The organism is Streptomyces sp. NPDC042102 (assembly GCF_055582305.1).
In genome coordinates this window covers 1-57,671 of the sequence record NZ_JBVJDL010000012.1, presented here as the reverse complement: position 1 = coordinate 57,671, position 57,671 = coordinate 1, and the positions used below count along the sequence as shown (strand labels likewise).

20 protein-coding genes (1 of these 20 running past the window's edge) are annotated in these 57,671 nt (G+C 76.1%); 8 read left to right on the top strand and 12 right to left on the bottom strand.

Annotated elements, in window-relative coordinates; genetic code table 11:
- Positions 1 to 212, top strand: partial view of a helix-turn-helix transcriptional regulator gene (locus tag ACZ6KO_RS30435; protein WP_469307207.1) — the 3' end only. The gene continues 844 nt to the left of window position 1, outside the view; only the last 212 of its 1,056 coding nucleotides appear in the window; its start codon lies off the left edge, out of view; its stop codon occupies positions 210 to 212.
- A gap of 104 nt (positions 213 to 316) precedes the next feature.
- Positions 317 to 1,306 carry an AfsA-related hotdog domain-containing protein gene (locus ACZ6KO_RS30430; protein WP_469307206.1) on the top strand — a complete coding sequence of 330 codons (990 nt, stop codon included), beginning with the start codon at positions 317 to 319 and terminating at the stop codon, positions 1,304 to 1,306.
- A 40-nt stretch (positions 1,307 to 1,346) separates the two neighbouring features.
- Here the strand turns inward: ACZ6KO_RS30430 and ACZ6KO_RS30425 are convergent, their stop codons facing one another.
- The 8 genes from ACZ6KO_RS30425 to ACZ6KO_RS30390 are packed head-to-tail and all read right to left on the bottom strand — an operon-like array spanning position 1,347 to position 12,496.
- Positions 1,347 to 2,195: a 4'-phosphopantetheinyl transferase family protein gene (locus tag ACZ6KO_RS30425; protein WP_469307205.1), complete on the bottom strand. Its 849-nt coding sequence runs from the start codon at positions 2,193 to 2,195 to the stop codon at positions 1,347 to 1,349.
- Positions 2,192 to 2,455, bottom strand: coding sequence for an acyl carrier protein (locus ACZ6KO_RS30420; RefSeq protein WP_469307204.1), 264 nt, complete (start codon positions 2,453 to 2,455; stop codon positions 2,192 to 2,194). The genes ACZ6KO_RS30425 and ACZ6KO_RS30420 overlap by 4 nt, the downstream gene beginning before the upstream one ends.
- Positions 2,430 to 4,463 (bottom strand): HAD-IIIC family phosphatase, encoded by a 2,034-nt coding sequence (locus ACZ6KO_RS30415; RefSeq protein WP_469307203.1) that lies wholly within the window; start codon positions 4,461 to 4,463, stop codon positions 2,430 to 2,432. Before ACZ6KO_RS30415 ends, ACZ6KO_RS30420 begins: the two co-directional genes overlap by 26 nt.
- Positions 4,460 to 5,506, bottom strand: a complete 1,047-nt coding sequence (locus tag ACZ6KO_RS30410; RefSeq protein WP_469307202.1) for a 3-oxoacyl-ACP synthase III family protein — start codon at positions 5,504 to 5,506, stop codon at positions 4,460 to 4,462. The genes ACZ6KO_RS30415 and ACZ6KO_RS30410 overlap by 4 nt, the downstream gene beginning before the upstream one ends.
- On the bottom strand, positions 5,503 to 8,481 hold the full coding sequence (locus tag ACZ6KO_RS30405; RefSeq protein ID WP_469307201.1) for a type I polyketide synthase: 2,979 nt from the start codon (positions 8,479 to 8,481) through the stop codon (positions 5,503 to 5,505). The genes ACZ6KO_RS30410 and ACZ6KO_RS30405 overlap by 4 nt, the downstream gene beginning before the upstream one ends.
- Positions 8,478 to 8,762 (bottom strand): acyl carrier protein, encoded by a 285-nt coding sequence (locus ACZ6KO_RS30400; RefSeq protein ID WP_469307200.1) that lies wholly within the window; start codon positions 8,760 to 8,762, stop codon positions 8,478 to 8,480. The genes ACZ6KO_RS30405 and ACZ6KO_RS30400 overlap by 4 nt, the downstream gene beginning before the upstream one ends.
- A gap of 57 nt (positions 8,763 to 8,819) precedes the next feature.
- Positions 8,820 to 10,649: an acyl-CoA dehydrogenase family protein gene (locus tag ACZ6KO_RS30395; protein ID WP_469307199.1), complete on the bottom strand. Its 1,830-nt coding sequence runs from the start codon at positions 10,647 to 10,649 to the stop codon at positions 8,820 to 8,822.
- Positions 10,643 to 12,496: a fatty acyl-AMP ligase gene (locus ACZ6KO_RS30390; RefSeq protein ID WP_469307198.1), complete on the bottom strand. Its 1,854-nt coding sequence runs from the start codon at positions 12,494 to 12,496 to the stop codon at positions 10,643 to 10,645. Before ACZ6KO_RS30390 ends, ACZ6KO_RS30395 begins: the two co-directional genes overlap by 7 nt.
- Positions 12,497 to 12,769: 273 nt before the next feature.
- On the opposite strand from ACZ6KO_RS30390, the gene ACZ6KO_RS30385 reads away from it, so the two are divergent.
- Complete coding sequence (locus tag ACZ6KO_RS30385) at positions 12,770 to 15,472, top strand: AfsR/SARP family transcriptional regulator (RefSeq protein ID WP_469307197.1); 2,703 nt, start codon at positions 12,770 to 12,772, stop codon at positions 15,470 to 15,472.
- Between the two features lie 67 nt (positions 15,473 to 15,539).
- Here the strand turns inward: ACZ6KO_RS30385 and ACZ6KO_RS30380 are convergent, their stop codons facing one another.
- Entirely contained in the window at positions 15,540 to 16,484 is a 945-nt protein-coding gene (locus tag ACZ6KO_RS30380) for an ABC transporter ATP-binding protein (protein ID WP_469307196.1), read from the bottom strand.
- An 81-nt stretch (positions 16,485 to 16,565) separates the two neighbouring features.
- On the opposite strand from ACZ6KO_RS30380, the gene ACZ6KO_RS30375 reads away from it, so the two are divergent.
- Positions 16,566 to 17,066 (top strand): GbsR/MarR family transcriptional regulator, encoded by a 501-nt coding sequence (locus ACZ6KO_RS30375; RefSeq protein WP_469307195.1) that lies wholly within the window; start codon positions 16,566 to 16,568, stop codon positions 17,064 to 17,066.
- Here ACZ6KO_RS30375 and ACZ6KO_RS30370 read toward each other — a convergent pair.
- The 3 genes from ACZ6KO_RS30370 to ACZ6KO_RS30360 all read right to left on the bottom strand — a co-directional run bounded on the left by ACZ6KO_RS30370 (position 16,987) and on the right by ACZ6KO_RS30360 (position 20,510).
- Positions 16,987 to 17,616, bottom strand: coding sequence for a DedA family protein (locus ACZ6KO_RS30370; protein WP_469307194.1), 630 nt, complete (start codon positions 17,614 to 17,616; stop codon positions 16,987 to 16,989). The genes ACZ6KO_RS30375 and ACZ6KO_RS30370 overlap by 80 nt on opposite strands.
- Positions 17,617 to 17,721: 105 nt before the next feature.
- The gene (locus tag ACZ6KO_RS30365) at positions 17,722 to 19,482 is read right to left on the bottom strand and encodes a 3-hydroxyacyl-CoA dehydrogenase family protein (protein WP_469307193.1); all 1,761 of its coding nucleotides are present in this window, start codon (positions 19,480 to 19,482) and stop codon (positions 17,722 to 17,724) included.
- Positions 19,479 to 20,510: a 3-oxoacyl-ACP synthase III family protein gene (locus ACZ6KO_RS30360; protein ID WP_469307192.1), complete on the bottom strand. Its 1,032-nt coding sequence runs from the start codon at positions 20,508 to 20,510 to the stop codon at positions 19,479 to 19,481. The genes ACZ6KO_RS30365 and ACZ6KO_RS30360 overlap by 4 nt, the downstream gene beginning before the upstream one ends.
- A 394-nt stretch (positions 20,511 to 20,904) precedes the next feature.
- On the opposite strand from ACZ6KO_RS30360, the gene ACZ6KO_RS30355 reads away from it, so the two are divergent.
- The 4 genes from ACZ6KO_RS30355 to ACZ6KO_RS30340 all read left to right on the top strand — a co-directional run.
- A complete protein-coding gene (locus ACZ6KO_RS30355) occupies positions 20,905 to 35,847 on the top strand; it encodes an SDR family NAD(P)-dependent oxidoreductase (protein ID WP_469307292.1) in 14,943 nt (4,980 codons plus the stop codon).
- A 77-nt stretch (positions 35,848 to 35,924) separates the two neighbouring features.
- Positions 35,925 to 47,711, top strand: a complete 11,787-nt coding sequence (locus ACZ6KO_RS30350; protein WP_469307291.1) for an SDR family NAD(P)-dependent oxidoreductase — start codon at positions 35,925 to 35,927, stop codon at positions 47,709 to 47,711.
- Positions 47,712 to 47,755: 44 nt separating this feature from the next.
- Positions 47,756 to 55,828: a type I polyketide synthase gene (locus tag ACZ6KO_RS30345; RefSeq protein ID WP_469307191.1), complete on the top strand. Its 8,073-nt coding sequence runs from the start codon at positions 47,756 to 47,758 to the stop codon at positions 55,826 to 55,828.
- Between the two features lie 35 nt (positions 55,829 to 55,863).
- Positions 55,864 to 57,671, top strand: a 1,808-nt coding sequence (locus ACZ6KO_RS30340; protein ID WP_469307190.1) for a type I polyketide synthase, incomplete at its 3' end; no start/stop codon positions are given.

Below are 57,671 nucleotides of genomic sequence, written 5' to 3'. Positions count from 1 at the left end.
GGCACAAGGACGAGATGGTGGCCCGGCGGCTCGGCATGTCCGTACGGACATGCCGGCGCCACATCGCCCGGATCATGGAGGAGATGGAGTCCACCAGCCGTTTCCAGACCGGCGTCAACGTCGCGCTGTACGGACTGCTCGGCGCCGACTTCGCCCCGGCGGGCGCCGAGCCCGGCGAGGAGGTGGCCTGCGTCCTCCCGGGCACTAGCTGACGGGCAACAAGCTGCCACGACCGGTGTCTGGTTGTGGTTACCGCCCGTTCGGCAGCCTGGAACCGCGGCCTCAGCACCGGGTGGGGCCGGAGGGAGGCGCAGCCATGGACACCGCCGTCGTCACCAGGGAACACCGGACGACCGGGGCCGCACGGCACCTGGTGCACCGACCCCAGCCGTGGGAGCCCAACCTCGCGGCGGCCGCCCCACCGGCCGCCGAGGAGTTCGTCCTGACGGGCGAACTCCCCGCCGGGCACCCGCTGCTGGGCGACGGACCGGGGCACTTCCACGACGTGCAGGCGGCCGCGGAGATGCTCCGCGAGGTCGGCGAGTTCATCGGCCGCGACCGGTTCGGCGTACCCGCCGAACGCACCGGGATCTTCTACCGGGTCGGCATCGACGTCACCGACCTGGCCCCCTGGCGGGTGCGCCCCTCGGCCCCCGGGCCGGGGCGGCTGACGACGGTGATGAGCGTGCGCCCCGACAAGGTCATCGACGGGGTGCCGCGCGCGCTGGAGTTCCGTACGGCGCTGGAGATCGACGAGGTGCCCTGCGGCACCGGCAGCGCGAACCTGGTCTTCCTCGCCCCGCTGGTGCACCGCAACCACCGCACGCACAGCCGCCGGGCCGCGCTCGACGCGGCCGACGCCGGCGCCCCGCCGCGCGCCCACGATCCCGTCGACGCCGCCGAGGTGGGCCGCTCGGACCCCGGCAACGTGCTGCTGCACGCCCCCTCCGCGCTCGCGCACGGCCGGCTGTCGGCCGGCGTCCACGTACCGCCGCACTGGCCGGCCGACCGGGCCGGCGGCGACGGGCACGTGCCCGCCCTCGCCCTCCTGGAGGCGCTGCGCCAGACCTCACTGCTCGCCGTGGGCCGCGGCTACGGCATGGCGCCCGCCCGCAGCACCCTCTCCTCGCTCCAGGTGCACGTACGCGGCTACGCCGAGGCCGACCTGCCGCTGCGCTGCGCCGCGGTGTCGGGCCGGCCGGGACGGGACGCCGAGGGTCGCCGCACGGCGCCGCTCACCCTCACCCTCGCGCAGGCCGGTCGGACCGTCCTGGAGGCCACCACCACGGTCGTCGAGGACCACTGACGCGGGGGCGCCCCCCGGGCGGGACCCCGGGGGCCGGGGGTCAGGCGGCGGCCGTCGCCAGCGCCCGGGCCAGGGCCTCGGCCGCCTCGGCGTCGAGCATCGTGGTGATCCCGGTGTCGAGGGTGCGGCCGAGCCCGGCGTCGTACACGGCGGCGCTCACGCAGAACGCGGTGCCGCCGACGTCGAGGTAGTCCGTGCGGAACGCCCATTCGGCGCCCGCCCCGGGGGTCCCGTCCGGCCGGTTGACCTGGAGCGGACGGCCGTCCGGACCGAACCCGAACTCGGTGAACCGGAACTGCATCCCCTGCCCGATGGCCTTGCTGTAGGCCTCCTTCAGGGTCCACAGCCGCACCAGCCGCGGATTGCGCTCCTCGGGCGCCAGCTCGCCCAGGCCCAGCCGCTCGTGCGGGGTGCAGATCAGCCGGTCCAGGCCCTTGCTGTAGATCTTCCGGTCGGCCCGTTCGGCGTCGACCCCGATGAGGCCGCGCGTGGTCAGGCCCACCATCAGCAGGTCGTCGGTGTGGCTGAGTGTGATGTCGATCTGGTCGCAGCCGCGCAGGGAGGGACGCCCGGTCGGCCCGTACGTCAGCTCCAGGTCCGCCGGTTCGGCGTGCAGCGCGGCCGCCGCCGCGGACTTCAGCAGCCGCCGCGAGGCCGCGTAGCGGTCCCGGATGTCCTCGTGCGCGATGTCGCGGTAGCGCGCCCAGTCACGGCCCAGCAGCGCGCGCAGGGCGTGCGGCGCGAGGTCGTCGGGCCGCCAGTCGGCGAGCGTGCCGTACACCAGCGCGGTGCCGTGGACGCGCAGGTCGGCGCGGACCTGGTCCCCGTCGGTGCCGGTGGCGCCCACCGCGATCGGTGCGCCCGGCGAGGCCGGTGCGGGGGCGTTCACCGGGGCCCGCCCCCCGCCGAGGCCACCACGTGGGCGTGGATCTGGGCGATGCTGCGGGCCTGGAGGACCGCGGCGACGGGGATCCGGCGCCCGGTCTCCTGCTCGATCAGCATCACCAGGCGCAGCAGGTGCACCGAGTCCCACGCCGGCAGGGCGTCCAGGTCGGCCTCGGCCTCCTGCTCGGTGAGCTCCAGGCCCAGCTCTTCCCTGATCAGGTCCAGGAATCCGGGGAGGTCAGCGGTGTGTTCGAGCAGGCTCATCGTCGTCCCCTCCGAGGCGCGAGTCGATCGTCAGGTGGGCGGGCGCGGTGGGCCGCCCGGCCAGGTCGTGGCGGTGGTGCCGTACGCCGTCGTCGTCGTCCGTTCCGCCGGCGCCGGCGCCGGCGTCGGTGGCGGCGGCCGTCGTGAACCCCATCGAGGGGTAGAAGCCGGCGGCCCGGCCGTTGCGGGCGGTCGGGCGGTACCGGCCGTGCACGGCGGGCAGGCCGCGGGCCGCCGCGTGCGCCAGCAGCACGGCGAGGACGCCCTGCTCGACGCCGCGGGCGAACACCCGGCAGCTGAGCCAGAAGTTGTCGACGTGCAGCCCGTTGCCGGCGTACCGGGCGAGGACCGCGCCGGCCAGTCCGCTTTCCCCGAACCGGTCCGCCACGTGCACCGCGAGCACCAGGCCCGCCGGATCGGCCGCCGCCGCCCGGACGGCGTCGGCGCCCAGCCGCTCGCCGGTCAGGTTGAACTGGTTGGTGCGCAGCGACAGCTGGGCGACGCGCTCGCACTCGTGCGGCTCCGGCGGCCCGATGCGCAGGCGCACCCCCAGGTCGCGCAGGTACTCCTCGTACGAACCGCTGCCGGCCTCCAACTCCGAGCGGGCGGCGGCCTGCCGGTAGCGCTCGGTACGGGCCAGGTCGTCGCCGGTGACGTGCGGGGTGTCGAACCAGCCGTCGGCCAGCAGCCGGGTGACGTGCAGCGCGGGTTCGGTGCCCAGCGGTACGACGGCGGCCCCGGGCACCCGCGCGCGCACCAGGGCGCGTTCGGCGGGGGAGTCGTCGGCGAAGACCAGCGCGTCGGTGGCGATGCCCAGGCCCGCCGCGATCGCGCGCAGACTGGTGTCCTTCGGCTCCCAGTGGGCCTGGATCTGCGGGAAGTCCGCCTCGCGCAGCAGCATGTCGGGGTGCTCGCGCAGCACCGGCAGCACCGCGGCCGCGTCGTTCTTGCTGCTGACCGCCAGCAGCACGCCCTGCGCGGCCAGCTGCCGTACGGTGCGCTGCAGTGCCGCGTACGGTTCGCCGCGCAGCGTGCCGGGCGCGGCCGTGATGCCCTCGGGCCCGTCGTCGCCGAGGACCCCCGCCCACAGGGTGCCGTCCAGGTCCAGGACCAGGCACTTGCGGGCCAGCCCGCGCCGGGCCCGCAGGACGTGCACGGCCTCGCGGGCGTACGCGGCGAGCAGCGGCCCGTCGTACGCGGCCCGCGCGTACAGGGCCAGGCGCGGGTCGGTGGCCGGGCCGCCCGCGGCGGCGAGCGCGTCGAGGTCGATCACGGCGAGGGCCGGGTGGTCGGCCGTCAGGCGCAGCAGCCGGGCGGTGAACTCCCGCCACACCGCGCCGAGCAGCGCCCGCTCCCGCTGGCCCACCAGCTGCTGGAGGAGGGCGCGGGGCAGCACCGGGGTGTTGAGCACGAGGGTGCCGGTGCCGCCGGCCGCGTGCGCCGCGGCGGCCGCGCGCAGCCGCTCCAGCAGCCGGGCGCAGCCCGCCTCGACGTCCTGCCAGGTCCACGGCGCCGGCACGGTGTCCATGACCGCGTCGGCGTCCAGCAGGCACAGCGTCAGGTCGGGCCGGCAGCGGCGCAGTTCGCCGTCCGCGTCGTGCAGGTCGCGCAGGTAGGCCCCGTGGTCACCGGTGACGACCCGCGCGAGCAGCCCGTGCCGGGCCAGCTCCGCGACCAGCGGGTCGCCGAGCTGGACGACCGAGGAGTGGCCGGTGACGGCCACCGTCACCACCGGGGTGTCCGGATGGTGGTCCCGTACCTCCCGCGGGTCGAGCGCGGCCAGCACCCGCCCGGCGCGCACCAGGTCGGCGCGCACGGCGTCCGGCTCGCGGTCGCCGGCGTCGGTGAGTTCGGCCAGCAGGGCGACGGCGTGCGGCCACCGGGCGGCCAGCAGCCCGGCCCGGTGCAGCGTGTGCAGCTCCCGCACCGGGTCGGTGGGCTCGGCGTCCGCGGTCGTGGGCGCGGTGATGGTCGTGGGCGTCGCGGTCGGCGCCGTCGGCGCCCTCATCGGGTCGCGTCCGGGTCCGGGAGGCGCTCCAGCGCCAGCCCCGCCTTGATCCACTTGCTGGACTCCACCACGACGGCCAGGGCCCGCTCGCCCTCCTCCAGCTCACCGGCGAGCCGGTCGAGCTGGAGCAGCGGCAGGGCGTTGCCCGTGTTGCCGGTGTCGGCCACGCAGGAGATCTCGACCAGGTCCGGTACGTCGAGGTGCTCGGTGATCCGGGCGGTCATCCGCCCCGACAGCTGCGGCGGCAGCAGGTAGTCGACCTCCTCGCGGGTCCAGCCGGCCGTGCCCAGCAGCTCCCAGAAGATCTCGGCGGCCATCAGGGGCACGTTCTCCTCGATGGCCTTGTAGTCCTCGAACAGCATCCGGCGGGCCGGGTCCTGACGGGCCGCGCCCTGCCAGTCCACGATCTGGCCGGGGGCCCGGCCCCGCCCCGTGAACCGGTGCAGCAGGCCGCGTACGGCGATGGCGTCGCCGGCGGGTTCCGCCGTCACCACGGCCGCGCCCGCCCCGTCGCCGAACAGCACGTAGTTGACGAGCTCCTCGGTGGGCAGGCTGACCGGGTCGCGGTGCGCGTCCAGGAACCGGTCGGTGACGTCGCCGCCGACGACCAGGCCCGCCCGGTGCCCGCCGGCGAGCAGCGCCCGGGCCACGTCCAGCGCCTGCACGGCGCCGGAGCAGCCCGCCTGGAGCTGGTAGGCCGGCAGGTGGCTCAGCCCCAGCCGGTCGGCGACGACGGTGGCGGTGGTGGGCAGCAGCGCGTCGGGCGTGGCCGTGGCCAGGATGAGGAAGTCCAGGTCGGCGAGGTCCAGTCCGGAGGTCTCCAGGGCCCGTCCGCCCGCCTCCGCGCACAGGTCGGCGAGGCTGTGGGTGAGGGTGCCGGTGCCCAGGTCCCAGCAGAAATGCCGGGTCCGGGTGCCGACGAAGAGGTCGATCCACTCCTCGCTGATACCGAACAGCTTGCCCAGGGCGGTGTTGTCCACCGGGGCTCCGGGCAGGGCCGTACCCGTGCCGGCGAGGACGAGCGCGGTGGTGGTCTCGGTCATGTTCTGGCTCCCACGCTGATCCACTCGCCGACGAACTCGGCCAGCGTTCCTACGGTACGCAGCGCGGGCAGCAGCCGGGGCACGGTGATGCCGCTCGCCTGCGGCAGCCGGGACTCCAGCCGGTCCTTCAACTGCATGATCATCACTGAGTCGAAGCCCAGGTCCTCGTAGAACCGGGCGGTGCGGACGACGCGTTCGGGCTCGTACGCGCCGACCTCGGTCACCGCCTCGACGACCGCGGCCAGCACCGGGTCGGCGGCGCGGTCGGCGGCCGGGTCCTGCGCCGCCGGTACCCGGGCGGGCGCGGGTGCCGGCGCGGGGACGGGCAGCGGCTCCCGGTCGGCGGCAACGGGCGCGGCCGGCCGCGCCGGCTCCGCCGGGCCCTGGGCCCGGAAGCGGTGCTCGGTCGAGAAGGCGTACGCGGGCAGCCGCTCCGTGCGGCGCCGGGCAGGCTCGTACAGCTCGTCCCAGTGCGGCTCCAGCCCCGAGCGGTACAGCTCGGCGAGCGTGCCCGCCAGGTCGCCGGCGCCCGCGTCGGAGCCCGGCGCCGGGTGCAGCAACCGGACGCCGTCCACGGCCCCGCCGCGGCCGGCGAGCCGGATCAGCTGCGGTGCCGGGCCGATCTCGACCAGGCAGGTCGGGGCGGTGCGCGCCACCAGGTCGCCCAGCGCGTCGGCGAACAGCACCGGTTCGGCGGCCTGCCCCGCCCAGTACGCGGCGTCCAGCGGCTCGTCGGCCAGCAGCCGCCCGTACCGGGTCGAGGCGAACGGCAGCCGCGGTACGGCCGGCCCGACCCCCTCCGCGGCGGCGGCGAACGCCGCCAGGGCGGGCGTGAGCAGCGGGGAGTGGAAGGCGTGCGACACCTCCAGGGGACGGCACTCGATGCCGTACGCGCGCAAGGAAGCGGCCGCCTCCTCCAGGGCCTCCCGGTGCCCCGACAGGACCGTGTCGCAGGGCCCGTTGACCGCCGCCAGGAACACGCCCGGCAGCTCGCCGGTCAGCTCGGCGACCTCCGCGCGGCCCGCCCGGACGGAGAGCATGCCGCCGCCGTCGGGCAGCGCGTCCATCAGCCGTGCCCGCTCGGCCACCAGACCCGCGGCCTGCTCCAGGGTGAGCGCGCCCGCGCACACCGCCGCGGCGAACTCGCCGACGCTGTGCCCGAGGACGACGTGCGGCCCGGCCCCCAGGTCGCCCAGGGCCGCCGACAGGGCGTACCCGACGGCGAACAGCGCGGGCTGGGCCCATCCGGTGCGGTGGACGGCCGGGTCCCCGGACAGCAGCAGGTCGCGCACCGACGCCCCCAGGTGCGGGGCGAGCGCGGCGTCGGCCTCGTCCAGGCGGCGCCGGTACAGCGGCGACTGACGGTACAGCCGCGCCGTCATGCCCGGCTCCTGCACCCCCTGGCCGGTGAAGAGGAACCCGATGACCGGCGGCCGCCAGGCCCGGTCGGCGATCCCGGCCACGAGCCGCTCGTCCTCGGCGGCCGCGCGCAGGGCGGCGGCCAGCTCCGCCGTGTCGGAGGCCGGGAACGCGGCCCGGTACGGCAGTCCGGTCTTGACCCGGTTGCTGGTCCAGCACAGGGCGGCCGCGTCCCCGCGCGGGCGGGCGGCCACGGCGGCGGCCTGCACGGCCAGGTTGCGGCGCAGCGCCTCCGGGGTGTCCGCCGAGACGGTGAACACACCGACCGGGGCGGCGGCCGCGGCCGCCGCCCGGCGGCGTCCGGCCCGCGGGGAGCGCGGCGCGGCGGCCAGCACGGCGTGGGCGTTGGTGCCGCCCATCCCGAAGCTGCTCACGCCCGCCACGACCTCGCCGGCCGGCAGCCGCAGCGGCGCCTTGAGCAGGGCCAGGCCCCGCTCGGCCAGCCGCAGCTGCGGGTTCTCGCGGTCCGCGAACCGGCTCGCCGGCACCACCCGGTGGTGCAGCGCCAGCGCCACCTTGATCAGCCCGGCGATCCCGGCGGCCGCCTCCGTGTGCCCGAGGTTGCCCTTGACCGAGCCGATCGCGCACGGCTGCTCGCGCGGCACGGCGTGCACCTCGCCGAGCGCCCCGCACTCGATGATGTCGCCCAGCGCGGTGCCGGTGCCGTGCGCCTCGACGAAGCGCACCTGGTCGGCGGTCACGCCGGCCCGGCGGTACGCCGCGGCCACGACCTCCCGCTGCGAGCGCCGGTTGGGCGCGGTCACCCCGTTGCTGCGGCCGTCCTGGTTCACGGCGGTGCCCCGGATGACGGCGTACACGCGCTGGCCGTCGGCCAGCGCGTCCTCCAGCCGGCGCAGCACCACGACCCCGACGCCGTCGCTGCGCACGATGCCGTCCGCGTCGGCGCTGAACGGCTTGCAGCGGCCGTCCGCCGAGGCCAGCCCCATCTGTGAGTACACCAGGCCCAGCGCCGGGCTCAGCACGAGGCTGACCCCGCCGGCGAGCGCCGTGCCGCACTCGCCCGACAGCAGCGAGTTGACCGCCAGGTGCACCGCGACCAGCGAGGACGAGCACGCGGTGTCGACGGACAGGCTGGGCCCCTTCAGGTCCAGGTGGTACGAGATCCGGTTCGCGGCCATGCCCGCACTGGACCCGGCGCCCAGCTGCGGCGTCACGCGCGCCGCGTCCGACATGTACAGCTGGCCCCACTCGCTGCCCATCGTGCCGACGAACACCCCGGTGTCGCTGCCGGCCAGGGCGCGCGGGGAGCGGCCCGCGTCCTCCAGGGCCCGCCAGGCGCACTGGAGCAGCAGCCGCTGCTGCGGGTCCATGGCCGCGGCCTCGCGCGGGGAGACGGTGAAGAAGTCGTTGTCGAAGACGTCGGCGTCCTCGATGAACCCGCCGCGCACCGGCGTGTCGTGACCGGACCCGAACCGGCGCGGGCCGGGCTGCTCCCCGGTCGCGTCGGCGCCGCTCATCAGCAGGTCCCAGTAGGCGTCGGGGTCCGGCGCCCCGGGGAAGACGCAGTCCAGCCCGACGAGGGCGACGGAGGTCACCGGGCGCCCTCCGCGGCCACGACCACACCGCGCCCGGACAGATGGGCGACCAGCGCGACGACGGTCGGGTGGTCCCAGGCCAGCGAGGGGTCCACCGCGATGTGGAAGGCGTCCTCGATGTCGCCGCACAGGCTCAGCGCGCCCACCGAGTCCATGCCGTACTCGGCGAGCGGGACGGTCGGGTCGATGGTGTCCGGCAGCCGGTCGAGGTAGACGGCCAGCCGGTCGGTCAGCCAGTGGTGCAGCGGGGCCGTGCTGTGCGGCGGCAGGGGGAGGGTCATCCCGGGACTCCTTGCGTGCGGGCGGGGTACGGGGGTTGTGGTCGGGGCCGGTGCCCGTCAGCCGGAAAGCGGGGTGTTGTGCAGGTCGTAGCTGCGCCGGTCGCCGAAGCGGGCCAGCACCTCCTGGTGGACGCGGGCCAGGGCCTGGGGCGGCAGGTCCACCGGCGGGGTGCCCAGCCGGCGGGTGATCCGGTGCAGTGCGGCCGCCGCCCAGGACGGGTCCGCCAGGAACGGGTCCAGCCCGTCGCCGGCGTGCCGCCACACGCCGAGCACGGCGGCCGCTGCCAGCACCAGGACGTACCGGTCGGTGAGCGCGAACCACGCCGGGCCGACCGGGGTGGCACCGTCCAGGGGCGGCAGGGCCAGCACCCGGCGGCGCAGGTCCCGCAGTTCCTCCACCAGGTGTCCGGCCATCGTGCGCAGCGCCGCGCCCACCGGCCCGTTCCCGGGCAGGCCCCCCGCGGTCGCCACCAGGGCGGCGCTGAGGCCGTCGCGCCCGCAGGCCAGCGCCAGGTCCTCGTAACGGAACGGCGGCAGCGGGGCGCCCGGCCGGAACAGCGCGGCCGGCGCCTCCTCCTGCGCGAACCAGGAGGTGGCCGCCAGCTGCTTCAGCTGCGGGATGATCGTCGCCTGGCAGGCGACGGTGCCCGCGTGCCCGAGGCTGATCACCGGCACGTCGCGGATGTGCTTCTGCAGGACACCGACGGTGCCCTCGCGGGTGTACAGGTGCGCGCCGAACACGGTCGACAGCTCGTACATCGTCTCCACCAGCACGCGCGGCAGCAGCGACTTCACCGCCGCCGAGTACACGCTGGTCTCGGCCGGCAGCAGGTGCAGCGCCCGGGTGGCGACGACCGCCAGGCAGTCGTACAGCAGCAGGTTGACGAACGCGCCGGTCAGCGTGTTCGCGGTGTGCTGCGGGTCCACCGGCGAGGTGCCGGCGCCGCCCGGGCCCTGCCGGCGGTCGACCAGGACCGCCGTGCGCAGGCTGGTGTCGACCGCGCCCACCGAGAGGGCGGACATCAGGGTCCGGCTCATCTGGAACGACAGCAGCGAGGTGACGACCCCGCTGCCGGGCTCCCCGAGCAGCGCCTCCCCGGGCACCGGGCAGGCGTCGAAGGCGACCCCCGAGAAGAAACAGGAGCGCAGGCCCACCGCCGCCGGCCGCCGCTCGACGCGGTAGCGGCCCGCGGGCAGCGCGTGCGGGTCCAGCAGCAGGGCGCTCTGCGAGCCGCCGCGGAAGTGCTCCCCGGTCCGGCAGAACAGCACCACCGCGTCCGCCCGGTGCAGGTTGTTGACCACCGGCTTGGCGCCGGTGAGCGTCAGGCCGCCGCCGGCGGCCGGGGCGGCCGCGATCTGGTTGCGGACGAAGTCGTTGGTGTGGGCGGTCTCGTGCTGCGCGATGGCCGCCTTCGAGCCGCCCAGCAGCTTCTCGCCCAGCCAGCGCCGCTGGCGGTCGTCGCCGCGCATCCACACGTCGGAGGCCGCCATGAACGTCGTCATGCCGTAGCCCATGCCGAGCGAGACGTCGCGCCGGAACACCGGCCGCATCACGCGCAGCAGCCCGTCCGCGGAGTCGAAGCGTCCGCCGAGCTCGCGGGGCACGAACTCGCGGTGCATCCCGAAGCCGTCCAGCAGCGCCTCGGCCCGCGGCGACAGCGCGGCCGCCTGGTCGGAGGCGAGCAGCTCCCGGTGCCCGGCCGGGTTGTCGGGGGCGCCCGGATCGCCGAGCAGCGCCTCCAGCGCGGCCGCCCGCACCTGCCCGCTCGTCGATTCGGGCGACGGCGGGGGCGACGGCGCGAGGGCGGCGCCGGGCGGGGCGCCCGGCGCGGGCGGGGCCGGCAGGGGGCGGGCGGCCGCGGGCGCGGCGGCCAGGGTGCTCACCACGCCGTGCCCAGGTCCGCGCCGAGGTCCGCGCCCAGCTCGGCGCCCGGGGCGGACGGCAGCGGCGCGGGCCGCAGCAGGTCGTCGCCGAGCAGCGCGTGCTTCGGGCGCACCAGGGCGCGGACGGCCGGGTCGAGCACCTCGTACGAGCCGGCGACCTCGCCCTCCAGGAACAGCCTGCGGATCAGGGTCCGCTGGATCTTGCCGCTGGTGGTGCGGCGCAGCGTGCCCGGCCGCACCAGGACCACATTGCCCGCCGGGACGTCGAAGTCCTGCCCGACCAGCACCTGGATACGGCGGGCCAGTTCCCGCAGCCGCTCCCAGTCGGCGGTCTCGGCCCGCACCTCGTGCACCACGACCAGCTGCTCGCGGCCCTCCACCTCCACGGTGAACACCGCGCCGTGACCGGCGGCCAGCGACGGCTCCCGCTCCCGGACCGCCCACTCGACGTCCTGCGGGTAGATGTTGCGGCCGTTGAGGATGATCAGCTCCTTGAGGCGGCCGGTGACGTACAGCTCGTCCCCGTCGAGCACACCGAGGTCCCCGGTGCGCAGGAAGTCGCTCTCGCCGTCGTCCACGATCGCGTGGAAGGTACGGGCCGTCTCGGCCGGGCGGCGCCAGTAGCCCTGGGCGACGCTGTCGCCGCGCACCCAGATCTCCCCGACCCGCCCGTCGGGCACCTCGCCGCCGGTCACCGGGTCCACGATCCGTACGGCGAAGTCCCGTACGGCGCCGCTGCCGACCAGCGTGCGCACCGGCTGCCCGGGCCGCGGCGGGCGCAGCTCGTCGTACTCCAGGCCCGCCGCGTCGACCGTCCGGGTCCGGAAGGGCTCGCCGGGCCTGCCGCCGGAGACCACCAGGGTCGCCTCGGCCAGCCCGTACGCCGGGTAGAGCGCCTCGGGGCGCAGGCCGGCGGCCGCGAAGCGCGCGGCGAACGCGTCCAGGGTCGGCCGGCGCACCGGCTCGGCACCGTTGATCGCCAGCCGCCACGTCGACAGGTCCAGACCCGCCAGCTGCTCGTCGGTGATCCGGCGCACGCACAGGTCGTAGCTGAAGTTGGGGCCGCCGCCGACGGTCACGCCGAACTCGCCGATCGAGCGCAGCCAGCGCACCGGCCGCTTGATGAAGCTGCTCGGCGCCATCTGGACCGTCGAGGTCCCCAGCCACAGCGGGTGCAGCAGATGACAGATCAGGCCCATGTCGTGGTAGTGCGGGAGCCAGCTGCCGAAGACGTCCCGGTCGGTGGAGTCCAGGACCCGCCGGATCGCCGTCATATTGGCCAGCACGTTGCGGTGACTGACCATCACCCCGCGCGGCTGCGAGGTCGAGCCGGAGGTGTACTGGAGGAAGGCGAGGTCGTCCGGGCCGGTCGCGGGCGGCTGCCAGGCGTCGGCGGCCGCGCCCTCGTCGACGTCCGTGGCCAGGCACACGGTCTCGCCGCGCCCGGCCATCGCCAGCCACAGCGACACGTCGGGGGCGTGCGCGGAGTCGGTCAGCACCAGCTGCGCGCCGGTGTCGCGGATGATCCCGGACACGCGCTGCAGCCGTTCGCCGCGGTCCCCCGGCAGCGGCGCCGGAACGGCGATCGCACCGGCGTACAGACAGCCGGCGAAGGCCTTGAGGAATCCCGGGCCCGGCGGGTAGAGCAGCGGTACCGGCTGCCCCTGGGCGCCGTGCTCGCGCAGCCGTACGGCCAGGGAGCGCGCCGCCCGGTCGAGTTCGCCGTACGTCAGGTGTTCCGCCACGGTGGTCCCGCCGGGGCCGTCGTGCAGGAACACGAGAGCGTCGCGGCCGGGGAGTTGCGCGGCACGCTGCCGCAGCACGTCCGTGAACGTAGCGAATCCAGTCAACGTCAGCCCCCTTCAGGCGCGTCCGGGGCAGCAGCGGAATGCCCGGCGCCCCTCTCGCCAACGCCCCGACATGCTGCGGGCCGCGGCTAAAGCGCGGCTTGCGGAGCCCGGGGCGGCGGCGTCCGGCGGACGCCCGCCCTGCCGGGTCCGCGGGCCCGGATCAGGGGTCCCGGTGTCCGAACCCGGGGGTGCGGGCCCGCCTATGGTGGCCGGGCCGGGGGGCGCCAGCCGCCGCCCGTGTCACGGCACGACAGTCGAGGGAGCGGGGGGCTCATGCGATTTCGGTTGCTGGGGGCCCTGGAGGTGCACGCCGCGGGACCCGACGCACGCGATCTGACCCCGCGTGCCGCGAAGATCCGCGTGGTGCTCGCCACGCTGCTCGTCCGGGCCAACGAGATCGTGTCCGTGGACAGCCTCATCGACGAACTGTGGGGCGAGGACCCGCCGCGCACGGCGACCACCACCTTGCAGGTGTACGTCTCGCAGCTGCGCAAGCTGCTGCACACCATCGACCCCGACGCCGGCCGAGACGCGCTGGTGACCCGGCCGCCCGGCTATCTGCTGCGGGTGCCCCCGGCCCAGCTGGACCTGGCCCGCTTCGAGGAACTGCACGCCCAGGGGCGGGCCGCGGCCGCCGCCCAGGACCCGGCGGCCGCCGCCGACCTGCAGCGCCGTGCCCTGGCCCTGTGGCGCGGCCCGCTGCTGTCCGACACCCCGCACGGGGCGCTGCTGGAGAGCACCGCGATCCGCCTCGGCGAGGTCCGCGCGGCCGCCCTGGAGCAGCGGATCCGCGCCGAACTGCACCTGGGCCGCCACCAGGAGCTCGTGGGCGAACTCCAGGCCCTGGTCACCGAACTGCCGATGCGCGAGGAGTTCCACGCCCACCTGATGGTGGCGCTCTACCGCACCGGACGGCAGGCCGACGCCCTGCGGACCTTCGCCCGGCTGCGCCGCACGCTCGTCGACGAACTGGCCATCGAGCCGGGCCGGGCGCTCCAGCAGCTGCACGCGCGGATCCTGGACGGCGACCCCACCCTGCTGCACCCCTCGGCCGCGGCGGCCGTGGCCGCTCCCGAGGAGCCGCCCGCCGCCGCGCCGCCGGCCGGGCCGCCGCCGTCCGCCGCCGCGGCGGACGCGGTGGTCATTGCGGATGTATCGGCCGCGGCGGCGGAACCGGTGCTGCCCGCCGGACCCGTGGACGCGCTCCCGGCCCCCGACCCGCTGTTCACCGGCCGCGACGACGACCTGGCCGCGCTGGAGACGCTGCTGCGCGACGTCCCGGCGGGCGGCTGCGTCGTGGTCACGGGCGCCGCCGGCACCGGGAAGACCGCGCTCGCCCTGGCCGCCGCCCACCGGGCCGGCCCGCTCTTCCCCGACGGCCGCGTCCTGCTGCCGCTCGACGACGGCGACGGCCGGCCGCTCGACGCCGCCGGCGCGCTGACCGCCCTGCTGCGCCGCTGCGGGGTCACCGGCCCGCTGCCCGGCCGCGCCGAGGACCTGCGCCCGGTCCTGGAGCGGCTCACCGCGGACCGCCGGATGCTGCTGGTCCTCGACGGCGCGGCCGGCGCGGACCAGATCCGCCCGCTGCTGCCCCACGCGCCCGGCACCACCGCGCTGGTGACCTGCCGCCGCGCCCCCGCCGGACCCGTGACCCGCGTGCACGCCCTCGACGTCCTGCCCGCCGCGCCCGCCCGCCGGCTGCTGCTGGCCGCGGCCGGGCGGGCCTGGGAGGACGACGGCCCGGACGGCGCGAGCGGGGCCGTCGCCGACGCCTGCGGCGGGCTGCCCCCGGCCGTACGGGCCCTGGCCGCCCGGCTCGCCGCCCGGCCGCACTGGACCATGGCCACGCTCGCCGGCCGGCTGGCGGACCCCGGGCGGCGGCTGGCCGAACTGCGCTCCGCGCAGCCGGGCCTGGACGCGCAGCTGCGCGCCGGCTACGACGCGGCGGACGCCTCCGCCCGGCGCGCCTACCGGCTGCTGGGCCTGCTGCCCGACGGACCCTTCACGGCCGACGACGCCGCCGCACTGTTCGACGGAACGCCGGCCGCGGCCGAGGCGGTCCTGGAACAGCTGGCCGAGGCGTGGCTGCTGCGCGCCGAGCCCGGCGGCAGCTACCGGCTGCCTGGGCTGTGGCGGCTGCTGGCCGCCGAGCTCGTGGCCGATCTGGAGGCGCCCGCGCAGGTGACCGGCGCGCTCGCGCGACTCGCCGGCCGGCTGGCCGGCGAGGCCGAGGCGGCCGCCGCGCTGCCGCACACCGCGGACTGGTTCGCCGCCCGGCGGCACGTTCTGGTGGAAGCGCTGGTACGGGCGCACGGCGCCGGCTTGTGGAAGCACACCGTCCGGCTGGCCGAGGCCCTGGCCGAGCCGCTCCAGGCCCATGCGGCCTGGGAGGACTGGGAGCGGGCGCACACCCTGGCCCTGGACGCGGCCGAGCGCACCGCCGACCTCACCGCCCAGTCCCGGCTGCTGCGTTCGCTGGGCGACCTCGCCTGGCAGCGCCGCCGGATGGCGGCCGCCCATGGGCTGTACCGGCGGGCGCTGCGCGCGGCCGACGGCGCGGGCGCCGCGGGCGAGCGCGGTCGCGCCCTGACCGGGCTCGCCGAACTGAGCCTGGACGCCTCGGCGGTCGCCGAGGCCGAGCGGCTGATCATCCCGGTGGTCGCCGCGCTGGAGCGGACCCCGGGGAACCTGCGCGACCGCTACGAGGCCCGCCGGGTGCGGGCCCTGCTGGCACTGGAGACCGAGGGGCCGCGGGCGGCCGAGCCGCACTTCGCCGTGTGCCTGGACCTCGCGGCCCGGCTGGGCGACCGCCGGCTGGAGGCGTACGCGGTGCGCTGGCTGCGTCAGGTGCGCGGCAACGGCGGCGCTGACGGCGCCAAGGGCAAGGGCAACGGCAACGTCGGTGGCCACGGCGATGGCGCGCGGCCGGACTGGGCCGAGATCCGGCCCGGCGTGTGGCGGCTGGGCGCGGCCTGACCGGCCGCGGACGAGCGTGAAGGAGAGATGCCGTGTGCACGGCGGTTGAGGGAGGGCGGCCCGCGGCTCAGCGGGAGTTCACCGACCCGGCCTGTTCCGGCGCCCGCGCCGGCGGGGCCGCGGGCTCCGGGGCGGAGCGGTAGTGGCGCAGGAAGAGCTCTTCGAGGGTCGGCGGGCGGCTGACGAGGCCGCGGACGCCGGCCCGCGTGAGGACGTCCAGGACCGGCCCGAGGCGGTCGGCGTCCACCTGGAGCCGTACCCGGCTGCCCTGCACGTGCACGTCGTGGACGCCGGGCAGCTCGTCCAGCGCGCCGACCGGACCGGCCAGTTCGGCCGTGACGGAGGTGCGCGAGAGGTGCCGCAGCTGGTGGAGCGTGCCCGTCTCCACGGTGCGCCCGGCGCGGATGATGCTCACCCGGTCGCACACCGCCTCGACCTCGCTGAGGATGTGGCTGGAGAGCAGCACGGTGCGGCCCTCGTCGGCCGCCTCGCCCACACAGCTCTGGAAGACCTCCTCGGCCAGCGGGTCCAGGCCGGAGGTCGGCTCGTCCAGGACGAGCAGTTCGGCGTCGGAGGCGAACGCGGCGACCAGCGCCACCTTCTGGCGGTTGCCCTTGGAGTACGCCCGGCCCTTGGTGGCCGTGTCGAGCTCGAAGCGCTCCACCAGTTCCCCGGTCCGCCGGGGGTCGGTGCCGCCGCGCAGCCGGGACAGCAGGGCGAGGACGTCGCGGCCGGCGAGGTTGCGCCACAGGTTCACGTCGCCGGGGACGTACGCGATCCTCTGGTGCAGCGCGACCGCGTCGTGCCACGGGTCCGCGCCGAGCACCTTCAGCCGTCCGCCGTCGGCGCGCAGCAGGCCCAGCAGGACGCGGATGGCCGTGGACTTGCCGGCGCCGTTGGGGCCGAGGAAGCCGTGCACCTCGCCCTGGGCGACGGTGAGGTCGAGTCCGTCGAGGGCCCGGGCGCGGCCGAACGACTTGCGCAGTCCGGCAATCTCGATCGCCTTCATCATATTTCGGAAGATACTCTAGTTTCAGAATATTGTGAAGTTGGCGAGAGAGTGTTGCCCGACGAACGATCACGGGGAGGCAGAGTGGGTGCGAGCGCCGACGAGGAACGGGAGTACGGCCAGGAGGTGTCGGCGTTCGTCGAGCGGTTCGCCGCCGACCTGGTGGCCGCCGGGGTGCCCCGGATGCCCGCGCGCGTCTTCGCGTGCCTGCTGGCCGAGGACGCCGGCGCGCTCAGCGCGGCCGAGCTCTCCCGCCGCCTCCAGGTCAGCCCCGCCGCCGTCTCCGGCGCGGTGCGCTACCTCGCCCAGGTCCACATGGTCAGCCGGGAGCGCGCACCGGGGGAGCGCCGGGAGATCTACCGCGTCCACGCGGACGTCTGGTACGAGGCGGTGACCAGCCGGGACCAGATGCTCAACCGCTGGTCGGCCACGCTCAAGCAGGGCGTGGAGGCGCTCGGGGCGGGGACGCCCGCCGGGCTGCGCGTGGAGGAGACGGCCGACTTCTTCAGCTTCGTGAAGCTGGAACTGGACGAGCTGATGGACCGCTGGCGCGCCCATCGTGACGGGTCGCCATCCGGGCGATGAGGGCGCTGACCGCCACGGTCGCGCACACGGACACGGCCAGGCCCAGCCAGGCCGTGTCGAAGAAACGGTTGCCCAGGTGACCGAGGGTCACGAGGTAGACCGCCCACAGCAGTCCGGCCAGCGCCGACCAGCTCAGGTGGCGCGGCCGCAGGCCCGGCGAGGTGCCGAGGGCGATGTCCAGCACGGTCCGCCCGGCCGGGACGAAACGCGCGGCGAGGGCGACCCGGCCCATCCGGTGGGCCAGCCCGCCCTGGAGCCGTTCGGTCGCCTGCCGCCAGGCCGGCCGCCGGTCCAGCCGGGCGTGCAGCCAGGTGGAGCCGCGCCGGGCCAGCAGGACCAGGGCCAGGTCGCCGAGGAAGGACGCGGCGGCAACCGCGAGGACCGGCAGCACCGGAGTGATCCGGTGCTGCGCGGTCCAGGCGGCCGCGGCCACCACGAGGGTGCCGCTGGGCAGCACCGGCAGGAGGGAATCGCCGAACACCGCGGCCAGTGCGAGGGCCAGGATCCACCACGAGAGGGAAAGGGTGTCGACGCTCATGTCGGGCTGCATGTGTGTGACTCTACCGAACATTCAGAAGTTTGTGAACTTACATAATTCACCGACCGGTGGGGGGATGTGCGCCCCACGCGGTCGGTGGCGGTACGAGGCACGGGATCAGTACGTGTGGAACCCGCGCCCGCTCTTGCGCCCCAGGAACCCGGCGTCCACCAGGTGCTCCAGGTGCCGCGCCGGCTTCAGCGACGGCTCCCGGAACGAGTCGTGCAGGCTGTTCTGGATCTGCAGCGACACGTCCAGACCGATCGTGTCCAGCAGCGTCAGCGGCCCCATCGGATAGCCGCAGCCCGCCGTCATCACCGTGTCGATGTCCCCGGCGCCCGCCCGGTGCTCCTCCAGCAGCCGCACCGCGCTGTTGAGGTACGGGAACAGCAGGGCGTTGACGATGAACCCCGCCCGGTCGTCGATGCCCACCGGGTACTTGCCCAGCCGCGCGCACACCTCGTGCACCGTGCCCAGCGCGTCCTCGGCGGTCAGCACGGTGCCGACCACCTCCACCAGCCGCATCACCGGCGCCGGGTTGAAGAAGTGCATGCCCAGCACGTCCCCGGGCCGCGAGGTGACCGCCGCGCACTCCACCACCGGCAGGCTCGACGTGGTCGTGGTCAGCACCGCGCCCGGCTTGCACACCGCGTCCAGACCCCGGAAGATCTCCCGCTTGACCTCGAGCTCCTCCGCCACCGCCTCGACCACCAGGTCGCAGCCGGCCACCGCCTCCAGCGAGTCCGCCGGTGTCAGCCGCTCCAGGGCCGCACGGCCGTCCGCCGCGCTGATCTTCCCGCGCTCGACGCCCCGCTCCACCGACGCCGCCACCCGCTCCAGCGCCGCCTTCGCCCGTACGTCCGTACGCGCCACCAGGACCGTCTCGAACCCGGACTTGGCGAACACCTCGGCGATCCCGGCCGCCATCGTGCCCGAGCCGACGACACCCACCCGCTCCACGGGCCGCGCCGGCCGCCCCGCCGCGTCCGCGCCCGCCGCCGCGACACCCGACCGCGGACCCGAGGGCCCGTGCGGCCACGCGTAGAAGCCACGGCCCGACTTCGCGCCCAGCAGACCCGCCGTCACCATGTGGTCCAGCAGCGGCGGCGGCAGGAACTGCGCCTCGCCCGTCTGCTCGTACAGCCCGCGCAGCGTGTCCCGGGCGGTGTCCAGGCCGATCAGGTCCAGATGGGCCAGCGGGCCCAGCGGCAGACCGCAGCCCAGCGTCATCGCCGCGTCGATGGCGTCCCGCGAGGCGTACCGCCGCTCGTACATCGCCACCGCGCCGCCCAGGTACGCCATCAGCAGGCCACCACCGGTGAACCCCGGCTGGTCGCTGGCCGGCACCGCCGTGCGGCCCAGCGCCGCCACCAGCTCCTCGGCCGCCGTGCGCACGGCCGGATCGGTGACCGGCGTGGTCACCACCTCCACCGCGCCGCCCTCCGGGGCGTGCCCCACCGGGTGCAGGCCCACCGTGCGCGGCAGCCGCCCGCACGCGGCCGCCACCCGGGTCACCGACAGCGAGGTCGTCGTCGCGAACACCGCCTGCGGAGCGCACAGTCCGTGCGCCCGCCGCAGCACCTCCGCCTTCAGCGCCGGGTCCTCCGGCAGCGCCTCGATCACCAGCTCGCTGTCCGCGGCCGCCGCCAGGTCCACCGTGTACGAGATGCGACCGCGCGCCCCCGGCTCTTCGGCCAGCGGACCCTCGGTGCGCTCCCGGCCCGCGGCCAGGGCCCCGGCGCCGGCCTCCACGGCCACCACCGTGACCCCGGCCCGCGCGAGCGAGCGGGCCAGGGCGGAGCCGACCGTACCGAGGCCGATCACGGCCGCCGTGGCGAACGGCGGTGCGGGCAGGGGTGCTTGGGATGCTGCGGTCATGCTGCGGAGTCCTTCCGTGTGGCGGGAGCCGCCGTACCGTCCCAGCGGACGAGCACCGTGCCCAGCGACATGCCGCCGCCGAAACCGGCCAGCAGCAGGACGTCCCGGTCCCGGATCGAACCGGCCCGGAACGCCTCGTCCAGGGCGAGGGGGATGGAGGCGGCGCTGGTGTTGCCGTGCTCGGCGACGGTCAGGTGCGTGAGCGCGCGCGGCAGCCCCAGCCGCGGCACCGTCTCGGTCAGCATCACGCCGTTCGCCTGGTGGGGGATGAAGTGGTCGACCTCGTCGGCGGCCACCCCGTGCTCCGCCAGCACCTCGCGCACCGCGCGCGGCAGCTCGGCGGTCACGAAGTCCCGCACCCCGCGCCCGTTCATCCGGAACCAGTGCTGGCCCTCGGCGACCGTCTTCTCGGAGGCCGGCAGGCGGCTGCCGCCCGCCTCGACGCGGATCAGGTCGTGCTGGTCGCCCCGGCTGGCCAGGTGCGCGCCGATGACGCCGTACCCGGGCCGCACCGGGCCCAGCACGACCGCGCCCGCACCGTCGCCGAACAGGACCGCGGTACGCCGGTCCTCGCGGTCGATGATGCGGGAGTAGACGTCGGCGCCGATCACCAGCGCGTGGCCGCGGGCGGACCCGTCCGCCCCGGGCAGCAGCCGCGCCGCCGACACCAGGCCGAACACGAACCCGCTGCACACCGAGTTGAGGTCGAAGGCGGCCGCGTTGACCGCGCCGATCCGGTGCTGCACCAGGCAGGCGGTGGCCGGCTGCGGGGAGTCCGGCGTCGAGGTCGCCACCACGATCCAGGACAGGTCCCGCGCCGAGATCCCGGCGGCGTCCAGCGCCGCCCGGGCCGCCTCGACGGCCAGGTCCGAGGTGGCCTCGGACTCCGCCGCGTAACGCCGCTCGCGGATTCCGGTCTTCTGCAGGATCCAGTCCTCGGTGACCCCCGCCCGTTCCGCGACGACGCGATTGGAGACTGTGTCGGCAGGCAGATAAGACCCGGTTCCCAGAATTCCTATTGCTGTCATGACGGGCTCCTGAACCGTGGCGGTGGGCGGCGGGGGAAATCCCGCGAAAGGCATTCACCGCGTGGTGTTCCAGTGGGACGTATCGCCATGCTTCTCGGCCCCCTGCCCGGCGGTAACCCTTGCCCCCACCCCTACGGGCCCCTAGGGGCGCCCGGTCCCGATGACCGGCGACGGTTTTTAGCCGACCTTTAGAGCTGGACGTCAGCGTCTCGACGGTCTGCATGGAATTCCCCGGTCCTCGGTCCGCCCGCGCGCCCGGCGGAGTCCTGAAGACGCATCAGGCAAACAGGCGAAGGGGGAGATCGTGGCTGACCCGGTGAATTCGGCACGGCAGACGACGGCGGCTCCGGAGGCGTCCGGGACATCCGGAACCCCGGGCCGCGGCACCGGGCCCATCGCGGTCATCGGCATCTCCTGCCGGTTCCCGCAGGCCGACGGACCGGACGCGTACTGGCGGCTGCTGCGGGACGGCACCGACGCCGTCACCGAGGCGCCGCGCGGACGCCGCGACGTGGTGCCCGAGGGCGCCGGACCGGCCACCGGCCGCGGCGGCTACCTCGACCGGGTCGACACCTTCGACGCCCGCTTCTTCGGGATCTCCCCGCGCGAGGCGGCCGCGATGGACCCGCAGCAGCGGCTCGTCCTCGAACTGGCCTGGGAGGCCCTCGAGGACGCCGGTGTCCTGCCCGCCACCCTCAAGAACAGCGGCACCGGCGTGTTCGTCGGCGCGATCTGGGACGACTACGCCGACCTCGTGCGCCGCTCCGGCGCCGCCGGCGTCTCGCCGCACACCTTCACCGGGCTCAACCGCGGCGTCATCGCCAACCGGGTCTCGTACACCCTGGGCCTGCACGGCCCCAGCATGACCGTGGACACCGCCCAGTCCTCCTCGCTGGTCGCCGTCCACCTCGCCTGCCAGGCCCTGCTCACCGGCGAGGCCGACCTGGCGCTGGCCGGCGGCGTCAACCTGCGCCTGGCGCCCGGCAGTTCCGAGATCACCGACGGCTTCGGCGCGCTGTCCCCCGACGGCCGCTGCCACACCTTCGACGCCCGCGCCAACGGGTTCGTCCGCGGCGAGGGCGGCGGCCTGGTGCTGCTCAAGCCCCTGGACCGGGCACTGGCCGACGGCGACCGGGTGCACTGCGTGCTGCTCGGCAGCGCCGTCAACCACGACGGCGCCACCGACGGCCTCACCGTGCCCGGCGCCGGCGCCCAGGCCGAGGTGGTCCGGCGCGCCCTGGCGGCCGCCGGGACCGACCCCGGGGCCGTCCAGTACGTCGAACTCCACGGCACCGGAACCCCCGTCGGCGACCCGGTCGAGGCCACCGCGCTCGGCGACGCGCTCGGATCCGCCCGCGACGAGGACGACCCGCTGCCGGTCGGCTCCGCCAAGACCAACATCGGGCACCTGGAGGGCGCCGCCGGAATCGCCGGCCTGATCAAGGCCGCCCTCGCCGTCGGCCACCGCACGCTCCCGGCCAGCCTCAACTTCCGCAGCCCCAACCTGGACATCCACCTCGACGCGCTGCACCTGCGGGTCCAGACCGAGGCCGGCCCGTGGCCCCACCCCGACCGCCCCCTGATCGCGGGGGTCAGCTCCTTCGGCCTGGGCGGCGCCAACTGCCACGTGGTGATCGGCGAACCCCCGGCCGCGACGGACTCCGCCCGCGCGGCCACCGGCACGGACGGGGCGGGGGCCGGGGCCCGGGGCCTGGCCGACGCCGTCACGGCTGCCGGGGCCGCAGCCGAGGCCGAAGCCGAGGCCGGCCCGGGGACGCGGGCCGGGGCCACCGGCCCGGCCGGGGCCGGGGCTCGGGGCCCGGTCGACGCCGTCACGGCTGCCGAAGCCGCCGAGGCCGACCCCGGGGCGCGGCGGACGCTGCTCCTGCCCGTCTCCGGGCGGGGCGAGGCCGCGCTGCGCGCGCAGGCCGGGCGGCTGAGTGCCTTCGTCGAGGGGTACCACGGGGAGCCCGCCGCGCTCGCCCACGCGCTCTCCACCACCCGTACCGCCCACGAGGACCGCGCCGTCGTACTCGCCGAGGACCTCGGTGGCTTCGCCGCCGGGCTCGCCGACCTCGCCGCCGGCACCGGATCCGCCCACGTGGTGGAAGGCCGGGCCCGCGCCGGCCGCACCGCCTTCCTCTTCTCCGGCCAGGGCAGCCAGCGCGCCGGCATGGGCCGCGAGCTCCACGCCGGCCAGCCCGTCTTCGCCGCCGCCTTCGACGAGGCCTGTGCCGCGCTCGACGCGCACCTGCCGCGCCCGCTGCGCGAGATCGCCTTCGCCGCGCCGGGCACCGCCGAGGCCGGGCTCCTCGACCGCACCGCCTGGACCCAGCCCGCCCTGTTCGCGTTCGAGGTCGCCGCCCACCGGCTCCTGGAGCACTTCGGCGTCCGCCCCGACTACGTCGTCGGCCACTCCATCGGCGAACTCGCCGCCGCCCACGTCGCCGGCGTCCTCACCCTCGCCGACGCCGCCGCCCTCGTCGCCGCCCGCGGCCGCCTCATGGACGCGCTGCCCGAGGGCGGCGCCATGGCCGCGCTCCAGGCCACCGAGGACGAGGTACGGCCGCTGGCCGAGGACGGCACCGGCCGGGTCTGCGTCGCCGCCGTCAACGGGCCGCGCTCCGTCGTCGTCTCCGGCGACGCCGACGCCGTCGACGCGATCGCCGCGCACTTCGCCGGGCAGGGCCGCAAGACCAAGCGGCTGCGCGTCAGCCACGCCTTCCACTCGCCCCACATGGACGGCATGCTCGAGGAGTTCCGCGCCGTCGCGGCCTCCCTCACCTACCACCCGGCCCGCCTGCCCGTCGTCTCCAACCTCACCGGGGCCGTCGTCGCCGACGCCGAGATCGCCACCGCCGACTACTGGGTGCGCCACGTCCGCGAGGCCGTCCGCTTCGCCGACGGCATCCGCACCCTCGACGCCGCCGGCGTCACCACGTACGTCGAACTCGGCCCCGACGGCGCCCTGTCCTCCGCCGGCCGCGAGTGCGCGGGCGAGGACGCCGCGTTCGTCCCCGTCGCCCGCACCGGCAAGCAGCCCGAACCGCGGTCCTTCACGCACGCCCTCGCCCGGCTGCACACCCTCGGCGCCGCCGAGGGGCTCGACTGGGCCGCCGTCCTCGGCACCGCCGGCCCGGCACCCCGGCTGGACCTGCCCACGTACGCCTTCCAGCGCCGCCGGCACTGGATCGACACCAGCGCCGCGCCGGCCGCCACCCGCACGTCCGTCCCGGCCTCGGCCTCGGCCGCGGCCGAGGAGCAGGAGCCGGAGCCGGAGTCCGCGCTGCCCTCCAGCGCCCTGCGCGAGCGTCTGGAGGCGCTGCCCGCCGAGGCCCGCGAACAGGCCGTCCTCGACCTGCTGCGCGCCGACATCGCCGCCGTCCTCCAGCACGAGGACGCCGCCGACATCGACCTGCGCGACACCTTCCACGAGCTCGGCCTCGACTCCTGGACCGCCGTCGAACTGCGCGACCGCCTCGGCCGCAGCACCGGCCTGGCCCTGCCCTCCAGCCTGCTCTTCGACCACCCGACCCCGGTCCTGCTCGCCCGCCATCTGCGCGAGAGCGCCCTCGGCGGCGCCGCCGCCCAGGAGGCCACCGCCCAGCGCGCCGCCGGCACCGGGGCGGACGAGCCCATCGCCGTCGTCGCCATGGCCTGCCGCTTCCCCGGCGGCACCGACTCGCCCGAGGCCCTGTGGGAGGTCCTCGCCGAGGGCCGCGACGTCATCGGCCCCTTCCCCACCGACCGCGGCTGGGACCTGGAGGGCCTGTACGACCCCGAGGGCCGCCCCGGCACCCACTACGTCCGCGAGGGCGGCTTCCTGCGCGGCGCCACCCTCTTCGACCCGGCCTTCTTCGGCATCTCCCCGCGCGAGGCCGCCGCCATGGACCCCCAGCAGCGCCTGCTGCTGGAGACCTCCTGGGAGGCCCTGGAGCGCGCCGGACTCGACCCGCACTCCCTCAAGGGCACCCCGACCGGCGTGTTCGTCGGCGCCACCTTCCAGGACTACGGCCCCCGCCTGCACGAGGGCACCGAGTCCACCGAGGGCTACCTGATGACCGGCAGCACGCCCAGCGTCGCCTCCGGCCGCATCGCCTACAGCCTCGGCCTGGAGGGCCCGGCCGTCACCGTCGACACCGCCTGCTCCGCCTCCCTCGTCGCCCTGCACCTGGCGGCCGAGTCGCTGCGCCGCGGCGAGTGCACGCTCGCCGTCGCCGGCGGCGTCACCGTGATGCCGACCCCCGGCCTGTTCGTCGAACTCACCCGCCAGCGGGCGCTGTCCGCCGACGGCCGCTGCAAGTCCTTCTCCGCCTCCGCCGACGGCACCGGCTGGGCCGAGGGCGCCGGCGTGCTGCTGCTGGAGAAGCTCTCCGACGCCCGGCGGCACGGCCACCAGGTCCTCGCCGTGATCCGCGGCTCCGCCATCAACCAGGACGGCGCCTCCAACGGGCTGACCGCCCCCAACGGCCCCTCCCAGCAGCGCGTCGTACGCCAGGCCCTGGCCAACGCGGGCCTGGCCGCCCGCGACGTCGACGCCGTCGAGGCGCACGGCACCGGCACCCGCCTCGGCGACCCCATCGAGGCGCACGCCCTGCTGGCGACGTACGGCCAGGACCGGCCCGCGGACCGGCCGCTGTGGCTCGGCTCCCTGAAGTCCAACATCGGCCACACCCAGCAGGCCGCCGGTGTCGCGGGCGTCATCAAGATGGTCCTCGCCCTGCGCCACGGGGTGCTGCCCAGGACCCTGCACGCCGACGAGCGGTCCCCGCACATCGACTGGTCCGCGGGCGCCGTCGAACTCCTCGCCGAGGCCCGCCCGTGGCCCGGCGCCGAGGAGACCGGCCGGCCGCGCCGCGCCGGTGTCTCCTCCTTCGGCATCAGCGGCACCAACGCCCACCTCATCCTGGAGGAGGCGCCCGCCGAGGACGCCCCCGCCGACGCGGCCCCCGCCGCCACCGGCCCGGTGCCGTGGCTGCTGTCCGCCCGGACCGAGGACGCGCTGCGCGAGGCCGCGGCCCGGCTGAGCACGTACGCCCAGGCGCACCCGGAGACCGCCGACACCGCCGTCGCCGCGGCCCTCGCCGGCCACCGCTCCGTCTTCGAGCACCGCGCGGTCGTCCTCGGCTCCTCCCGCGACGACCTGCTGGCCGCCCTGGACGCCCCGGCCGTCACCGGCGTCGCGGACGCCGGCGGCAGGACGGTGTTCGTCTTCCCCGGCCAGGGCTCGCAGTGGGCCGGCATGGCCGTGGAACTGCTGGACTCCTCGGACGTGTTCGCGGACCGGTTCGCCGAGGTCGCGGACGCCGTCGAGGCCCACGTGGACTGGTCCGTCGAGGCCGTGCTGCGCGGGCAGGAGGACGCTCCGCCGCTGACCCGGATCGAGGTCCTCCAGCCGGTCCTGTTCACCGTCATGGTCTGCCTCGCCGCCGAGTGGGAGGCCGCCGGGGTCCGCCCCGACGCGGTCGTGGGCCACTCGCAGGGCGAGATCGCGGCGGCGGCGGTGTCCGGGGCGCTGTCGCTGGAGGACGCGGCGAAGGTCGTCGTCCTGCGCTCGCAGCTGTTCGCGGACGAGCTGGTGGGCCGCGGCGCGGTCGCCTCCGTGTCGCTGCCGCGCGCCGAGGCCGAGGCCCGCCTGGCCCCGTACGGGGACGCCCTGTCCATCGCCGGGATCAACGGCCCGCGCGCCGTGACCGTCGCCGGAGAGGTCGCCCCGCTGGAGCAGCTCGTCGCCGCGCTGGAGGCCGAGGGCGTCCGCGCGAAGATCGTGCCGTCCACGGTGGCCTCGCACTGTGCGCAGGTCGACCGGCTCGAGGAGCGGATCCTGGAGCTGCTGGCCTTCGTCCGCCCGCGCACCGGCACCGTCCCGCTCTACTCCACTGTCACCGGCGAGGTCCTCGACGGCTCCGAGCTCGACGCCGCCTACTGGTACGAGAACTGCCGCCGGCCCGTCTCCTTCGAGCCGGTCGTCCGCGCCCTCCTCGCCGCGGGATTCCGGGCGTTCATCGAGTCCAGCGCCCACCCGGTCCTCACGTACGGCCTGCTGGAGACCGCCGAGGACGCCGGCGCCGACATCCTGGCCACCGGCACCCTGCGCCGCGACGAGGGCGGCCCCGCGCGGCTGCTGACCTCGCTCGCCACGGCCTGGACCCGGGGCGTCGCCGTCGACTGGAGCACGGTCGTCGCGGGTATCGGCTCGGGCGCCGCCGCCACGGCCGCCACCGCGCTGCCCACCTACCCCTTCCAGCGGCAGCGGCACTGGCTCGACGCCCCCGCCACCGGCGCCGGCGACGTCGCCGCGGCCGGCCTGGCCGGGGCCGGGCACCCGCTGCTGGGCGCGGCCGTCCCCCTCGCCGACGGCGACCGCTTCCTGCTGACCGGTCGGCTCTCCCTGCAGAGCCACCCCTGGCTCGCCGACCACGGCGTCGGTGAAACGGTTCTGCTGCCCGGTACCGCCTTCGTCGAACTCGCCATCCGCGCGGGCGACGAGGCCGGCTGCGGGCACCTGGAGGAACTCACCCTCGAAGCGCCGCTGGTCCTCCCGGCCCGCGGCGGCGTCCAGGTCCAGGCGACCGTCGGCGCCCCCGACGGCTCCGGCCGACGGCCCGTCACGGTCCACGCCCGCCCCGAGGACGACGGTGCGGACACCCCCTGGACCCGGCACGCCAGCGGCTTCCTGGCCCCCGCCGCCGCCCCCGCGGGCGCGGCCGCCGACCTGTCGGTGTGGCCGCCGGCGGGCGCCGAGCCCGTGGACCTGGCCGGGTTCTATGCGGGCACGGCCGCCGCGGGTTATGCGTACGGGCCGGCGTTCCAGGGTCTGAAAGCCGCGTGGCGGCTGGGCGAGGAGGTGTACGCCGAGGTCGTCCTCGACCCGGCGCAGCGCGAGGAGGCGGCCGCGTTCGGCCTGCACCCCGCCCTCCTCGACGCCGCCCTCCACGCCGAGCAGCTCGTCCGCGCGGCGAAGGGCGAGGACGCGGGCGTGCGCCTGCCGTTCGTGTGGAGCGGACTGTCCCTGCACGCCACCGGCGCCACCGCGGTGCGCCTGCGCATGACCCCGCTCGCCACCGACACCGTCGCACTGACCGTCGCCGACGCCGAGGGCCGCCCGGTCGCCCACGCCGACTCGCTCGTCCTGCGGCCCGTCGCCGCGGGCGCGCTGGGCGGCGCCCGGAACGAGGGCCTGCACCGCGTGGAGTGGACCCCCGTCCCGGCGCCCGCGCCCGCCACCGTGGCGGACGCGACCGAACTGGGCGGCGCCGCGTACCCCGCCCTGGCCGACCTCACCGCCGCCCTCGACCGCGGCCTGGCCGTCCCGGAGACGGTCGTCATCACGTACGAGGCCCTGGCCGCGCAGGCACACGGCGCCACCGCCGGGTCCGGCGTGGCCGGTGCCGCCCGGGCGGCCACCGGACGGGTGCTCGGGCTCGTCCGCGACTGGCTCGCCGAGGACCGGCTCGCCGCCGCCCGGCTGGTGATCGTCACCCGCGGTGCCGTCTGCGCCCGGCCCGGCGAGGACGCCGCCGACCTCGTCCACGCCCCGCTGTGGGGCCTGGTCCGCTCCGCCCAGACCGAGAACCAGGACCGCTTCGTCCTCCTCGACCTCGACCCCCGGGACCGCACCGGCACCGCCGACCTGGCCGCCGTCCTGGCCACCGGCGAGCCGCAACTGGCCGTCCGCGACGGCGCGCTGCTCGCCCCGCGCCTGGTCCGCGCCACCGAGCCGCCCGCCGGCCGGCCCGACTGGCACCCCGACGGCACCGTCCTGATCACCGGCGGCACCGGCACCCTGGGCGCCCTGCTGGCCCGCCACCTGGTCACCGAGCACGGCGTACGCCGGCTGCTGCTGACCGGGCGGCGCGGTCCCGACGCCCCGGGAGCCGCCGAACTCGCCGCCGAGCTCGGCGCGCTGGGCGCCGACGTCGAGATCGCCGCCTGCGACGCCGCCGACCGCGACGCCCTCGCCGCGCTCCTCGCGAGCATTCCCGCCGACCGTCCGCTCACCGGAGTCGTGCACGCCGCCGGCGTCCTCGACGACGGCCTGGTCGGCGCGCTCACCGACGAGCGCCTCGACGCCGTCATGCGCCCCAAGACCGACGCGGCCTGGAACCTCCACGAGCTCACCCGCGACCTCGACCTCGCCGTCTTCGTCCTCTACTCCTCCATCGCCGGCGTCTTCGGCAACCCCGGCCAGGCCAACTACGCCGCCGCCAACGCCTTCATGGACGCCCTCGCCCACCACCGGCACGCCCAGGGCCTGCCCGCCACCTCCCTCGCCTGGGGCCTGTGGCAGCAGACCAGCGGCATGCTGGCCCACCTGGCGGACGGCGACCTCGGCTGGATGACCCGCGCCGGCATCCTGCCGCTGGCCTCCGAGCACGGCCTGGCGCTCTTCGACGCCGCCCTGCGCACCCCCGCCCGCCCCCTGCTGGTCCCCGTCCGCCTGGACACCGCGACCCTGCGCACCCGCGCCGCGTCCGGGCTCCTCCCCGGCCTGTTCCGCGCCCTGGTACGGGTCCCCGCCCGGCGCGCCGTCGAAGCGGCCACCGCCGACGCCGAGACGTCCTCGCTGGTCCGCCGGCTGTCCGGGCTCGGCACCGCCGAGCGGGAGCGGGCGGTCCTGGACATCGTGCGCGGCGCCGTCGCCGCCGTCCTCGGCCACGCCGACCCCGCAGCGATCCGCCCCGACAAGGCGTTCAAGGAACTCGGCTTCGACTCGCTGACCGCCGTCGAACTGCGCAACCAGCTCAGCGCCGCCACCGGCCTGCGGCTGCCCGCCACCATCGTCTTCGACCACCCCACGGTCACGGCGGCCGCCGGGTACCTGCTCGCCGAACTCCTCGGCGCCCAGGACGACAGCGCGTCCCGGCCGGGCCGGGACGCCGCCCCGGCGGCAACCCCCGCCGCGTACGACGAGCCGATCGCGATCGTCGGCATGGCCTGCCGCTACCCCGGCGGGGTCGCCTCGCCCGAAGACCTGTGGCAGCTCGTCGCCGAGGGCCGCGACGCCGTCGCCGGCTTCCCCACCGACCGCGGATGGGACCTCGACACCCTCTTCGACCCCGACCCGGAACGCCTGGGCACCAGCTACGCCCGCGAGGGCGGATTCCTCCACGAGGCGGGCGACTTCGACCCCGTCCTGTTCGGGATCTCGCCGCGTGAGGCCCTCGCCATGGACCCGCAGCAGCGGCTGCTGCTGGAGGCGTCCTGGGAGGCGTTCGAGCGGGCCGGCCTCGGCCTCGACGCCGTCCGCGGCAGCCGTACCGGCGTCTTCGCCGGCGCCATGCACCACGACTACGCCTTCCGCGTCGAGGAGAACCCCCAGCGGGTCGAGGGCTACGGCCTGACCGGCACCCAGGGCAGCGTCGTCTCCGGCCGGGTCTCCTACACCTTCGGCCTGGAGGGCCCGGCCGTCACCGTCGACACCGCCTGCTCCTCCTCCCTGGTCGCGCTGCACCTCGCGGCCCAGTCGCTGCGGCAGGGCGAATGCACCATGGCCCTGGCGGGCGGTGTCGCCGTCATGGCCACCCCCGGCGTGTTCGTCGAGTTCAGCCGCCAGCGCGGGATGGCCGCCGACGGCCGCTGCAAGTCCTTCGCCGCCACCGCCGACGGCACCGGCTGGGCCGAGGGCGTCGGCGTCCTCCTCCTGGAGCGGCTCTCCGACGCCCGCCGCAACGGCCACCACGTCCTGGCCGTCGTCCGCGGCACCGCCACCAACCAGGACGGCGCCTCCAACGGCCTGACCGCCCCCAACGGACCGGCCCAGCAGCGCGTCATCCGGCAGGCCCTCGCCAACGCCCGGCTGGCCCCGCAGGACGTCGACGCCGTCGAGGCACACGGCACCGGCACCACCCTCGGCGACCCGATCGAGGCGCAGGCGCTGCTGGCGACCTACGGCCAGGACCGGCCCGGGGACCGGCCGCTGTGGCTCGGCTCCCTGAAGTCCAACATCGGCCACGCCCAGGCCGCCGCCGGTGTCGCAGGCGTCATCAAGATGGTCGAGGCGATGCGCCACGGCGTCCTGCCGCAGACCCTGCACGTCGACGAGCCGACGCCCGAGGTCCTCTGGTCGGCGGGAGCGGTGGAACTGCTGACCGAGCCCGTCGAGTGGCCGGAGACCGGCCGCCCGCGCCGGGCCGGCGTCTCCTCCTTCGGCATCAGCGGCACCAACGCCCACGTCATCATCGAGCAGGCCCCCGCCGAGCCCGAGAGGGCCGCCGCACCGGCGCCCGCCGGGCCGCTGCCGTGGGTCCTCTCGGCCCGCGGCCCCGAGGCCCTGCGCGCCCAGGCCGGCCGGCTCGCCGAGCTGGACGGCGCGGCCGCGGCCGCGGACGTCGCGCAGGCCCTGCTGACCACGCGCACGGCCCTGGAGCACCGCGCGGTCGTCCTGGCCGAGGACACCGAGGGCTTCCGCGCCGGCCTGCGGGCCCTGGCCGAGGGCACCTCCGCTCCGGGCGTCGCCCAGGGCATCGCCGGGAGCACGGAACGGCTGGCGTTCCTGTTCTCGGGTCAGGGTGCGCAGCGGGTGGGGATGGGCCGTGAGCTGTACGCGGCGCAGCCGGTGTTCGCGGCCGCCTTCGACGAGGTGTGTGCTCACTTTGCACTGCCGTTGAAGGATGTCGTCTTCGGTGGTGGTGAGGAGGTGCATCGCACCGAGTTCACGCAGCCGGCGCTGTTCGCTATGGAGGTGGCGCTGTTCCGGCTGGTGGAGTCGTTCGGTGTGCGGCCGGACTTCGTGGCCGGGCATTCGATCGGTGAGATCGCCGCCGCGCACGTGGCCGGGGTGCTGTCCCTTCAGGACGCGTGCGCGCTGGTGGAGGCGCGGGGCCGGCTGATGGGCGCGCTGCCCGAGGGTGGCGCGATGGTCTCGGTCCGGGCGACCGAGGACGAGGTCCGCGAGCACCTGACGGGCCTGGCCGACCGCGTCGGTATCGCCGCGGTCAACGGGCCGGAGTCGGTGGTGATCTCCGGCGCCGAGGACGATGTCCTCGCGGTGGCGGAGCGGTTGGCGGCGCAGGGTCGTAAGACCAAGCGGCTGACGGTCTCCCACGCGTTCCACTCGCCGTTGATGGAGCCGATGCTGGCCGAGTTCGGTGAGGTCGCCGGTCAGCTCACGTACGGGACGCCTTCGATCCCCGTGGTGTCGAACGTGACCGGTGAGCAGATCAGCGAGTTCACCGCCGCCTATTGGGTGGAGCACGTGCGTGGTGCCGTCCGGTTCGGTGACGGGATCCGTCATCTCGCCGATCAGGGTGTGGGGCATTTCCTGGAGCTGGGTCCGCAGGGTGTGCTCGCCGCGATGGCCGGCGAGTCGCTGCCCGAGGGCTTCGGCGGGCTGCTGACGCCCGTGCTGCGCAAGGACCGGGGGGAGGGCGAGGCGTTCCTCGGGGCGCTCGCCGAGGCCTGGACGCGGGGGCTGTCCGTGGACTGGGCGCCGCTGTTCGCCGGGCGGACCGCCCGCCGGGTGGACCTGCCCACGTACGCCTTCCAGCACGAGCGGTTCTGGCTCCAGCCGTCCCGCTCCGCGCGCGGCGAGGCGGCCGGCCTCGGCCTCACCGACGCCGGGCACCCGCTGCTCGGCGCGTCGGTGGAACTCGCCGACGGGGACGGGCTCGTCCTCACCGGACGGCTCGGCGCCGACACCCTGCCCTGGGTCGCGGACCACACGGTGGCGGGCACGGTCCTGCTGCCCGGGACCGCGTTCGTCGAACTCGCCCTGCGCGCGGGCGACGAGATCGGCTGCGGGCTCCTGGAGGAGCTGACCCTGGAGGCTCCGCTCGCCCTGCCCCAGCGCGGCGCGGCCCGCCTCCAGGTGGTCGTGGGCGCCCCGGACGACGCGTCGGGCCGCCGCAGCGTCGTCGTCCACTCCCGTCCCGAGGGCGCCGAGGCGGCCCTGGCCTGGACCCGCCACGCCAGCGGCACCCTCGCTCCCGCGGGCGTCGTGCCGGCCGTCGCCGAACTGGCCGTCTGGCCGCCGGCCGGGGCCCGGCGCATCGACCTCGGCGGCTTCTACGCGGGCCTGGCCGAGGCCGGCTACGGCTACGGGCCCGCCTTCCAGGGCCTGAAGGCCGCGTGGCGGCTGGGCGAGGAGGTGTACGCCGAGGTCGCCCTCGACCCGGCGCAGCAGGAGGAGGCGGCCGCGTTCGGCCTGCACCCGGCCCTGCTGGACGCCGCCCTGCACGGCATGCTGCTCGACGTCGCCGCCGGATCCGGGGACGGACGGATCCGGCTCCCGTTCGCCTGGAGCGGGGTGGCCGTGCACGCCGAGGGCGCCGCCGCGGTCCGCGTCCGCCTGGTGCCCGCCGGCACCGACGCGGTCGCGGTCACCGTCGCCGACACCTCGGGCCTGCCGGTCGCGAGCATCGACGCGCTCACCCTGCTGCCGGTCTCCGAGGACCAGCTGCACCGGGCCAGGACCGCCGACAACGACGCGCTCTTCCGCGTCGACTGGACCCCGGTCGCCGCCGCCGACGCGGCGCCCTCGACCTGGGCCCTGCTCGGCGCCACCGACCGCGAGGACGTGACGGCCCACGCCGACCTGTCCGCGCTGGCCGCCGCGATCGAGGCCGGCGCCCCGGTGCCGGACGCCGTCCTGCTGCCGCTCGCCCCGGTCCGTACGGCGGTCACCGCCGACGGGACCCGCGCGGCCACGGCCCGGCTGCTGGCCACCGTTCAGCAGTGGCTGGCCGACCCCGTGTTCGGCGCGGCCCGCCTGGTCGTCCGTACGCGCGGCGCGGTCGCCGTACGGCACGGCGAGGACGTCACCGACCTCACCCACGCCGGAGTGTGGGGCCTGATCCGCTCGGCGCAGGCCGAGAACCCGGGCCGGCTGGTGCTCCTCGACAGCGACACCGACAGCGAGACCGACAGCGACGGTGACGGCGGGGACGGGAGCGGGATCGGCGCGGTCCTGGCCACCGGGGAGGGGCAGATCGCCGTCCGCGACGGCGCGTTCCTCGCCCCGCGGCTGGCCCGCGCCGGGTCCGGCGCGCTGCTCGCCCCGCCGCAGGACGCCCCGCACTGGCGCCTGGACACCACCGGCGGCGGCACCCTGGAGAGCCTGGCCCTCGTGCCCTTCCCGGAGGCGGCCGAGCCGCTGGGCGCCGGACAGGTGCGGATCGCCGTACGCGCGGCCGGCCTGAACTTCCGCGACGTGCTGATGGCGCTGGGCATGTACCCGGACGCGATCGTGCTCGGCAGCGAGGCCTCCGGCGTCGTCACCGAGACCGCGGCGGACGTCACCCACGTCCGTCCCGGCGACCGGGTGTTCGGCATGGTGCCGCACTCGTTCGGCGAGGTGGCCGTCGCCGACGCCCGGATGGTGGCCCGCATGCCCGCGGGCTGGTCCTTCGAGCAGGCGGCCTCCGTGCCGGCGGTGTTCCTCACCGCCTACTACGGGCTGGTGGACCTCGCCGGGCTGCGCGCGGGCGAGCGGGTGCTCGTGCACTCCGCCGCCGGCGGTGTCGGCATGGCCGCCGTCCAGCTCGCCCGGCACCTGGGCGCCGAGGTGTTCGGCACGGCCAGCGAGGGCAAGTGGGACGTGCTGCGCCGGCAGGTCCGGCTGGAGGGCGCCCACTACGGCTCCTCGCGCGACGCCTCCTTCGAGGAGCGGTTCAGCCACGCGACCGGCGGGCGCGGCATGGACGTCGTCCTGGACTGCCTGGCCGGCGAGCTGGTCGACGCCTCGCTGCGGCTGCTGCCGCGCGGCGGCCGGTTCATCGAGATGGGCAAGACCGACATCCGTGACCCGCAGGCCGTCGCCCGCGACTACCCGGGCGTCGCCTACCAGGCCTTCGACCTCATGGAGGCCGGGCCGGAGCGGATCGGGCAGATGCTCGCCGCGCTGGCCGGGCTGTTCGCGTCGGGCGCGCTGAAGCCGCTGCCCACGCGCAGCTGGGACATCCGGCGGGCCCCGGAGGCCTTCCGGTTCATGAGCCAGGCCAAGCACACCGGCAAGCTCGTGCTGACCGTCCCGCAGGCCTGGGACCCGGCGGGCACCGTGCTCGTCACCGGCGGTACCGGCACGCTGGGCGCGCTGGTGGCCAGGCACCTCGTGACCGAGCACGGGGTACGGCACCTGCTGCTGACGGGCCGTCGCGGCCCCGAGGCGCCGGGTGCGGCCGAGCTCGTGGCGGAGATCGCTGCGCTGGGCGGGTCGGCGGAGGTCGTCGCCTGCGACGCCGCCGACCGCGAGGCCCTCGCGGCCCTGCTGGCCGCCGTACCGGCCGAGAGGCCGCTGCGCGCGGTCGTGCACACCGCGGGCGTCGTCGACGACGGCGTCGTGGACGCGCTGACCCCCGACCGGCTGGCCGCCGTCCTGCGGCCCAAGGTCGACGCGGCCGTCAACCTGCACGAACTCACCCGCGACCGGGACCTGACCGCCTTCGTGCTGTACTCCTCGGCGGCCGGTGTCCTCGGCAACGCGGGCCAGGCCAACTACGCCGCCGGCAACACCTTCCTGGACGCCCTCGCCGCGCACCGGCGCGCCCAGGGCCTGCCCGGCACCTCGCTGGCCTGGGGCCACTGGGCCGAGTCCAGCGGCATGACCGCCGGCCTGGACAGCACCGACCTCGCCCGCCTGGGCCGGTCCGGCTTCCTGCCCATGACCAACGCGCAGGGCCTGACGCTCCTCGACGACGCCCTGCGCCAGGACGAGGCACTGCTCGCCCCGGTCCGCCTGGACCTGGCGGGCCTGCGCGACCAGGCGCGCGGCGGCGCCCTGCCGGACCTCCTCAAGGGCCTGGTACGGGCCCCCGCCCGGCGCGTGGTCGAAGCGGCCGCCGCCGCGCAGGGCGCCGTACCGCTGGCGCAGCAGCTGGCCGGCCTGCCGGACGCCGAGCGCGAGCACGTCCTGCTGGAACTGGTCCGCACGAACGTGGCCACCGTGCTCGGCCACGGGGCGCCCGCCGCCGTCGGCGCCGACCGCACCTTCAAGGAGCTGGGCTTCGACTCGCTGACCGCGGTCGAGTTCCGCAACCGGCTGGGGGCGGCGACCGGACTGCGGCTGCCCCCGACGCTGATCTTCGACTACCCGACGACCAGCACGCTCGCCAAGCACCTGCTCGCCGAGCTGGTGCCCGACGACGCGGCCGGCGCCCCCGGCGCCGACCTGCTGGCCGAACTCGGCCGCCTGGAGGCGGCGGTGCTCGCCGCCGACCCGGACGCGCCCGGCCACGACGAGGTGACCGGCCGCATCGAGGAGCTCCTCCAGCGCTGGAAGGCGCTCGCCGCCGCCTCCGACCCGGCCCCCGCCGCCGGCGAGGACGTCGCGGACCGCCTCCAGTCGGCCTCGGCCGACGAGGTACTCGACTTCATCCAGAACGAGCTCGGGGTCTCCTGACCCCCGGAGCCCGCGAGAACAGGGAAGGACACGCCGCGATGGCGAACGAGGACAAGCTGGTCGAGTCCCTCAAGCGAGTGGCCGCCGAGCTCCACGAGACCCGGCAGCGGCTGAGCGAGGCCGAGAACCGGGGCAGCGAACCGATCGCCGTGGTGGGCATGGCCTGCCGCTACCCGGGCGGGGTCCGCTCGCCCGAGGACCTGTGGCAGCTCGTCGCGGAGGGCCGGGACGCGATCTCCGGCTTCCCGGCCGACCGCGGCTGGGACCGCGACGCGCTCTACCACCCCGACCCCGACCACGCGGGCACCACGTACACCCGCTCCGGCGGATTCCTGTACGACGCCCCGGAGTTCGACCCCGGCCTGTTCGGCATCTCCCCGCGCGAGGCCCTGGCGATGGACCCGCAGCAGCGGGTCCTGCTGGAGACCTCCTGGGAGGCGCTGGAACGGGCCGGGCTCGACCCGCACACCCTCAAGGGCACCCAGACCGGCGTGTACGTCGGCGCGGCCACCCCCGCGTACATCGTCGGCGGCCACAACGCCCAGGACGGCGCCGAGGGCTACTCGCTCACCGGCACCTCCGGCAGCGTCGTCTCCGGCCGCCTGGCCTACCACTACGGCTTCGAGGGCCCGGCGGTCACCGTCGACACCGCGTGCTCCTCCTCCCTGGTGGCCCTGCACCTGGCCGCGCAGGCACTGCGGGGCGGGGAATGCTCCATGGCGCTCGCCGGCGGCGTCAGCGTCATGTCCGTGCCCGGCCTGTTCGTCGAGTTCAGCCGCCAGCGCGGACTGTCCGAGGACGGCCGCTGCAAGGCCTTCGCCGCGTCCGCCGACGGCACCGGCTGGGGCGAGGGCGTCGGCGTGATCGTCCTGGAGAAGCTCTCCGACGCCCGCCGCCACGGCCACCAGGTCCTCGCCGTGATCCGCGGCTCCGCCACCAACCAGGACGGCGCCTCCAACGGCCTCGCCGCCCCCAACGGCCCCTCGCAGCAGCGGGTCATCCGCCAGGCCCTGGCCAACGCCCGGCTGCGGGCCCGGGACGTCGACGTGGTCGAGGCGCACGGCACCGGCACCACCCTCGGCGACCCCATCGAGGCGCAGGCCGTGATCGCCACGTACGGGCAGGACCGGCCGGCGGACGCCCCGCTGTGGCTGGGCTCCCTCAAGACCAACATCGGGCACACCGCCGCGGCCGCCGGTATCGCCGGCGTCATCAAGATGACCATGGCGATCCGCAACGGCGTCCTGCCCAGGACCCTCCACGTGGACGAGCCCACCCCGCACGTCGACTGGTCGGCGGGCGCCGTCGAGCTCCTCACCGAGGCCCGCCGGTGGCCCGAGGCCGACCGGCCGCGCCGCGCAGCCGTCTCCGCGTTCGGCATCAGCGGCACCAACGCCCACCTGATCCTCGAACAGGCCGAGCCCGACCCGGAGCCGGCGCCCGCCGCCCCGGCGGTCCCGGGCCCGGGCCCGGTCCCGTTCACCGCAGCCACCGGCACCGCCGACGCCCTCGTGCCGTGGCCGCTGTCCGCGCACAGCGCGGCCGCCCTGCGCGGCCAGGCCGGCCGGCTGCACGACTTCGCCGCCGGCCAGGACGCCCCGGCCGCCGCCGACACCGCCCTGTCGCTGGCCACCACCCGCGCCGCCCTCGCCCACCGCGCGGTGGTCGTCGGCACGGCGGACCGGCTCGGCGCTCTCGCGCGGCTCGCCGCCGGCGAGAGCGCCGCCCAGGTCGTCGAGGGCGTCGCCGACATCGAGGGCAAGACGGCCTTCGTCTTCCCCGGGCAGGGCTCCCAGTGGGCGGGCATGGCCGTGGAGCTGTACGACTCCTCGCCGGTGTTCGCCGCCCGCCTCGACGCCTGCGCGGCGGCCCTGGCCCCGTACACCGACTGGTCGTTGCTGGACGTGCTGCGCCAGGGCGAGGGCGCGCCCGGCTTCGACCGGGTGGACGTGGTCCAGCCCGCGCTGTGGGCCGTGATGGTCTCGCTCGCCGAGCTGTGGCGCGCCTGCGGCATCGAACCGTCCGCCGTCGTCGGCCACTCGCAGGGCGAGATCGCGGCCGCCGCCGTCGCGGGCGCGCTGTCCCTGGAGGACGCCGCCAAGGTCTCCGCCCTGCGCGCCAAGGCCCTGCTGGCCCTCGCGGGCAAGGGCGGCATGATGTCGGTGGCCGCCCCGGCCGACGCGGTGCGCACGCGCATCGCCGCCTGGGGCGACGACCTCGCCGTCGCCGCCGTCAACGGCCCCGGTTCCACCGTCGTCTCCGGCACCCCGCAGGCCCTCGACGCCCTGCTCGCCGCCTGCGAGGCCGACGGGGTGCGGGCCCGCCGTATCAACGTGGACTACGCCTCCCACGGCCCGCAGGTCGAGGAGATCCGCGAGGCCGTGCTCACCGCCCTCGCCGGGATCACCCCCCGCAAGGCGGCCGTGCCCTTCCTCTCCACCGTCACCGGCCGCGTCGTCGACGGCACCGAACTCGACGCCGAGTACTGGTACACCAACCTCCGCCGGACCGTCCGCTTCGAGGACGGCATCCGCGCCCTCCTCGACCGCGGCCACGGCTTCTTCATCGAGGCCAGCGCCCACCCCGTCCTGACCGTCGGCGTCCAGGAGACCATCGACGCGGTCGGCCTGCCCGCCGTCGCGCTGGGCTCGCTGCGCCGTGACGAGGGCGGCCCGCGCCGCTTCCTCACCTCCCTCGCCGAGGCCTGGACCCGCGGCGCGTCCCCCGACTGGCGGGCCGTACTCGCCGGACACGGCGCGCGCACCACCGGGCTCCCCACGTACGCCTTCCAGCGCTCCCGCTTCTGGGCGCAGACCCCCTCCGGCGCCGGCGACGTCGCCGCGGCCGGCCTGGCCGGGGCCGGGCACCCGCTGCTGGGCGCGGCCGTTCCCGTCGCCGAGGGCGACCAGTTCCTGCTGACCGGTCGGCTCTCCCTGCAGAGCCACCCCTGGCTCGCCGACCACGCCGTGGGCGCAACGGTCCTGCTGCCCGGCACCGCCTTCGTCGAACTCGCCGTCCGCGCGGGCGACGAGGCCGGCTGCGGGGCGCTGCGCGACCTCACCCTGGAGACCCCGCTGCCGCTGCCCGCCACGGGCGCCGTCCAGCTCCAGCTCGTCGTCGGCGAGAGCGCCGCCGACGGCAGCCGCCCCGTCACCGTGTACGCCCGCCCCGACGGTGCGGACACCCCCTGGACCCGGCACGCCGGCGCCGTCGTCGCCCCCGCCGCCGCCCCCGCGGGCGCGGCCGCCGACCTGTCGGTGTGGCCGCCGGCGGGCGCCGAGCCCGTGGACCTGGCCGGGTTCTACACGCGCACGGCCGCCGCGGGTTATGCGTACGGGCCGGCGTTCCAGGGCCTGAAGGCCGCGTGGCGGCTGGGCGAGGAGGTGTACGCCGAGGTCGCCCTCGACCCCGCGCAGCGCGAGGAGGCGGCCGCGTTCGGCCTGCACCCCGCCCTCCTCGACGCCGCCCTCCACGCCACGCTGCTCGGCGGCGACATCACCGGCGTCGAGCTGCCCTTCGCGTGGAGCGGCGTCACCCTGCACGCCACCGGCGCCCCCGCCCTGCGCGTCCGGATCGCCCCCGGGCCCGGCGGCGAACTCGCCGTGGACCTCGCCGACCCGGCCGGCCGGCCCGTCGCCACCGTCGAGGCCCTCAGCCTGCTGCCCGTCGACCCGGCCCGCCTGCACGGCACCGGACCCGACCTCAGCACCCTGCACCGCGTCAGCTGGTCCGCCGTACCGCTGCCCGGCACGGCGCCCGCCGGGGAATGGGCCGCCCTCGGCGGCGACCGCTACCCCGACCTCGCCGCCCTGACGGCCGCACTCGACGCGGGCACCCCGGCCCCCAGCCACGTCCTGCTGCCCTTCCCGGCGCCCGCGCCGGACGGTACGGCGACGCCGCGGAACCCGGCCCGGGCCGCCCGGGCCACGGCCGCCGCCGCCCTGGAGACAATGCGGGCCTGGCTCGCCGACGAGCGGCTCGCCGCGCTGCGGCTGGTCGTCGTCACCACCGGAGCCGTCCGCACCCGCGCCGGGGACCCCGCGCCCGACCTGGCCCTCGCCCCGCTGTGGGGCCTGCTCCGCTCCGCGCAGTCCGAGCACCCCGACCGCGTCCAGCTCGTCGACCTCGACCACGGCGCCGCCTCGCGGGACGCCCTCGAACGCGCCGTCGGCACCGGGGAACCCCAGCTCGCCCTCCGCGACGGCGTCCCGCTCGCCCCCCGCCTGGTCCGCACCGGCCCCACCGATGCCGCGGCTGCGGGCGGCTGGGGCGAGGGCACCGTCCTGATCACCGGCGGTACCGGCGCCCTGGGCGCGCTGGTGGCCAGGCACCTGGTCACCGAGCACGGCGTACGGCACCTGCTGCTGACCGGTCGCCGCGGGCCGGACGCCCCGGGTGCTGCCGAACTCGTCGCCGAGATCGCCGAGTTGGGCGGGTCGGCGGAGGTCGTCGGCTGCGACGCCGCCGACCGCGAGGCGCTGGCCGCCCTGCTGGCCGGCGTACCGGCCGAGAGACCGCTCACCGGGGTCGTGCACGCCGCCGGTGTCCTGGACGACGGTCTGATCGGTTCGCTCACCGGCGAGCAGCTCGACGCCGTCATGCGCCCCAAGACCGATGCCGCCTGGCACCTGCACGAGCTGACCCGTGAGCTGGACCTCGCCGCGTTCGTGCTCTTCTCCTCCGCCGCCGGCATCCTCGGCAACCCCGGCCAGGCCAACTACGCCGCCGCCAACGCCTTCCTCGACGCCCTCGCCGAGCACCGGCGCGCCGAGGGCCTGCCCGCCACCTCGCTGGCCTGGGGCCTGTGGGAGACCAGCGGCCTGACCGGCCACCTGACGGACGGCGACCTCGGCTGGGCCGCCCGCGCCGGCATCCTGCCGCTGACCGCCGCCCAGGGCCTGGCCGCCCTCGACGCGGCCGGCGGCGCGGGCTCGGGTGACGGGGACGACTCCGGTTCCGGTGACGGCGCCGTGGTCGTTCCCGTCCGCCTGGACGCCGCCGCCCTGCGCGCCCGCGCGGCCGCCGGACTGCTGCCCGTGCTGCTCTCCCAGCTGGTCCGCGTTCCGGCGCGGCGCACCGTGGCCACCGCCGCGGACGCCGAGGCCACCGGCTTCGCCCAGCGGATCGCCGGCCTCGGCGAGGCCGAGCGCGAGCGCGACCTGCTCGACCTCGTCCGCGGCCAGGTCGCGGCGGTCCTCGGACACGCCGACCCGGCCGCCATCGAGGCCGACAAGGCGTTCAAGGAACTCGGCTTCGACTCCCTGACCGCCGTCGAACTGCGCAACCGCCTCAATGCCGCCACCGGTCTGAAGCTGCCCGCCACCCTCATCTTCGACCACCCCACCCCCGGCGCCCTGGCCCGCCACGTGCTCGCCGGGATCCTCGCCTCCACCGCCACGGCCCCGGCGGCCGCCGCCCCGGCCCGCGCCGTCGCCGCCGACCCCGACGAGCCGATCGCGATCGTCGGCATGGCCTGCCGCTACCCCGGCGGGGTCGCCTCGCCCGAGGACCTGTGGCAGCTGGTGGCCGAGGGCCGCGACGCCGTCGCCGGGTTCCCCACCGACCGCGGCTGGGACCTCGACGCCCTCTACGACCCGGAGGGGCGCCGTACCGGCAGCTCCTACACCCGCAGTGGCGGATTCCTCTACGACGCCGCCGACTTCGACCCCGAGCTGTTCGGGATCTCCCCGCGCGAGGCCGTCACCATGGACCCCCAGCAGCGGCTGCTGCTGGAGGCGTCCTGGGAGGTCTTCGAACGGGCCGGCCTCGACCCCGTCGCGCTCAAGGGCAGCCGGACCGGCGTCTTCGCGGGCGTCATGTACCACGACTACGCCACCCACGTGGAGCAGGCCGCCGAGAGCGCCGAGGGCTACGTCCTCACCGGCACCTCCGGCAGCGTCGTCTCCGGCCGCCTGTCCTACGCCTTCGGTCTGGAGGGCCCGGCCGTCACCGTCGACACCGCCTGCTCGTCCTCCCTGGTCGCGCTGCACCTGGCGGCCCAGGCACTGCGCCAGGGCGAATGCTCGCTCGCCCTGGCCGGCGGTGTCACCGTCATGGCGACGCCCAGCGTGTTCGTCGAGTTCAGCAAGCAGCGCGGGCTGTCCGCCGACGGCCGCTGCAAGTCCTTCTCCTCCTCCGCCGACGGCACCGGCTGGTCCGAGGGCGCGGGGGTGCTGCTGCTGGAGAAGCTCTCCGACGCGCGGCGGCACGGCCACCAGGTCCTCGCCGTCCTGCGCGGTTCCGCCGTCAACCAGGACGGCGCCTCCAACGGCCTGACCGCCCCCAACGGCCCCTCCCAGCAGCGCGTCATCGAGCAGGCCCTCGCCAACGCCGGCCTGACCACGGGCGACGTCGACGCGGTCGAGGCGCACGGCACCGGCACCACCCTGGGCGACCCGATCGAGGCGCAGGCGCTGCTGGCGACGTACGGCCAGGACCGGCCCGGGGACCGGCCGCTGTGGCTGGGCTCGATCAAGTCGAACATGGGCCACGCGCAGGCCGCCGCCGGTGTCGCCGGCGTCATCAAGATGGTCGAGGCGATGCGCCACGGCGTCCTGCCGCAGACCCTGCACGTCGACGAGCCGTCCCCGCACATCGACTGGACCGACGGCGCGGTGGAACTCCTCACCGAGGCCCGCCCCTGGCCCGAGACCGGCCGTCCGCGCCGCGCGGGCGTGTCCTCCTTCGGCGCGAGCGGTACGAACGCCCACGTCGTCCTGGAGCAGGCGCCGGACACCCCCGTGGCCGAGCCCCGCACCGAGCCCGACGGCTCCCTCGTGACCTGGACCGTCTCCGGCCGCGGCGAGGCGGCGCTGCGCGCGCAGGCCGAACGGCTCGCCGCCCACGTCCGTACGGGCACCACCGACGCGGACCCGCGCGGCATCGCCCACGCGCTGGCCACCACCCGTACGGCGCTGGAACACCGCGGCGCGGTGACCGGCCCGGACCTGGACACCCTGCTCGCCGGGCTCGACGCCCTGGCGGCCGGCGGCCGGACAGCGGTCCAGCCCGGAAAGCTGGCGTTCCTGTTCTCGGGTCAGGGTGCGCAGCGGGTGGGGATGGGCCGTGAGCTGTACGCGGCGCAGCCGGTGTTCGCGGCCGCCTTCGACGAGGTGTGCGCTCACTTCGGACTGCCGTTGAAGGATGTCGTCTTCGGTGGTGGTGAGGAGGTGCACCGCACCGAGTTCACGCAGCCGGCGCTGTTCGCGGTGGAGGTGGCGCTGTTCCGCCTCGTGGAGTCCTTCGGGGTGCGGCCGGACTTCGTGGCCGGGCATTCGATCGGTGAGATCGCCGCCGCGCACGTGGCCGGGGTGCTGTCCCTTCAGGACGCCTGCACGCTGGTGGAGGCGCGGGGCCGGTTGATGGGCGCGCTGCCCGAGGGCGGCGCGATGGTCTCGGTCCGGGCGACCGAGGCGGAGGTCCGGGAGCTGCTGGCCGGGGCGGTGGACATCGCCGCCGTCAACGGGCCGGAGTCGGTGGTGATCTCGGGTGCCGAGGACGATGTCCTCGCGGTGGCGGAGCGGTTGGCGGCGCAGGGTCGTAAGACGAAGCGGCTGACGGTTTCGCACGCGTTCCACTCGCCGTTGATGGAGCCGATGCTGGCCGAGTTCGGTGCGGTCGCGTCGCGGCTGACGTACGGCACCCCGGCCATTCCGGTGGTCTCGAACGTCACCGGTGAGCAGATCAGCGAGTTCTCCGCCGCCTATTGGGTGGAGCACGTGCGCGGTGCTGTCCGGTTCGGTGACGGGATACGTCATCTCGCCGATCAGGGTGTGGGGCATTTCCTGGAGCTGGGTCCGCAGGGTGTGCTCGCGGCGATGGCCGGGGAGTCGTTGCCCGAGGGCTTCGGTGGGCTGCTGGCGCCGGTGCTGCGCAAGGACCGGGGGGAGGGCGAGGCGTTCCTCGGGGCGCTCGCCGAGGCCTGGACACGGGGCGTGTACGTCGACCGCGTTGCCCTGGCCGGCGGTTCCGCTTCCGCGTCCGCGACCGCCCGGAACGTCGGGCTCCCCACGTACGCCTTCCAGCGCAGCCGCTACTGGCCGCGCCCCGCCGCCACGGCCGCCGCCGACGTCGTCGCCGCCGGTCTCGGAGCTGCCGGGCACCCGCTGCTCGGCGCCACCGTGGTGCCCGCCGACGGCGGACAGCTGCTGCTCACGGGCCGGCTCTCGCTGCACACCCACCCCTGGCTGGCCGACCACGCCGTGGCCGGCACGGTCCTGCTGCCCGGGACCGCGTTCGTCGAACTCGCCCTGCGCGCGGGTGAGGAGGCCGGCTGCGGCGAACTCGCCGAGCTGACCATCGAGGCGCCCCTGGTGATCCCCGCGCACGGCGGCGTCCAGCTCCAGGTCCTCGTCGGCGCGGCCGAGGCCGACGGCAGCCGTCCGGTGGGCGTCCACGCCCGCTCCGAGGACACCGACGCCGTGTGGACGCGGCACGCCGCGGGCCGGCTCACCCCGGCCGCGGCCGGGACCCCGGAGCCCGTGGCGGACCTGGTCGCCTGGCCGCCGCCGGGCGCCGAACCGGTCGCTCTCGACGGGTTCTATGAGGGGCTCGCGGAAGCCGGATACGGGTACGGGCAGGCCTTTCAGGGGTTGGCCCGGGCCTGGCGTCGGAGCGACGGTGACGAGGTGTTCGCCGAGGTGGGGCTGCCCGATGCGCAGCAGGAGGAGGCGGGCTGGTTTGCTCTGCATCCGGCCCTGCTCGACGCTGCGCTGCACGGGCTCGCGGTCGCCGGGCCGGCCACGGACGCCGGGCAGGTCCGCCTGCCCTTCGCCTGGAGCGGTGTGCGTCTGCACGCCGTGGGCGCGTCCCGGTTGAGGGTCCGGCTCGCGCCGGCCGGCCCGGACTCCCTCGCCATCGACATCGCCGACCCGACCGGTCACCCGGTCGTGTCCGTGGACCGCCTGGCGACCCGTACGGTCGCCGCGGACCAGCTCGCCGCCTCCGTGACGGGCGCCGGCGGCTCCGACTCGCTGTACCGGCTCGACTGGACCGCCGTGCCGTCGGCCGCCGCTCCCACGGCCGGCCCGCGGGTCGCCGTCGGCGGCGACGACCCCGACCACGCCGACCTCGACGCCCTGTTCACGGCGCTCGACGAGGGCGCCCCGGTGCCCGCCGCGGCCGTCCTGTACGCCGGCCCGCACCCCGCCGGTGCCGGCACCGGCCTCGCCGCGGCCGCCCACACGGCCACCGCGGCGCTGCTCGCCGGCCTCCAGGCCTGGCTGGCCGACGAGCGGCTGCGGTCGACCCGGCTGGTGATCACCACCCGGGGCGCCGTGACCGTCCTGCCGCACGAGGACATCACCGAGCTTGCCCACGCCCCGCTGTGGGGCCTGGTGCGCTCGGCGCAGGCCGAGAACCCGGGCCGTTTCGTGCTCTTCGACACCGACGACCCGGCGGCGGGGATCCCGGAGGCGGTCTTCGGCACCGACGAGCCGCAGGCGGCGCTGCGCGACGGCGCGCTGATGGTGCCCCGGATGGTCCGGGCCGCGGCGGCCGGCGCCACCTCGGCGCCCGCGCTGCCCGTGGGATCCTCCTGGATCCTGGGCAGCACCCGCGCCGGCACCCTCGACGGCCTCGGCTTCATGCCGTCCCCGGCCGCCGGGATGGAGCTCGCCGAGGGCGAGGTCCGCGTCGCGGTCCGCGCCGCCGGACTGAACTTCCGCGACGTGATGATCGCGCTCGGCATGTACCCCGGGCTGGCCCGGATGGGCAACGAGGGCGCGGGCATCGTCACCGAGGTCGGCCCCGGCGTCACCGGCATCGAGGTCGGCGACGCGGTCACCGGCCTGATCCGGGGCGCGTTCGGCCCGGTCGCGGTCGTCGACCACCGGCTCGTGGTGAAGATCCCCGACGGCTGGACCTTCGAGCAGGCCGCGGCGATCCCGACGGTCTTCCTCACCGCCTACTACGGCCTGGTGGACCTCGCCGGGCTGCGGGCGGGCCAGAAGGTCCTCGTCCACGCCACCTCCGGCGGTGTCGGCATGGCCGCCGTCCAGCTCGTGCGCCACCTGGGGGCCGAGGTGTTCGGCACGGCCAGCGAGGGCAAGTGGGACGTCCTGCGGGCCCTGGGCCTGCCGGACACCCACATCGCCTCCTCGCGCGACGCCTCCTTCGAGGAGCGCTTCCGCACCGCCACCGGCGGTGCGGGCGTGGACGTCGTCCTGGACTGCCTGGCCGGCGAGCTGGTCGACGCCTCGCTGCGGCTGCTGCCGCGCGGCGGCCACTTCCTGGAGATGGGCAAGACCGACGTCCGCGACGCCGACGAGGTCGCCCGCGCCCACCCGGGCGTCAGCTACCAGGCCTTCGACATGGTCGAGGGCGCGGGTCCCGAGCGGATCGGGCAGATGCTCGCCGAACTCGGCCGGCTCTTCGCCTCGGGCGCGCTCACGCCGCTGCCCGTGCGGGCCTGGGACATCCGCCGCGCCTCCGACGCGTTCCGGTTCATGAGCCAGGCCAAGCACACCGGCAAGCTCGTGCTGACCGTCCCGCAGTCCTGGGACCCGGCGGGCACCGTGCTCGTCACCGGCGGTACGGGAACGCTGGGCGCGCTGGTGGCCAAGCACCTGGTCACCGAGCACGGCGTACGGCACCTGCTGCTGACGGGCCGTCGCGGCCCTGACGCTCCGGGTGCGGCCGAGCTCGTCGCGGAGATCGCTGCGCTGGGCGGGTCGGCGGAGGTCGTCGCCTGCGACGCCGCCGACCGGGAAGCCCTCGCGGCCCTGCTGGCCGCCGTACCGGCCGAGAGGCCGCTGCGCGCGGTCGTGCACACCGCCGGCGTCGTCGACGACGGCGTCCTCGCCTCCCTCGACGCGGACCGGCTCGCCGCCGTCCTGCGGCCGAAGGTGGACGCGGCCGTCAACCTGCACGAACTCACCCGCGGCCTGGACCTCACCGCCTTCGTCCTCTACTCCTCCGTCGCAGGCGTCCTGGGCGGCCCCGGCCAGGCCAACTACGCGGCAGCCAACACCTTCCTGGACGCCCTCGCCCAGCACCGGCGGGCCCAGGGCCTGCCCGGCACCTCGCTGGCCTGGGGCCACTGGGCCGAGTCCAGCGGCATGACCGCCGGCCTGGACAGCGCCGACCTCGCCCGGATGAGCCGCTCCGGCGTGCTCCCGCTCAGCACCGAACAGGGCCTGGCCCTGTTCGACGAGGGGCCCCGGCACGACGAGGCGTTGCTGGCCGCCGTACGCCTGGACCCGGCGGCGCTGCGCGAGCAGGCCGACGCGGGCCGGCTGCCCGGGGCGCTCAAGGACCTGATCCGGGGCTCCGTACGCCGCGCCGCGGACGGGCCGGCCGGTCCCTCCGGCGCCGCGGCCCTCACCGAGCAGCTGGCCGCACTCACCGCCACCGAACGCGCCGAGGTGCTCCTCGACCTGGTCCGCGGCCACGTGGCCACCGTCCTCGCCCACCCCAACCCGGGAGCCATCGACACCGAACGCGGCTTCCTCGACCTGGGCTTCGACTCGCTCACGGCCGTCGAACTGCGCAACGGCCTCGGCGCGGCCACCGGGCTGCGGCTGCCGACCACGCTGATCTTCGACCACCCGTCGCCCGCCGCCCTCGCCGACCACCTCCACCAGGAGCTGGAAGTCGGCGGCGACGACGGCGCGGCCGCCCGGGAAGCCGCGGTGCTCGACGCCATGACGGGCTGGGAAACGGCCGTCACCGCGCTGCCCGCGGGCAGCGACGGCCGGGAACGGGCGGTCAACCGGCTCCGCTCGATCCTCTGGAAGCTCGACCGGGCCGGTACCGAGAACGACCACGACAGCGAGGCGGAGGCCTCCGACGGGCCCGCGGAGATCACCTCGGCGAGCGACGACGAAATGTTCGCCCTCATCGAGAAGGAACTCGGTCTCAACTGATCCACCCCCGCCGACCTGACCGTCCCACCGGAGGCACTGCCCAGATGGCCAGCAGCAATGAAGACAAGCTCCGCGACTACCTGAAACTCGTCACCGCCGACCTTCAGCAGACCCGCAAGCGCCTGCAGGCCGTGGAGGCGAAGGAGCAGGAGCCGATCGCCATTGTGGGCATGGCCTGCCGCTACCCGGGGGACGTCACGTCGCCGGAGGACCTGTGGCGGCTGGTGGCGGAAGGCGGCGACGGCATCGCCGGCTTCCCCACCGACCGCGGCTGGGACCTCGACGGCCTCTACGACCCGGACCCCGACGCACCCGGCCGCACCTACGTGCGCGAAGGCGGATTCGTCCGCGACGCCACCGAGTTCGACGCCGGCTTCTTCGGGATCCCGCCGCGCGAGGCCCTGGCCATGGACCCCCAGCAGCGCCTCTTCCTGGAATCCTCCTGGGAGCTCTTCGAACGGGCCGGCATCGACCCGGCCACCCTCAAGGGCAGCCGTACGGGAGTCTTCGTCGGCGCCGGCAACCCCGGCTACCTCGGCGGCGGCACCGGCACCCCCCACCGCGAGGTGGAGGGCTACACGCTGACCGGGAACGTCGGCAGCGTCATCTCCGGCCGGGTCGCCTACACCTTCGGCCTGGAGGGCCCGGCCGTCACCGTCGACACCGCCTGCTCCTCCTCCCTCGTCGCCGTCCACCAGGCCGCCCACGCACTGCGCTCCGACGAGTGCTCCATGGCCCTCGCCGGCGGCGTCACCGTCATGCCGAACCCCTGGCTGTTCCAGGAGTTCAGCCGCCAGCGCGGGCTGGCCGCCGACGGCCGCTGCAAGGCCTTCGCCGCCTCCGCCGACGGCACCATCTGGGGCGAGGGCGTCGGCGTCCTGCTGCTGGAGCGGCTCTCCGAGGCGCGCCGCAACGGCCACCGCGTGCTCGCCGTGATCCGCGGCTCCGCCGTCAACCAGGACGGCGCCAGCAGCGGACTGACCGCCCCCAACGGGCCCTCGCAGCAGCGTGTGATCGAGCAGGCCCTGGCCAACGCCCGGCTCTCCGCCGACGAGGTCGACGCGGTCGAGGCGCACGGCACCGGCACGGCCCTGGGCGACCCCATCGAGGCGCAGGCGCTGCTGGCGACGTACGGCCGGAACCGCCCGGCGGACCGGCCGCTGCGGCTCGGCTCCGTGAAGTCCAACATCGGCCACACGGCCGCCGCCGCCGGCGTCGCGGGCATCATCAAGATGGTCATGGCCATGCACCGCGGGGTGCTGCCGCGCACCCTGCACGTGGACGAGCCCACCCCCCAGGTGGACTGGTCGGCGGGCGCGGTGGAACTGCTCACCGAGCCCGTCGAGTGGCCCGAGGCCGACCACCCGCGCCGCGCGGGCGTCTCCTCCTTCGGCATCAGCGGCACCAACGCCCACGTGATCGTCGAGCAGGCCCCGGCGGCCGACGAGGAGCCGGCCGCGGCGCAGGCCGCGGACTCCGGCCCGGGCCCGCTGCCCTGGGTGGTCTCCGCGCGCAGCGCCCAGGCCCTGCGCGCCCAGGCCGGCCGGCTGCTCGGCCTCGACCCCGCCCTGCCGGTCGCCGAGGTCGCCGCCGCCCTGGTGACGACCCGCTCCGCACTGGACCACCGCGCCGTCGTCCTGGCCGAGGACACCGAGGGCTTCCACGCCGGCCTGCGGGCCCTGGCGGAGGGCACCCCGGCCGCCGGAGTCGCCGAGGGCACGACCCGCCCGGGCCGGCTGGCGTTCCTGTTCTCGGGTCAGGGTGCGCAGCGGGTGGGGATGTGCCGTGAGCTGTACGCGGCGCAGCCGGTGTTCGCGGCCGCCTTCGACGAGGTGTGCGCTCACTTCGGACTGCCGCTGAAGGATGTCGTCTTCGGTGGTGGGGAGGAGGTGCACCGCACGGAGTTCACGCAGCCGGCGTTGTTCGCGGTGGAGGTGGCGCTGTTCCGGCTGGTGGAGTCGTTCGGGGTGCGTCCGGATTTCGTGGCCGGGCATTCGATCGGTGAGATCGCCGCCGCGCACGTGGCCGGGGTGCTGTCGCTGGCCGATGCGTGTGCGCTGGTGGAGGCGCGGGGCCGGTTGATGGGCGCGCTGCCCGAGGGCGGCGCGATGGTCTCGGTCCGGGCGACCGAGGCGGAGGTCCGGGAGCTGCTGGCCGGGGCGGTGGACATCGCCGCCGTCAACGGGCCCGAGTCCGTGGTGATCTCCGGTGCCGAGGACGATGTCCTCGCGGTGGCGGAGCGGTTGGCGGCACAGGGCCGTAAGACCAAGCGGCTGACGGTCTCCCACGCGTTCCACTCGCCGTTGATGGAGCCGATGCTGGCCGAGTTCGGTGAGGTCGCCGGTCAGCTCACGTACGGGACTCCCGCCATCCCCGTGATCTCCAACGTCACCGGTGAGCAGATCCGCGAGTTCTCCGCCGGCTACTGGGTCGAGCACGTCCGCGGCGCCGTCCGCTTCGGCGACGGCATCCGCCACCTCGCCGGGCGCGGTGTCACCCAGTACCTCGAGCTCGGTCCGGCCGGTGTCCTCACGGCCATGGCCCAGGGAAACCTCCCCGAGGACTTCGACGGCCCGGTCCTGGCCCTCCTCGACAAGAACCGCCCCGAGCCGCAGGCGTTCCTCGGCGCCCTCGCCGAGGGCTGGACCCGGGGTCTGCCCGTCGACTGGTCGCCGGTCGTCGGCCCCCGCCGCCCGGCCGCGCAGGCGGTCGAGCTGCCCACGTACGCCTTCCAGCGCCGCGCCTACTGGCTGACCCCCGAATCCGGCGCCCCCCGCGACGCGATCGAGGAGCGGTTCTGGCAGGCCGTCGACCACGAGGACACCGACGCACTGATCGCCACCCTGGACATCGACGGCGACAAGCCGCTGCGCGAGGCGCTCCCCGAGATGGCCTCCTGGCTGCGCCGCCACCGGGCCCCCGAGACCCGCACCGCCCTCGCCGCCCTGCACACCGCCCCCGACGCGGAGGCCGACGCCGCCGCCGGCGCGGAACTGCGCGCCCGGCTGGCCGGGCTGACCGAGGCCGAGCAGCACCGTACGGTCCTGGAGCTGGTCCGCGCCCACGCCGCCGCCGTCCTCGGCCACGACGGGCCGGCCGCCATCGACCCCCAGCGGGCCTTCAAGGAGCTGGGCTTCGACTCCCTCGCCGCCGTCAACCTGCGCAACCGGCTCGGCACCGCCACCGGGCTGCGGCTGGCGCCCGCCTTCGCCTTCGACTACCCGACCCCGGCGGCCGTCGCCGCGTACGTACGGGCCGAGGTGCTCGGCGAGCACACCGGCGCCGTCACCGGCCACACCGGCGCCGCCGCCCTCGACGAGCCCATCGCCATCGTCGGCATGGCCTGCCGCTACCCCGGCGGCGTGCGCTCCCCCGAGGACCTGTGGCGGCTCGTCGACACCGGCGCGGACGTCATCTCCGGCTTCCCCACCGACCGCGGCTGGGACGCCGACGCGCTCTACCACCCCGACCCGGACCACCCGGGCACCACGTACGTGCGTGAGGGCGGCTTCCTGCACGACGCCGCCGACTTCGACCCCGCCTTCTTCGGGATCTCGCCGCGCGAGGCGCTCGCCATGGACCCGCAGCAGCGGCTGCTGCTGGAGGCGTCCTGGGAGGCGTTCGAGCGGGCCGGCATCGACCCGTCCCGCGTGAAGTCCGCGCCCATCGGCGTGTTCGCCGGCGCCACCCAGCCCGGCTACTTCGGCGGACTCCAGCAGATGGGCGGCGAGGGCGTCGAGGGCTACTCCCTCACCGGCAACCTCACCAGCGTCATCTCCGGCCGGATCGCCTACACCCTCGGCCTGGAGGGCCCGGCCGTCACCGTCGACACCGCCTGCTCGTCCTCCCTGGTCGCGCTCCACCTGGCCGCCCAGTCGCTGCGGCAGGGCGAATGCACCATGGCGCTGGCCGCCGGTGTCACCGTGATGCCGACGCCCGACCTGTTCGTGGAGTTCAGCCGCCAGCGCGGGCTGGCCGCCGACGGCCGCTGCAAGGCCTTCTCCTCCTCGGCCGACGGCACCGCCTGGTCCGAGGGCGCGGGCGTGCTCCTCCTGGAGCGGCTCTCCGACGCCCGCCGCAACGGCCACCACGTCCTGGCCGTCGTCCGGGGCACCGCCACCAACCAGGACGGTGCCTCCAACGGCCTCATGGCCCCCAACGGCCCCTCGCAGCAGCGCGTCATCCGCCAGGCCCTGGCCAACGCCCGGCTCTCCGCGGCCGACGTCGACGCGGTCGAGGCGCACGGCACCGGTACGGCCCTGGGCGACCCGATCGAGGCGCAGGCGCTGCTGGCGACGTACGGCCAGGACCGGCCCGAGGAGCGGCCCCTGCTCCTCGGCTCGATCAAGTCGAACATCGGCCACACCTCGGCCGCCGCCGGCGTCGCCGGGGTGATGAAGATGGTCATGGCCATGCACCACGGGGTGCTGCCGCGCACCCTGCACGTGGACGAGCCGTCCCCGCACGTCGACTGGTCGGCGGGCGCGGTCGAACTGCTCACCGAGGCCCGCGACTGGCCCGGCACCGACCACCCGCGCCGGGCCGGCGTGTCCTCGTTCGGCGTGAGCGGCACCAACGCCCACGTCATCATCGAGCAGGCCCCCGCCGAGGGGGCCACGGCTGCCCCGGAGCCGGTCGCCGGGCCGCTGCCGTGGCTGGTCTCCGCGCGCACCCCGGACGCCCTGCGCGAGCAGGCGAGCCGCCTGCGGGACCTCGCGGCCGGCGGATCCGCCCCCGGCACGGCGGACATCGCCGCCGCCCTGCTGGACACGCGGGCCCAGCTGGAGAGCCGCGCGGTGGTGCTGGCCGAGGACCGGGAGGACTTCCTGGCCGGGCTCGACGCGCTGGCCACCGGCGCGTCGGCGGCCGGCACCTGCCGCGGCGATGCCGTGTCGGGGGAGCGGGTGGCGTTCCTGTTCTCGGGTCAGGGTGCGCAGCGGGTGGGGATGGGCCGTGAGCTGTACGCCGCGCAGCCGGTGTTCGCGGCCGCCTTCGACGAGGTGTGCGCTCACTTTGAACTGCCGTTGAAGGATGTCGTCTTCGGTGGCGGTGAGGAGGTGCACCGCACCGAGTTCACGCAGCCGGCGTTGTTCGCGGTGGAAGTGGCGCTGTTCCGGTTGGTGGAGTCGTTCGGGGTGCGGCCGGACTTCGTGGCCGGGCATTCGATCGGTGAGATCGCCGCCGCGCACGTGGCGGGGGTCCTGTCCCTTCAGGACGCGTGTGCGCTGGTGGAGGCGCGGGGCCGGTTGATGGGCGCGCTGCCGGAAGGCGGCGCGATGGTCTCCGTGCGGGCGGCCGAGGGCGAGGTCCGCGAGCACCTGACGGGCCTGGCCGACCGCGTCGGTATCGCCGCGGTCAACGGGCCGGAGTCCGTGGTGATCTCCGGCGCCGAGGACGATGTCCTCGCGGTGGCGGAGCGGTTGGCGGCGCAGGGTCGTAAGACCAAGCGGCTGACGGTCTCCCACGCGTTCCACTCGCCGTTGATGGAGCCGATGCTGGCCGAGTTCGGCGAGGTCGCCGGTCAGCTCACCTACGGGACGCCTTCGATCCCCGTGGTGTCGAACGTGACCGGTGAGCAGGTCACCGAGTTCAGTGCGGCGTACTGGGTCGAGCATGTGCGCGGTGCTGTCCGCTTCGGTGACGGGATACGTCATCTCGCCGATCAGGGTGTGGGGCATTTCCTGGAGCTGGGTCCGCAGGGTGTGCTCGCGGCGATGGCCGGGGAGTCGCTGCCCGAGGGCTTCGGCGGGCTGCTGACGCCCGTGCTGCGCAAGGACCGCAGCGAGGGCGAGGCGTTCCTCGGGGCGCTCGCCGAGGCCTGGACGCGGGGGTTGTCCGTGGACTGGGCGCCGCTGTTCGCCGGGCGGACCGCCCGGCGGGTGGACCTGCCCACGTACGCCTTCCAGCGGCAGCGCTACTGGCTCGACGCCCCCGCCGCCGGTCCCGCCGCGGCCACCGGGCAGGACGCGGTCGACGCCCGGTTCTGGGAGGCCGTCGAGCGCGAGGACCTGGAGGTGCTCGCCGGTGAGCTCCGGCTGCCCGACGGCGAGTCGCTGCGCGACGTCCTGCCCGCCCTGTCCACGTGGCGGCGCGGCCACCGCGAGCAGCGCACCATCGACTCCTGGCGCTACCGGATCACCTGGAAGTCCGTCGGCGACCCCACCGCCGCGCGACTGACCGGCCGCTGGCTGCTCGTCGTACCCGAAGGCGCCGGGCACGGGGCCCAGCTGCTCGCCGGCCGGGCCGCCGCCGCCCTGGCCGCCCACGGCGCCGAGCACGAGGTCCTCGCCCTGGACGCGACCGCCGCCGACCGCGCCGCCTGGGCGGACCGGCTGGCCGGCACCCCGGAACTCGCCGGCGTGCTCTCCCTGCTGCCGCTCGACGCCCGCCCCCACGCCGGACAGCCGGGTGTCGGCACGGCCCTGGCGGCGACCACGGCCCTCGCGCAGGCCCTCGGCGACGCCGGCGTCGCCGCCCCGCTGTGGCACCTGACCCGCGGCGCCGTCTCCACCGGACCCTCCGACCCGGCCGCCGACCCCACCGGTGTCCAGGCCCAGGTCTGGGCACTGGGCCGGGTCGCCGCCCTGGAGTACCCCGACCGCTGGGGCGGCCTGGTCGACGTACCGGCGGGCCTGGACGAGCGGGCCGCCGCCCGGCTGGCCGGGGTCCTGGCCGCCCCGGACGGCGAGGACCAGATCGCTGTGCGCGACGCGGGCGTACTCGTCCGCCGCCTGCGGCGGGCGCCCGTACCGGCCGACCGCACCGGCGAGCAGCCGTGGCGGCCCACCGGCACCGTCCTGGTCACCGGCGGCACCGGCGCCCTCGGCAGCCGGCTCGCCGGCTGGCTCGCCGACGGCGGCGCCGAGCACCTGCTGCTGACCAGCCGGCGCGGCGCCGACGCGCCCGGGGCCGCCGAACTGGCGGACCGGCTGCGGGCGCGGGGCACCGAGGTCACGCTGGCCGCGTGCGACGTCGCCGACCGCGACCAGCTGGCCGCGCTGCTCGCCGGCATCCCCGCGGACCGCCCGCTGACGGCCGTCGTGCACGCCGCCGGTGTCTCCGACAACGGCTTCATGGACGAGGTCACCGCCGAGCACCTGGCGCACGTCCTGCGCCCCAAGGCGGTCGCCGCCGACCTCCTCGACGAACTCACCGCGGACCTGGACCTGTCGGCGTTCGTGGTGTTCGCCTCCAGCGCCGGCATGTGGGGCAGCGGCGGGCAGGCGGCGTACGCCGCGGCCAACGCGCACCTCGACGCGCTCGCCGAGCGCCGCCGGGCCGCCGGCCGGGCGGCCACCGCCGTCGCCTGGGGCCCCTGGGCCGAAGCCGGCATGGCGGCCTCCGAGGACATCGACGAGCACCTGCGCCGCCGCGGGGTCATCGGCATCGCGCCGCAGACCGCCGTCGCCGCTCTCCAGCAGGCCCTCGACCTCGACGAGACGTGCGTGGGCGTCGCCGACGTGGACTGGGCGCTGTTCGCGCCCACCTACACGGCGATGCGGCACAGCGCGCTCATCAGCGAACTGCCCGAGGTACGGGACGCGCTCGCCGACGACGACCCGGCCGATGCCGAGGGCGCCGCCGCGTCGGCGTCCGCCCTGCGGCAGCGGCTCGCCGCCGCCGCACCCGCCGACCGCCAGCACCTGCTGGTGGAGCTGGTCCGCGGCCACGCGGCCGCCGTCCTCGGCCACCGCACCGCCGACGCCGTCCACGAGGCGCGCCCCTTCAAGGAGCTGGGCCTCGACTCCCTCGGCGCCGTCGAACTGCGCAACCGGATCGCCGCCGACACCGGCCTGAAGCTGTCCGCCACCCTCCTCTTCGACCACCCCGCCCCGGCGGCCCTCGCCCAGCACCTGCGCGAGCAGCTGGAGGACGGCGAGAGCGGGACGGACGGCTCCGTCCTCGCCGAACTGGACCGTATCGACGCCACCCTGGCCCGGCTCGCGCCGGACGAGGGCGCGCGCCACCGCATCGCCGGCCGCCTCCAGGTGCTGCTCACCAAGTGGGGCGGCGGCAGCCCGGAGAAGGCCGAACAGACCGACGCCCACGACGAACTGGCGTCCGCCTCGGCCGAAGAGATCTTCGCGTTCATCCACGAAGAGCTCGGCAAGTCGTAGCCGTGCCGGAACGTCACCCAAGGAGCTCCCGCCAGATGGACAACGAACAGAAGCTGCTCGATCACCTCAGGTGGGTGACCGCCGAGCTGAAGCAGACCCGGCAGCGGCTGCGCGAGGTCGAGGCGGACGAGCCCGAGCCCATCGCGATCGTCGGCATGGCCTGCCGCTACCCCGGGGGCGTCGGATCCCCCGAGGACCTGTGGCAGCTGGTCCGCGAGGGGCGCGACGCCGTCACCGGCTTCCCCGTCAACCGGGGCTGGGACCTGGACGCGGTCTACGACCCGGACCCGGACCGGCTCGGCACCAGCTACGTGCGCGAGGGCGGGTTCGTCCACGACGCCGGCGACTTCGACGCCGACTTCTTCGGGATCTCGCCGCGCGAGGCGCTCGCGATGGACCCGCAGCAGCGGCTGCTGCTGGAGACCGCCTGGGAGGCGTTCGAGCGCGCCGCCGTCGACCCCGCGGCCGTCGCCGGAACCCGGACCGGCGTCTTCGTCGGCACCACCTACACGGGCTACGGCAGCGACCGCGAGGGTGCCGCCGAGAACGTCGAGGGCCACCTGATGACCGGCATCGCCACCGCCGTGTCCTCCGGCCGGCTCTCCTACACCTTCGGCCTCGAAGGGCCCGCGGTGTCCGTGGACACCATGTGCTCCTCCTCGCTCGTCGCCCTCCACCAGGCCGTACGGTCGCTGCGCGAGGGCGAGTGCACGCTCGCGCTGGCGGGCGGCGCCCAGATCATGTCCACGCCCGACGTGTACGTCGAGTTCAGCCGCCAGCGGGGCCTGTCCCCCGACGGCCGCTGCAAGCCGTTCGCGGCCGCCGCCGACGGCACCGGCTGGTCCGAGGGCGTCGGCCTGCTGCTGCTGGAGAAGCTGTCCGACGCGCGCCGCAACGGCCACCGCGTGCTGGCCGTCGTCCGCGGTACGGCGGTCAACCAGGACGGTGCCAGCAACGGCCTCACCGCGCCCAACGGGCCCTCCCAGCAGCGCGTCATCGAGCAGGCCCTCGCCGACGCCCGCCTCTCGCCCCACGAGGTCGACCTGGTCGAGGCGCACGGCACCGGCACCACCCTCGGCGACCCCATCGAGGCCCAGGCCCTGCTCGCCACGTACGGCCGCAGCCGCCCCGAGGGCCGCCCGCTGCACCTGGGGTCCATCAAGTCCAACATCGGCCACGCGGCGGCCGCCGCCGGCGTCGCCGGAGTCATCAAGGCCGTGATGGCCGTCCGCGACGGCGTCCTGCCGCGCACCCTGCACCTGGACGCCCCCACGCCCGAGGTCGACTGGTCCTCCGGCGCGGTCGAACTCCTCGCCGAGGAGCGGCCGTGGCCGGCGGGCCAGGGCCCGCGCACCGCCGCCGTCTCCTCCTTCGGCGCCAGCGGCACCAACGCGCACGTGATCGTGCAGTACGCCGAGGAGGCCGACGGGGCCGCTGCCGGGGCCGACGCGGAGGAGCGGCGGCCGCTGCTGCCCGGGTCCGCGCTGCCGTGGGTGCTCTCCGGCCGCGGCACCGAGGGGCTGCGCGGACAGGCGGCGCGGCTGCGGGAGTTCGCCGCGGACACCACGCGCTCGCCGCACGGCATCGGGCTCGCCCTCGCCACCACCCGGGCCGGGATGGAACGGCGCGCGGTGGTCCCCGCCGACGCGCTGACCGCGCTGGACGCCCTGAGCGCCGGCCTGCCGGCCGCCGACCTGACCGAGGGCACGGTGGCCAAGGGCGCCGACCGTCCGGTGTTCGTCTTCCCTGGTCAGGGGTCGCAGTGGGCGGGCATGGCGGTGGAGCTGTACGGCGCGTCGCCGGTGTTCGCCGCTCGCCTGGACGCGTGTGCGGCGGCGCTGGC

Excerpts from the sequence above, each read along its gene's own strand:
- ACZ6KO_RS30430 (WP_469307206.1), top strand. The coding sequence starts at position 317 with ATGGACACCGCCGTCGTCACCAGGGAACACCGGACGACCGGGGCCGCA.
- ACZ6KO_RS30420 (WP_469307204.1), bottom strand. The coding sequence starts at position 2,455 with ATGAGCCTGCTCGAACACACCGCTGACCTCCCCGGATTCCTGGACCTG.
- ACZ6KO_RS30415 (WP_469307203.1), bottom strand. The coding sequence starts at position 4,463 with ATGAGGGCGCCGACGGCGCCGACCGCGACGCCCACGACCATCACCGCG.
- ACZ6KO_RS30410 (WP_469307202.1), bottom strand. The coding sequence starts at position 5,506 with ATGACCGAGACCACCACCGCGCTCGTCCTCGCCGGCACGGGTACGGCC.
- ACZ6KO_RS30400 (WP_469307200.1), bottom strand. The coding sequence starts at position 8,762 with ATGACCCTCCCCCTGCCGCCGCACAGCACGGCCCCGCTGCACCACTGG.
- ACZ6KO_RS30385 (WP_469307197.1), top strand. The coding sequence starts at position 12,770 with ATGCGATTTCGGTTGCTGGGGGCCCTGGAGGTGCACGCCGCGGGACCC.
- ACZ6KO_RS30380 (WP_469307196.1), bottom strand. The coding sequence starts at position 16,484 with ATGATGAAGGCGATCGAGATTGCCGGACTGCGCAAGTCGTTCGGCCGC.
- ACZ6KO_RS30370 (WP_469307194.1), bottom strand. The coding sequence starts at position 17,616 with ATGCAGCCCGACATGAGCGTCGACACCCTTTCCCTCTCGTGGTGGATC.
- ACZ6KO_RS30365 (WP_469307193.1), bottom strand. The coding sequence starts at position 19,482 with ATGACCGCAGCATCCCAAGCACCCCTGCCCGCACCGCCGTTCGCCACG.
- ACZ6KO_RS30360 (WP_469307192.1), bottom strand. The coding sequence starts at position 20,510 with ATGACAGCAATAGGAATTCTGGGAACCGGGTCTTATCTGCCTGCCGAC.
- ACZ6KO_RS30345 (WP_469307191.1), top strand. The coding sequence starts at position 47,756 with ATGGCCAGCAGCAATGAAGACAAGCTCCGCGACTACCTGAAACTCGTC.